56 protein-coding genes, 1 pseudogene and 1 riboswitch (1 of these 58 running past the window's edge) are annotated in these 54,446 nt (G+C 72.7%); of the genes and pseudogenes, 25 read left to right on the forward strand and 32 right to left on the reverse strand.

Features of this window, described 5'->3' with window-relative positions:
• Positions 1 to 567: 567 nt before the first annotated feature.
• From ABZS40_RS06520 to ABZS40_RS06535, 4 genes are all read right to left on the reverse strand, one after another.
• Positions 568 to 939, reverse strand: a complete 372-nt coding sequence (locus ABZS40_RS06520; RefSeq protein WP_354942351.1) for a hypothetical protein — start codon at positions 937 to 939, stop codon at positions 568 to 570.
• A gap of 56 nt (positions 940 to 995) precedes the next feature.
• Positions 996 to 2,183: an FAD-dependent oxidoreductase gene (locus ABZS40_RS06525; RefSeq protein WP_354942352.1), complete on the reverse strand. Its 1,188-nt coding sequence runs from the start codon at positions 2,181 to 2,183 to the stop codon at positions 996 to 998.
• Positions 2,184 to 2,265: 82 nt separating this feature from the next.
• The gene (locus tag ABZS40_RS06530; protein WP_354942353.1) at positions 2,266 to 3,210 is read right to left on the reverse strand and encodes an RNA polymerase sigma-70 factor; all 945 of its coding nucleotides are present in this window, start codon (positions 3,208 to 3,210) and stop codon (positions 2,266 to 2,268) included.
• A 33-nt stretch (positions 3,211 to 3,243) separates the two neighbouring features.
• Positions 3,244 to 3,996: a hypothetical protein gene (locus ABZS40_RS06535; RefSeq protein WP_354942354.1), complete on the reverse strand. Its 753-nt coding sequence runs from the start codon at positions 3,994 to 3,996 to the stop codon at positions 3,244 to 3,246.
• Between the two features lie 104 nt (positions 3,997 to 4,100).
• Between ABZS40_RS06535 and ABZS40_RS06540 the strand changes: the two genes are divergently transcribed.
• Positions 4,101 to 4,694 (forward strand): HD domain-containing protein, encoded by a 594-nt coding sequence (locus tag ABZS40_RS06540; protein ID WP_354942355.1) that lies wholly within the window; start codon positions 4,101 to 4,103, stop codon positions 4,692 to 4,694.
• Positions 4,695 to 4,700: 6 nt separating this feature from the next.
• On the opposite strand, the gene ABZS40_RS06545 is transcribed toward ABZS40_RS06540, so the two are convergent.
• The 4 genes and pseudogenes from ABZS40_RS06545 to ABZS40_RS06560 form a co-directional block, all read right to left on the reverse strand.
• A complete protein-coding gene (locus ABZS40_RS06545; protein WP_354942356.1) occupies positions 4,701 to 5,921 on the reverse strand; it encodes an MFS transporter in 1,221 nt (406 codons plus the stop codon).
• A gap of 75 nt (positions 5,922 to 5,996) precedes the next feature.
• Positions 5,997 to 6,476: a hypothetical protein gene (locus ABZS40_RS06550; protein WP_354942357.1), complete on the reverse strand. Its 480-nt coding sequence runs from the start codon at positions 6,474 to 6,476 to the stop codon at positions 5,997 to 5,999.
• Positions 6,477 to 6,485: 9 nt separating this feature from the next.
• The gene (locus ABZS40_RS06555; protein ID WP_354942358.1) at positions 6,486 to 6,959 is read right to left on the reverse strand and encodes a GNAT family N-acetyltransferase; all 474 of its coding nucleotides are present in this window, start codon (positions 6,957 to 6,959) and stop codon (positions 6,486 to 6,488) included.
• Between the two features lie 38 nt (positions 6,960 to 6,997).
• A pseudogene (locus ABZS40_RS06560) lies at positions 6,998 to 7,416 on the reverse strand (helix-turn-helix domain-containing protein); the annotation flags it as partial.
• A gap of 35 nt (positions 7,417 to 7,451) precedes the next feature.
• Between ABZS40_RS06560 and ABZS40_RS06565 the strand changes: the two are divergent.
• From ABZS40_RS06565 to ABZS40_RS06590, 6 genes are all read left to right on the forward strand, one after another.
• Positions 7,452 to 7,610: a hypothetical protein gene (locus ABZS40_RS06565; protein ID WP_354942359.1), complete on the forward strand. Its 159-nt coding sequence runs from the start codon at positions 7,452 to 7,454 to the stop codon at positions 7,608 to 7,610.
• Positions 7,611 to 7,620: 10 nt separating this feature from the next.
• The gene (locus ABZS40_RS06570; protein ID WP_354942360.1) at positions 7,621 to 8,175 is read left to right on the forward strand and encodes a Uma2 family endonuclease; all 555 of its coding nucleotides are present in this window, start codon (positions 7,621 to 7,623) and stop codon (positions 8,173 to 8,175) included.
• Positions 8,176 to 8,216: 41 nt separating this feature from the next.
• Positions 8,217 to 9,011, forward strand: a complete 795-nt coding sequence (locus tag ABZS40_RS06575; protein ID WP_354942361.1) for a class I SAM-dependent methyltransferase — start codon at positions 8,217 to 8,219, stop codon at positions 9,009 to 9,011.
• A gap of 322 nt (positions 9,012 to 9,333) precedes the next feature.
• The gene (locus ABZS40_RS06580) at positions 9,334 to 9,603 is read left to right on the forward strand and encodes a hypothetical protein (RefSeq protein WP_354942362.1); all 270 of its coding nucleotides are present in this window, start codon (positions 9,334 to 9,336) and stop codon (positions 9,601 to 9,603) included.
• A complete protein-coding gene (locus ABZS40_RS06585) occupies positions 9,603 to 10,640 on the forward strand; it encodes a hypothetical protein (RefSeq protein ID WP_354942363.1) in 1,038 nt (345 codons plus the stop codon). Before ABZS40_RS06580 ends, ABZS40_RS06585 begins: the two co-directional genes overlap by 1 nt.
• Before the next feature lie 65 nt (positions 10,641 to 10,705).
• Complete coding sequence (locus ABZS40_RS06590; RefSeq protein ID WP_354942364.1) at positions 10,706 to 11,635, forward strand: LLM class F420-dependent oxidoreductase; 930 nt, start codon at positions 10,706 to 10,708, stop codon at positions 11,633 to 11,635.
• Between the two features lie 18 nt (positions 11,636 to 11,653).
• Here the strand turns inward: ABZS40_RS06590 and ABZS40_RS06595 are convergent, their stop codons facing one another.
• On the reverse strand, positions 11,654 to 12,076 hold the full coding sequence (locus tag ABZS40_RS06595; protein WP_354942365.1) for a hypothetical protein: 423 nt from the start codon (positions 12,074 to 12,076) through the stop codon (positions 11,654 to 11,656).
• Positions 12,077 to 12,261: 185 nt separating this feature from the next.
• Between ABZS40_RS06595 and ABZS40_RS06600 the strand changes: the two genes are divergently transcribed.
• From ABZS40_RS06600 to ABZS40_RS06610, 3 genes are all read left to right on the forward strand, one after another.
• Positions 12,262 to 12,948, forward strand: coding sequence for a hypothetical protein (locus tag ABZS40_RS06600; protein WP_354942366.1), 687 nt, complete (start codon positions 12,262 to 12,264; stop codon positions 12,946 to 12,948).
• Positions 12,945 to 14,216 carry an FAD-binding protein gene (locus ABZS40_RS06605; RefSeq protein WP_354942367.1) on the forward strand — a complete coding sequence of 424 codons (1,272 nt, stop codon included), beginning with the start codon at positions 12,945 to 12,947 and terminating at the stop codon, positions 14,214 to 14,216. The genes ABZS40_RS06600 and ABZS40_RS06605 overlap by 4 nt, the downstream gene beginning before the upstream one ends.
• A gap of 142 nt (positions 14,217 to 14,358) precedes the next feature.
• Positions 14,359 to 15,276, forward strand: a complete 918-nt coding sequence (locus ABZS40_RS06610; RefSeq protein WP_354942368.1) for an alpha/beta hydrolase — start codon at positions 14,359 to 14,361, stop codon at positions 15,274 to 15,276.
• 35 nt (positions 15,277 to 15,311) lie between these two features.
• Here the strand turns inward: ABZS40_RS06610 and ABZS40_RS06615 are convergent, their stop codons facing one another.
• Positions 15,312 to 16,451: a site-2 protease family protein gene (locus ABZS40_RS06615; RefSeq protein WP_354942369.1), complete on the reverse strand. Its 1,140-nt coding sequence runs from the start codon at positions 16,449 to 16,451 to the stop codon at positions 15,312 to 15,314.
• Between the two features lie 161 nt (positions 16,452 to 16,612).
• A complete protein-coding gene (locus tag ABZS40_RS06620) occupies positions 16,613 to 17,467 on the reverse strand; it encodes an alpha/beta fold hydrolase (RefSeq protein WP_354942370.1) in 855 nt (284 codons plus the stop codon).
• Between the two features lie 141 nt (positions 17,468 to 17,608).
• Here ABZS40_RS06620 and ABZS40_RS06625 point away from each other — a divergent pair, with 141 nt between their 5' ends.
• The 4 genes from ABZS40_RS06625 to ABZS40_RS06640 are packed head-to-tail and all read left to right on the forward strand — an operon-like array spanning position 17,609 to position 21,097.
• Positions 17,609 to 18,508, forward strand: coding sequence for an ABC transporter ATP-binding protein (locus tag ABZS40_RS06625; protein WP_354942371.1), 900 nt, complete (start codon positions 17,609 to 17,611; stop codon positions 18,506 to 18,508).
• Between the two features lies 1 nt (position 18,509).
• A complete protein-coding gene (locus tag ABZS40_RS06630; RefSeq protein WP_354942372.1) occupies positions 18,510 to 19,310 on the forward strand; it encodes an ABC transporter permease in 801 nt (266 codons plus the stop codon).
• Between the two features lie 27 nt (positions 19,311 to 19,337).
• The gene (locus tag ABZS40_RS06635) at positions 19,338 to 20,468 is read left to right on the forward strand and encodes a histidine kinase (protein WP_354942373.1); all 1,131 of its coding nucleotides are present in this window, start codon (positions 19,338 to 19,340) and stop codon (positions 20,466 to 20,468) included.
• The gene (locus ABZS40_RS06640; RefSeq protein WP_354942374.1) at positions 20,465 to 21,097 is read left to right on the forward strand and encodes a response regulator transcription factor; all 633 of its coding nucleotides are present in this window, start codon (positions 20,465 to 20,467) and stop codon (positions 21,095 to 21,097) included. Before ABZS40_RS06635 ends, ABZS40_RS06640 begins: the two co-directional genes overlap by 4 nt.
• Positions 21,098 to 21,112: 15 nt before the next feature.
• On the opposite strand, the gene ABZS40_RS06645 is transcribed toward ABZS40_RS06640, so the two are convergent.
• Positions 21,113 to 22,024, reverse strand: coding sequence for a L,D-transpeptidase (locus ABZS40_RS06645; RefSeq protein WP_354942375.1), 912 nt, complete (start codon positions 22,022 to 22,024; stop codon positions 21,113 to 21,115).
• A gap of 75 nt (positions 22,025 to 22,099) precedes the next feature.
• Complete coding sequence (locus ABZS40_RS06650) at positions 22,100 to 23,545, reverse strand: alpha-amylase family glycosyl hydrolase (protein ID WP_354942376.1); 1,446 nt, start codon at positions 23,543 to 23,545, stop codon at positions 22,100 to 22,102.
• A gap of 278 nt (positions 23,546 to 23,823) precedes the next feature.
• On the opposite strand from ABZS40_RS06650, the gene ABZS40_RS06655 reads away from it, so the two are divergent.
• The 4 genes from ABZS40_RS06655 to ABZS40_RS06670 are packed head-to-tail and all read left to right on the forward strand — an operon-like array spanning position 23,824 to position 28,477.
• Positions 23,824 to 25,455 (forward strand): ferric reductase-like transmembrane domain-containing protein, encoded by a 1,632-nt coding sequence (locus tag ABZS40_RS06655; protein ID WP_354942377.1) that lies wholly within the window; start codon positions 23,824 to 23,826, stop codon positions 25,453 to 25,455.
• Positions 25,452 to 26,918, forward strand: a complete 1,467-nt coding sequence (locus ABZS40_RS06660) for an NADH-ubiquinone oxidoreductase-F iron-sulfur binding region domain-containing protein (protein WP_354942378.1) — start codon at positions 25,452 to 25,454, stop codon at positions 26,916 to 26,918. Before ABZS40_RS06655 ends, ABZS40_RS06660 begins: the two co-directional genes overlap by 4 nt.
• A 51-nt stretch (positions 26,919 to 26,969) precedes the next feature.
• Positions 26,970 to 27,587: a redoxin family protein gene (locus ABZS40_RS06665; protein ID WP_354942379.1), complete on the forward strand. Its 618-nt coding sequence runs from the start codon at positions 26,970 to 26,972 to the stop codon at positions 27,585 to 27,587.
• Positions 27,584 to 28,477 carry a cytochrome c biogenesis CcdA family protein gene (locus ABZS40_RS06670; protein WP_354942380.1) on the forward strand — a complete coding sequence of 298 codons (894 nt, stop codon included), beginning with the start codon at positions 27,584 to 27,586 and terminating at the stop codon, positions 28,475 to 28,477. Before ABZS40_RS06665 ends, ABZS40_RS06670 begins: the two co-directional genes overlap by 4 nt.
• Before the next feature lie 47 nt (positions 28,478 to 28,524).
• Here the strand turns inward: ABZS40_RS06670 and serS are convergent, their stop codons facing one another.
• The 5 genes from serS to ABZS40_RS06695 are packed head-to-tail and all read right to left on the reverse strand — an operon-like array spanning position 28,525 to position 33,844.
• On the reverse strand, positions 28,525 to 29,808 hold the full coding sequence (serS, locus tag ABZS40_RS06675) for a serine--tRNA ligase (RefSeq protein ID WP_354942381.1): 1,284 nt from the start codon (positions 29,806 to 29,808) through the stop codon (positions 28,525 to 28,527).
• A 41-nt stretch (positions 29,809 to 29,849) separates the two neighbouring features.
• Entirely contained in the window at positions 29,850 to 30,977 is a 1,128-nt protein-coding gene (locus tag ABZS40_RS06680) for a MerR family transcriptional regulator (RefSeq protein ID WP_354942382.1), read from the reverse strand.
• A 25-nt stretch (positions 30,978 to 31,002) separates the two neighbouring features.
• Positions 31,003 to 32,199, reverse strand: a complete 1,197-nt coding sequence (locus ABZS40_RS06685; protein WP_354942383.1) for a saccharopine dehydrogenase NADP-binding domain-containing protein — start codon at positions 32,197 to 32,199, stop codon at positions 31,003 to 31,005.
• Between the two features lie 50 nt (positions 32,200 to 32,249).
• A complete protein-coding gene (locus ABZS40_RS06690; RefSeq protein ID WP_354942384.1) occupies positions 32,250 to 33,398 on the reverse strand; it encodes an alcohol dehydrogenase catalytic domain-containing protein in 1,149 nt (382 codons plus the stop codon).
• Positions 33,395 to 33,844: a hypothetical protein gene (locus ABZS40_RS06695; RefSeq protein ID WP_354942385.1), complete on the reverse strand. Its 450-nt coding sequence runs from the start codon at positions 33,842 to 33,844 to the stop codon at positions 33,395 to 33,397. Before ABZS40_RS06695 ends, ABZS40_RS06690 begins: the two co-directional genes overlap by 4 nt.
• 135 nt (positions 33,845 to 33,979) lie before the next feature.
• On the opposite strand from ABZS40_RS06695, the gene ABZS40_RS06700 reads away from it, so the two are divergent.
• Positions 33,980 to 36,817 carry a LuxR C-terminal-related transcriptional regulator gene (locus ABZS40_RS06700; RefSeq protein ID WP_354942386.1) on the forward strand — a complete coding sequence of 946 codons (2,838 nt, stop codon included), beginning with the start codon at positions 33,980 to 33,982 and terminating at the stop codon, positions 36,815 to 36,817.
• 5 nt (positions 36,818 to 36,822) lie between these two features.
• Here the strand turns inward: ABZS40_RS06700 and ABZS40_RS06705 are convergent, their stop codons facing one another.
• The 5 genes from ABZS40_RS06705 to ABZS40_RS06725 all read right to left on the reverse strand — a co-directional run bounded on the left by ABZS40_RS06705 (position 36,823) and on the right by ABZS40_RS06725 (position 39,908).
• A complete protein-coding gene (locus ABZS40_RS06705) occupies positions 36,823 to 37,371 on the reverse strand; it encodes a DsbA family protein (protein ID WP_354942387.1) in 549 nt (182 codons plus the stop codon).
• Complete coding sequence (locus ABZS40_RS06710; protein ID WP_354942388.1) at positions 37,368 to 37,865, reverse strand: redoxin domain-containing protein; 498 nt, start codon at positions 37,863 to 37,865, stop codon at positions 37,368 to 37,370. The genes ABZS40_RS06705 and ABZS40_RS06710 overlap by 4 nt, the downstream gene beginning before the upstream one ends.
• Positions 37,866 to 37,961: 96 nt before the next feature.
• Positions 37,962 to 38,648 carry a BON domain-containing protein gene (locus tag ABZS40_RS06715; protein WP_354942389.1) on the reverse strand — a complete coding sequence of 229 codons (687 nt, stop codon included), beginning with the start codon at positions 38,646 to 38,648 and terminating at the stop codon, positions 37,962 to 37,964.
• Positions 38,649 to 39,198: 550 nt separating this feature from the next.
• Positions 39,199 to 39,597, reverse strand: coding sequence for a hypothetical protein (locus ABZS40_RS06720; protein ID WP_091409235.1), 399 nt, complete (start codon positions 39,595 to 39,597; stop codon positions 39,199 to 39,201).
• Positions 39,598 to 39,767: 170 nt separating this feature from the next.
• Positions 39,768 to 39,908, reverse strand: a complete 141-nt coding sequence (locus ABZS40_RS06725; protein WP_167457621.1) for a hypothetical protein — start codon at positions 39,906 to 39,908, stop codon at positions 39,768 to 39,770.
• A gap of 384 nt (positions 39,909 to 40,292) precedes the next feature.
• Between ABZS40_RS06725 and ABZS40_RS06730 the strand changes: the two genes are divergently transcribed.
• Complete coding sequence (locus tag ABZS40_RS06730; RefSeq protein WP_030330302.1) at positions 40,293 to 40,655, forward strand: STAS domain-containing protein; 363 nt, start codon at positions 40,293 to 40,295, stop codon at positions 40,653 to 40,655.
• Positions 40,656 to 40,673: 18 nt separating this feature from the next.
• Here ABZS40_RS06730 and ABZS40_RS06735 read toward each other — a convergent pair whose 3' ends face one another.
• Positions 40,674 to 41,501: a 5'/3'-nucleotidase SurE gene (locus ABZS40_RS06735; RefSeq protein ID WP_354942390.1), complete on the reverse strand. Its 828-nt coding sequence runs from the start codon at positions 41,499 to 41,501 to the stop codon at positions 40,674 to 40,676.
• Entirely contained in the window at positions 41,498 to 42,475 is a 978-nt protein-coding gene (locus tag ABZS40_RS06740) for a PfkB family carbohydrate kinase (protein WP_354942391.1), read from the reverse strand. Before ABZS40_RS06740 ends, ABZS40_RS06735 begins: the two co-directional genes overlap by 4 nt.
• Positions 42,476 to 42,665: 190 nt before the next feature.
• On the opposite strand from ABZS40_RS06740, the gene ABZS40_RS06745 reads away from it, so the two are divergent.
• Entirely contained in the window at positions 42,666 to 43,133 is a 468-nt protein-coding gene (locus ABZS40_RS06745) for an SRPBCC family protein (RefSeq protein WP_354942392.1), read from the forward strand.
• Between the two features lie 45 nt (positions 43,134 to 43,178).
• On the opposite strand, the gene ABZS40_RS06750 is transcribed toward ABZS40_RS06745, so the two are convergent.
• The 5 genes from ABZS40_RS06750 to ABZS40_RS06770 all read right to left on the reverse strand — a co-directional run bounded on the left by ABZS40_RS06750 (position 43,179) and on the right by ABZS40_RS06770 (position 49,331).
• Entirely contained in the window at positions 43,179 to 43,673 is a 495-nt protein-coding gene (locus ABZS40_RS06750; protein WP_354942393.1) for a hypothetical protein, read from the reverse strand.
• A gap of 141 nt (positions 43,674 to 43,814) precedes the next feature.
• The gene (locus ABZS40_RS06755; RefSeq protein WP_354942583.1) at positions 43,815 to 44,828 is read right to left on the reverse strand and encodes a hypothetical protein; all 1,014 of its coding nucleotides are present in this window, start codon (positions 44,826 to 44,828) and stop codon (positions 43,815 to 43,817) included.
• 56 nt (positions 44,829 to 44,884) lie between these two features.
• Positions 44,885 to 45,016, reverse strand: a riboswitch (cyclic di-AMP (ydaO/yuaA leader).
• Between the two features lie 118 nt (positions 45,017 to 45,134).
• On the reverse strand, positions 45,135 to 46,052 hold the full coding sequence (locus ABZS40_RS06760) for a cation diffusion facilitator family transporter (RefSeq protein WP_238670076.1): 918 nt from the start codon (positions 46,050 to 46,052) through the stop codon (positions 45,135 to 45,137).
• Between the two features lie 106 nt (positions 46,053 to 46,158).
• Entirely contained in the window at positions 46,159 to 48,276 is a 2,118-nt protein-coding gene (locus ABZS40_RS06765) for an AAA family ATPase (protein WP_354942394.1), read from the reverse strand.
• A 107-nt stretch (positions 48,277 to 48,383) separates the two neighbouring features.
• Complete coding sequence (locus ABZS40_RS06770; RefSeq protein ID WP_354942395.1) at positions 48,384 to 49,331, reverse strand: alpha/beta hydrolase; 948 nt, start codon at positions 49,329 to 49,331, stop codon at positions 48,384 to 48,386.
• A gap of 170 nt (positions 49,332 to 49,501) precedes the next feature.
• Here ABZS40_RS06770 and ABZS40_RS06775 point away from each other — a divergent pair, with 170 nt between their 5' ends.
• On the forward strand, positions 49,502 to 50,125 hold the full coding sequence (locus tag ABZS40_RS06775) for a carbonic anhydrase (RefSeq protein WP_354942396.1): 624 nt from the start codon (positions 49,502 to 49,504) through the stop codon (positions 50,123 to 50,125).
• 71 nt (positions 50,126 to 50,196) lie between these two features.
• Here the strand turns inward: ABZS40_RS06775 and ABZS40_RS06780 are convergent, their stop codons facing one another.
• Entirely contained in the window at positions 50,197 to 50,526 is a 330-nt protein-coding gene (locus ABZS40_RS06780; protein ID WP_354942397.1) for a hypothetical protein, read from the reverse strand.
• 308 nt (positions 50,527 to 50,834) lie between these two features.
• Here ABZS40_RS06780 and ABZS40_RS06785 point away from each other — a divergent pair, with 308 nt between their 5' ends.
• The 3 genes from ABZS40_RS06785 to ABZS40_RS06795 all read left to right on the forward strand — a co-directional run bounded on the left by ABZS40_RS06785 (position 50,835) and on the right by ABZS40_RS06795 (position 53,455).
• The gene (locus ABZS40_RS06785) at positions 50,835 to 51,326 is read left to right on the forward strand and encodes a DUF3145 domain-containing protein (RefSeq protein WP_091409261.1); all 492 of its coding nucleotides are present in this window, start codon (positions 50,835 to 50,837) and stop codon (positions 51,324 to 51,326) included.
• 87 nt (positions 51,327 to 51,413) lie between these two features.
• Positions 51,414 to 53,147 (forward strand): glycoside hydrolase family 3 N-terminal domain-containing protein, encoded by a 1,734-nt coding sequence (locus ABZS40_RS06790; RefSeq protein ID WP_354942398.1) that lies wholly within the window; start codon positions 51,414 to 51,416, stop codon positions 53,145 to 53,147.
• An 89-nt stretch (positions 53,148 to 53,236) separates the two neighbouring features.
• Positions 53,237 to 53,455 carry a hypothetical protein gene (locus ABZS40_RS06795; protein WP_238687213.1) on the forward strand — a complete coding sequence of 73 codons (219 nt, stop codon included), beginning with the start codon at positions 53,237 to 53,239 and terminating at the stop codon, positions 53,453 to 53,455.
• A gap of 48 nt (positions 53,456 to 53,503) precedes the next feature.
• On the opposite strand, the gene fabF is transcribed toward ABZS40_RS06795, so the two are convergent.
• On the reverse strand, positions 53,504 to 54,446 hold the 3' portion of the coding sequence (gene fabF / locus ABZS40_RS06800; RefSeq protein ID WP_354942399.1) for a beta-ketoacyl-ACP synthase II. Its footprint extends 284 nt past the window's final position; 943 of the gene's 1,227 nt are visible here — the last part of the coding sequence; its start codon lies off the right edge, out of view; it ends in the stop codon at positions 53,504 to 53,506.

Below are 54,446 nucleotides of genomic sequence, written 5' to 3' on the forward strand. Positions count from 1 at the left end.
TGAAACGCATGGTCAACCGCCAGGTCCTCACCGAAGACGAGCCCGGAGTATTCACCCTCGCCCAGAAACGGACCTAACACTCCGAACCACCCTCTGAGGGGCCCGAACAACTCCGGACAGAGCCGTGAGCAGCCCGGACAGGGCGCGACTGTTCGGAACAGGCACCGATCGTAGCGGACGCCCAACTATCGGAAATACGCTGACGTCCAATCACCCAGGACGCCGGCGAACGTATCGGGTGATGGATATGTGGGGGCCTTCAACGTTCCGTCAGCGCTGTCGCCTATTCAGGAGGCGGCACACACCCCTGGTGAGGGAGACATCATGCGAATCCGTCGTGTCATCTACGCAGCTGCCGTCGGGGCCATCCTGGCGGCCACCTGGATGGCCGCGCCAGCTCAAGCCGGTTGGGGCCACGCCGGATAGTCGGCTTCGGGCGAATGCGGGCGGGCCGGCACCCAGCGGGACTCCGGCCCGCCCCACAACGCCACGCGGCCGGAACTCCGCCGACCGGTTGGCGACGGGTCCTCGTACCTCGATGAGCCGCTGGTAGGTGGGTCGCCGCAGCTATGAGTCGAGCCGGGGCTCGCACATGCGCAGGGCATCCTCCTGCCAGGCGCTCCCGACGAGAGCGACCGGATAGCGCGCCTCTCTGAGCCGCTTGTCCTCGGTCTCGACGGAGAACCGCACCGACAGCGGCTCCGGCTGGAACGCGGTCGAGCACTCCAATGTCAGATCAACGAGAATCTGGCCGGTGCCACCCGGGCGTATCAGCCGGGCTTGACCCATGCCGCGTACCTGGATGCCCGGCCTTTCCGCTTGGATAGCGCGAATCGTGATCGGCGCGGGGCCGGTGTTGATCAGTGTCAGCTGCCCGTTCAGCCGGACGGTCCCCCTGGAGTTCGAGCCTCCCGAATAGCCCGACTCGGTTAGGGCCACGAGAGCGACCACCGAGGACCGCTCGCGCTGCCAGCCTAGGGCTGGCGCACGTGCGTTCAGGAGGCGGCCGTGTGGATCTCCGATCGGGTCGGGACGACGCGGTGGCGGCGAACCGGGTACAGGACCGGGTGCGCGATGCTCCAGGCGGCGCCCGTGCAGACGAACTCCTTGTAGCGGGCTGCCAACTTCCCGGTGAGGAGGGCCGGCCTGGCCCGGTCGTCGGCGGTCACGTACTGGATGATGCCGTCGCGGCGGCCGAGGCTGATGCACTGGTTGAAGTAGCGCAGCGGGGCCTTCGGGAACTTCGCCCGACCGGTAAGCCGTGCGGCGATGGCGTCGGCGGCCTGCCAGGCCATCGGGATGCCCGAGGCGCAGGACATCCGCAGCGGCTTGCCGCCCGGTCCTTCGGCGATCGCGGCGTCGCCCACCGCGTACACCTCGGGGTGTGAGACCGACCGCATGCTGGCGTCGACGATGATCTGCCCGGTCTCCGCGACCGCCAGGGTCGTGGCGGCGGCGATGGGGTGCACGGCGAAGCCGGTCGTCCACACCGTCACCTGGGCCGGGATCTCCCGACCGTCGCGGGTGACAGCACCGGCCGCCTCGACCCGCGCGATGTCGCTGTGCTCGTGCACGGCGATGCCGAGCCGGTCGCAGACGCCACGCAGGTGCTGCTGCGCCTTGCCGTTGAGCCAGTCGCCGAGACCCCCGCGTGCGGCGAGCGCGACATCGAGGTCCGGCCGGGTCTCCGCGATCTCGGTGACCGCTTCGAGGCCGGTGAGGCCGCCGCCGACGACGAGCACGGTCCCGCCGGCCGCGAGGTGGGCGAGGCGGTCGCGCAACCGCAGCGCCGAGGGCCTGCCGGCGATGTCGTACGCGTGCTCGGCGACCCCGGGGACGCCGTGATCGGCGGTAACGCTGCCGAGGGCGTAGACGAGCGTGTCGTACGCGATCTCGTCGGTGCCGTTGTCGTCGACGAGCGCGACGGTCCTGCGATCGGCGTCGACGGCGGTGACCCGCGCCCGCAGAGGGTTGACGCCGGTGCCGGCGTAGACCTTGCTCAGGGGGCGTGGTGTGAGGTCCTGTCCGGCGGCGAGTTGGTGCATGCGGACCCGCTCGACGAAATCCGCGTCGGCGTTGACGAGAGTGATCTCGGTGTCGTCCGGGTGCAGCCGCTTGGCGAGGCGCCCGGCGGCCATGGCTCCGGCGTAACCCGCTCCGAGGACGACGATGCGGTGCTTCATGGTGGCACTCCTGTCTCGGTGGTGGTCGCTTCCTGAACCGGACAGCGACGCAATTCCTGACAGGAGTCGGCTATGAGCTGGATCACCAGGCGTGGAGGGTGGGCTCCTCGTGCTCCGAGGCGGACCACTGCCGGGTGGCGCGGCCGAGCTTGTCGGGGTTGACCTGGTTGTGGATGGTCGTGACACCCTCGGGCGTCACCTCCAGCGACATCACGCCGATGACCCGGTCGTCGATCACGACCACCACCGCCGGAGCGCCGTTGGCGGTGGTGACGTACATGGCTGGGCTGCCACCGACCAGGTCCCGTTTGACGTCGGCGGGCTTGAACAGACCCCGCAGGAACTTCGCCACCGCCAGCGCGCCGACGATCGGCGCGGCCCGGGCCGGAATCTTGCCGCCGCCGTCGGCGGTGCTCGTCGCGTCGTCGGTCAGCAACTCCACCAGCCGCTGGATCTCGCCGTTGTTGGCCGCGGTGAGGAACTCCGCGACGATCCTCCGGGCGGCGGCCTGGTCGACCTCCGCACGGGCCCGTTCGGCGGTGACGTGCTGCTTGGCACGCCGGTAGGTCTGCTGGCAGTTCGACTCGGTGATGCCGAGGATCTCGGCGATCTCGCCGTGCGGGTAGCCGAAGGCCTCCCGCAGCACGTACACCGCGCGTTCGTTGGGCGACAACCGCTCCAGCAGGGTGAGCACCGCCATCGAGACCGATTCGCGCTGCTCGGCGGTGTCGAGTGGGCCGAGCATCCGGTCCCCGGCGAGGACCGGCTCGGGCAGCCAGGTGCCCACATAGGTTTCCCGCCTGGCCCGCGCCGAGGTCAGCTGGTTGAGGCACACGTTGGTGAGGACCTTCGTCAGCCACGCCTCGGGCGTCTCGACGTGCTCCCGGGCGGCGCCCTGCCAGCGCAGGAAGGTGTCCTGGACGGCGTCCTCCGCGTCGCTGGCCGAGCCCAGCAGGCGATAGGCGATCGCCTCCAGGCGGGGCCTGGAGTGCTCGAACAGCTCGATCTCGTCCGGACTGAGCGGCATGACTAGACAGTATCCAGGCGCACGGCGAACGGCTCAGGGCTTGCTCGGGCCGGAAACCCGTCTCGGCTCCCGCCGACCCACATAGAAGATCACCCCGGCCAGGAGCAGCACGAGCGCCAGCGGCACCCACACGGGAGCGAGGCCCCGCCAGACCGGCCACGTCGGCTCAGCCAAACCATGCGCCATCAGGCCCTGCCAGGTGAAGACGACGCCCGGGAGGAGAACGATCGTCACCAGCGAGCCAACCAGTCGGGGTACGGGCGGACGTTGCCGTCCCACCAGCCAGAACAGCGCCGCTCCAGCCGCGGCGCCCAGGACGGTGGCAGCGAGCGTAACGGCGACGTAGCCATCGGGCACGGCTGGCGTGAAGCTCAGTATCGCCATGCTGTCCGCCTGGGTGAGCGTGGCTGTCAGCCCGTCCCGCTCGGCCCGCCAGCCATCGCATGGCGAGCCCGTCACCCGGTGACTGCCCTGCCAACCCAAGGCGGTGGCGTTGCGCTGCACCGACTCGGAGTGCCCGCAGGCGACAGTGTCGCTGTAGTGGAATCTCGCGTACGCCGAGCCGAAGTCGTCGGGGGCCATCACCCCGTAGCGGTAGTGGTGGCCGACGTCCGACATGACTGTTTCTGCGCCGGGAAGCAGTTCCGCCGCCATGCTCTGGGCTTGGGCGGAGCTGAATGGCGCGGTGCCGCGGCCGGCGTACCAGGAGCCGAGGCTCAGACCGGCCGTGCCGAACAGCGCCGCGCCGAGCAGAACCATCGCGACCTGCCGTAGTCGATCTCTCACCGGTGGACCCCTTCGCTGGTGTCGGGGAGCGTAGCCAAGACGAACCAGCTCTGGCTGCCCCGCGAGAGGGACCGGGCGCGCGTGGTGGTCGTACCCTTGCTGGGGTGACGTCCGATTCGTTGCGCCGCGCCCTCACCGCACCCGCGGACCCGCCGCTGCGGCCCCTGCCCGACCGGGTCGTCGCCCTGCTGGAGGCCCTGGACGCGCCGCCGCGCCTCGCCGCGCACCTGCGGGCCGTGCACGACGTGGCCGCGCAACTCACCGACGCGATGGCGCACCGGTTCCCGCAACTCCCGTTCGACCGCGAGGCGGTGCTCTTCGGCGCCGCCACCCACGACATCGGCAAGGTCCGGCACCCGGAGGAGCTGTCCGGGCCCGGGTCCGCGCACGAGCCCGCCGGTTACGAGCTGCTGCTCCAGCACGGTGTCGCCGAGTCGTCGGCCCGGTTCGCGCGCGAACACGCGTCCTGGCACCGGGACGGCATCGACGTCGACGGCCTGCTGGTCAGCGTGGCCGACAAGGTGTGGAAGGGAAAGCGGGTCACCGACCTGGAGAAGTTGCTCGTGGACCGGCTGGCCGACGTCACCGGCCGCGAGCGCTGGTCGGTCTTCCTCGACCTGGACGACATCCTCGACCAGATCGCCGCCGACGCGGACCGCCGACTCGCCTTCCAGGCGACCCATCCGGTTCGCGGCTGACCCCGGTCAGCGGCCCGCCGGGCCCGCTCCAACCGTTCGGCGCGGTGTGGGCACGGTTGGCGTCTCGTCGTGCGGTGTCGACCGGCGGCGGAACGTGGCCACCACCACGGCGGTCAGGCAGATCGCCGCGGCGGCGATGAGCGGCGGGCGGGCGCCGAGGTGGACGGCCGCGGAGCCGAGCGGAATCGCGACGACGAGCGGCCCGAACATCGCGGTGTTGGCCGTCGCGGAGACGCGTCCGAGAAGCGCCGACGGTGTGTGGGTCTGCACGGCGGTCACCGCGGCGACCAGGGCCCAGGGCAGCCCGACGCCGGCCACCACCGCCCCGACGACGGTGGCCGGCCACCACGGCAGGCAGCGCGCCAGGCAGCCGATCGCGAACAGCGCCGTTCCGGCGACACCGACGGCAACCGCACCTCGTGCCGCGATCAGCCGGCCGACGATCAGGCCACCGAGAATGGAACCGGCGCCCTGCGCACTCGCCAGCACCCCCAGGAACGTCGTCGGCAGGCGCAGCTCGGTCACGACGATCGCGTAGATTCCCGCCGTCGTGAAGCCGGACATGGCGATCGACACCGCGGCGAGCACGACCGGCAGGCGTGTCGCTCGCTGTCCGAACAGGACCACCAATCCGGTACGCGGGCCGCCGCCGCGTTCCGTGGGCCGGTCGGTCGGCGTCCGTTTCAGGCGAAGGAGCGCGTACAGGGTGGCGACCAGGAGCGGCATGGCCGCGCTGAGGACGGCGACCGCGTGGCCGCCCCGCCACGCGTAGAGGCCGGCCCCGGCCAGGGGAGCCACGAGCTTCATGCCCTCCTGGGCGCTGGAGCGCCACCCGTTGACGTCGCCGAGTTCGGTCGGCGTGAGCGCCGACGGCAGCAGTGCCGTCTCGCCGGCGTCGATCAGCACGTAGCTGACGCCGTAGGCGCACGAGACGGCGAAGATGAGCCACGTCTGCCCCGGCCCGCGTACCGCGAGGAGCGCCAGCAGGGCGGCTGCAAGCATGAGGTTGACGGCGATGACCAGCGGCCGCCGGGGTGTCCGGTCGAGCAGACCGCCCAGCCACGGGCCGGCGAGCACCGGGGCGTACACGCAGAGCCCGGCGAGGGCGGCGAGGCTGGTCGAGCCGGTGAGGTCCAGGATCCAGATGCCGGCGACCAGGGACATGGCACTGCTGCCGAAGCCGGACAGCAGAGAGATCGCCACGAACAGGCCCGCGTTGCGACGCATGAGCACTCCGAGTTGAGTCGAGGTGACTCACATCCTCAAGCTTGGGCGAGGAGCAGGCAATATCGCTGCGCTCTGTCAACGAGTCGTTGACAGGGCGACGTCGATCTTCGTCGCGGCGGTCCGGGCGGGCGCGGGCAGTCGCTCACCCGCTTCGGCGAGGTCGGTGGCGAGGTGTACTGCCAACGCGTGCAGTGAGCCCGGGGCGGCGTCCAGCGCGGCGTCCACAGTGCTCCGCGCGAGTGCCGCGCGACGAAATCGGCTGTCCCACCGCTGGTCGGCGCCGATCCACCGGCCGAGGTTGGCCACCGCTGCCCGCAACTCCGCGATCTGCGCCGGCAACCCGAGGTCGAGCTGTTGCCGCCGCGACCACCGCGCCGCCACCAGCCGCTGTCGACGCTGCTCGGCGGCCTGCCGGCTGCCGAGGCCGAGTGCCGTGGCGATCTCAGCCCACGTCGCACCGTCGTGGCGCGCGCGGTCGATGATCTCCAGCTCTCGCTCGTCCAGGCGGGCGCGGGTAGCGCGAACCTCCGCCAGCCGAGCCACCTCCGACGTCATCTGTCAACGTTACATTGACGCCGTCGGTGCCTCGGCGCTGGTCGTCATGGGTGCGCGGACCATGAACACGTCCACCGGATCCTCGGTGTCGAGGCTGAAGCCGTGCCGCTCGTACAGCCGCCGGGCCGGGCTGCCCCGCAACACGTTCAGCCGCACAAGTGTGCCGGCGCTGTCGCACCGGTCCAGCAGTTCGCGCAGCACCGCCGTGCCGATGCCACTGCCCTGTAGCCGCGGGGCCAGGTAGAAGTGCTCCAGCCAGTGGGCGTCCGCGTCGGGCCGCAGCGCCACGCAGCCGGCGAAGACGCCGTCCACCTCGACGACCCAGGTGTACGCCGGTGCGAAGCCGTCCCGCAGGCGCTGCCGCACCCGCTGTTCGTCGTACCGTCCGAGCCGCTCCAGATCGGTCCGCAGCACCACTGCCCGCAACTCGGCCACCGCGTCGACGTCCGCCGCTGTGGCCGGCCGAAGCTCCCAGTCCGCCATGATCGATAAGCTAATCTCGGCCCGGAGCCCTGGTGTTGGCGCAGCCCCGCGACGAGGAGTTCGACCATGCGACGCGCGTCGTAGCGGGGTTCGCCGGCGCTGATGCCGAGATTGCCGACACCGCGCAGCAGCTCGAAGGCTGTCACGTCGGGGCGGATCTCACCGGCCGTGGCGGCGGCGTCGAGCAGTTGGGCGCATACCGGCACGAGGCGGTCCAGGAAGTAGGCGTGCAGCGTCTCGAAGGCCGGTACACGGCGACGATGAGGTCGGCGCGGGTCGGGAAGTGGCGGTAGGTGGTGTCCACGCCGACGCCGGCCCGGGCGGCGATGTCGCGTACCGGCGCGTCCACGCCCGAGGTGACGAAGGCCGAGGCGGCGGCGTCCAGCAGTGTCGCCTCGTTGCGCCGGGCGTCGGCCCGCTTCCGCGGGATCGACCTCCCCGATCCGCTGTTCCGTATCGTTCTTAGCGGAACGTGGTTCCACTTACTTCAGGATGCCAGAGCGAGTGGGCCAGTGCTGGCTGGTCACCGAGTTGGACAACAGCCTGCGCCGCCTCGGCGTCGACCTCTACTTCGGCTCCTCGACCTTCCCCGCGGAGCGCGGAGCGTCGCTGACCCTTCGGATGCGGTGGTCGGCGCCGCTGGTCACCTAGGATGTGACTCATGAGCGCTGAGGCTGTCGGCATGCACATGCCCGCCGTTGTGACGCTCGACGATGTGGCAGTGATGAACGCCGCCGACCCGAACGGTCACCGCTACGAGACCAGCCCCGAAGCGGTCCTGTCGGTCATGCCGCCGCCCGATTCGGAACATGCCATGATCGCCAGTCGTCTCTTCGCCTGGTTGATCGTGGCGGGTTGGCCCGCCGAGCAGGTGCTTCAGGCAGTCGGTGTGCGCATCTCCGGACCGGACGGTGACGGTGGCCGCATCCCCGATGTGAGTGTCTGGCGTAAGCCGCCGTCCCGCAGCGTCTGGGCCGCGGTTGCCGACGTCGTACTCGTCGTGGAGATCGTCTCGCCGGGCTCGGAGGCGATGGACTCCGTGACCAAGGTCCGCGAGTACGCGTCGGCGGGGATCCCGCAGTACTGGGTGGTCGATCGGGACGGCGCGCAGACGGTCACCCTGCACCAGTTGAGCGGGGACGGCAGCTACGAGGCGCGGGCACGGATGCCGCTGGCCTGGCTGCTCCAGACCGCTCCCGCCGACCATCTCGACTGAACACCAGCATCGACAGCCCTGGTCTGTCGTATCGTTCCGGGATGGTGCAGCCGGTGTGGGCGAACGGTGACGCGTACGAGGCGTACGTGGGTCGGTGGAGTCGCCTGGTCGCTGTGGAGTTCCTGCGCGGGTTGGCAGTGCCGCCGAGGCGGCACTGGCTCGACGTGGGCTGCGGCACCGGGGCGCTGACCTCGACGATCCTCACCCACGACGATCCCGTCGGGATAACCGGCGTCGACCCGTCGGAGGGTTTCGTCGCGGTCGCGCGTACCCGGGTCACCGACCCGCGGGCGGCCTTCCAGGTCGGTGACGCCCGCGCGTTGCCGCTGCCCGACCGTGTCGCGGACGTGGTGGTCAGCGGATTGACGCTCAACTTCGTGCCGGAGCCCGCTCGGGCGGTGGCGGAGTTCGCCCGGGTGGTCCGGCCGGCCGGGGTGGTGGCCGCCTACGTCTGGGACTACGCCCAGGGGATGGCGATGATGCGGCACTTCTGGGCCGCCGCCGCACAGCTCGACAGGGCCTCGACGAAGCTGGACGAGGGGAACCGCACCACTGTGTGTCAGCCCGACGCGCTCCGCACGCTGTGGGAGCGGGCCGGGTTGCGCGACGTGTCGGTCTGGCCGGTCGACGTACCGACGGTCTTCAGCGACTTCGCCGACTACTGGACGCCGTTCCTCGGCGGTCAGGGGTCCGCGCCGGGATACGTCGCGACGTTGGCCGAACCCGACCGGGCCGCGCTGCGGGAGTTGCTGGCGACCCGGCTGCCGATCGAGCCGGACGGGTCGATCCGGCTCACCGCGCGGGCCTGGGCCGTGCGGGGCACGCCGCCCGAGTAGCTGTCGCGCCGAGCCCTTCCGGGCCCTTGTCGCAATTCGGACAAGACGGTAAAGCCCCTGGTAGAGCACCCTTGGGGCAGGTGGAGGTAGACGGGTGGCGGGCCACATCCCGATCCTCCGGACCGGCGGGGACAACATCGTCAGCGCCGGTGCCGCCCTCACCCAGCCCGGCCTCGAAGCCGCGGCGTCACGGCACAGCCGCCGTGCCGAGCGCACACCACAGCCCGTGCCCCGCCGGCCTTTCGCACCGTGGACCCCGCCGGGTCCGACGTCGCTGAACCGCGCGCCGGAGCCCTGGCGACCGAGCCAGAAAGGGCCCGACATGGCCGCTCCCACTGCAACCGCAGCCTTGAACGCATCCGTCTTCGCGCCGGGTGACCAGATGCTGCTGACCGTCACCTACTCAGACGCCGACACCAAACCGCTGACCGTCACCATCGTGGTCACCGACGCGCAGGGCAACAGCAGCGCGCCGGTCAAGGTCACGGCGGTCATCGACCCGCTCACAGTGATCGTCACCGACAACTCCGGGCGTACCTGGACCCGGGTCTCCGACAACGGCTCCGTGGCCGTGTATCGGTCGGTGGCGTGATGCCCCGGGTCACCGTCCAGGTCCGCGACGCCGCCGGCAACACCGCGACGGCCACTGCCGACTACAGCCTGGGCCAACCCGTGCTCGGCGGCTACTACCTGTCCGGCGGCGCTGACCCGACCGCCGACATGGCCGGCGGCAACTTCCGGTCCCTCACCCAGTACCGCAGCTTCGCCGACGGCTACATCTTCCCCGGCTACAACCGGCCCTGGTTGACCAGCCTGGGCAAGACCGGGGTGCAGATGAACATGGTCCTGGAGTTGAAGCACTACGGCGCCCCCAACCAGGGGCCGCAGAGCTTCGCGGTGGACGGCGCCAGCTACACAGTGCCGGCGCCGACGATGACCATCCAGCAGCGGCCCGGCGCGACCTGGCCGAAGGCGTACGGGTACGGCCAGGTGCTCAAGGGGCAGTGCGACGGGTTGTTCGCCCGCGCCCTGTCGCAGTACCGGACGCTCGGCTTCGGGGTGAACATCCAGCTCGCCTCGGAGTTGGACACTGATCACGAGTTCGGCACCACCGAGGACGGCAAGGCGTACACCTGGGCCGAGTCGGACGCTCGGGCGGTGCAGGCGATGAACTACATCCTGACGTGGTTCAAGGCGCGGACGCTGCCGGCCGGGACGACCTTCTCGGTGGGGCTGGGCGGCTTCGACCGGGCCTGCTTCCAGCGCACCCACCCGGAGTCGCTGATGTCCCGCCTCGACCATCTCCAGTGGAACGCGTACGCCACCAATGCCAGCCACACCGCGCTGGCCCGGTTTCGGCGCACGAAGGACTGGGCGGTGGCGGATCTCGGCCCGGTGGCGCTGTCCCGGCCTGTGATCATCGCCGAGTGGGGGGTCAGGTCGGCCGAGATCCCGAACCAGGCGGCCTGGATCGCCACGGTGCCGGCGGCGATCGCCCAGCTCAACGCCGAGGGTGGGCCACGCATCGTGCGCACCAACTACTTCAACTCCGGGTGGGGCACCCTGACGCCGAAGGCGACCGGGTTGGCAGCGCTCCGCGAGGCGTACGCCAAACGGCCGTACGTCTGAGTGACGCTGGCGGCCCGGTCGGCATGCCGCCGCCCGGGCCGACCGGGGAACCCTATGCTCGGATCATGGAACTTCGGATCTTCACCGAGCCTCAGCAGGGTGCCAGCTACGACCAGTTGCTCGCCGTCGCCCGCTGCGCCGAGAACGCCGGCTACGGCGCGTTCTTCCGGTCCGACCACTACCTGATGATGGGCGACGTGAGCGGCGAGCCCGGCCCCACCGACGCGTGGACCACGCTCGCCGGCCTGGCCCGGGACACCAGCCGCATCCGCCTCGGCACGTTGATGACCGCCGCCACCTTCCGGCTGCCCGGACCGCTGGCGATCACCGTGGCGCAGGTCGACCAGATGAGCGGCGGCCGGGTGGAGTTGGGCATCGGCACCGGCTGGTACGCCGAGGAGCACAGCGCGTACGGCATCCCGTTCCCGCCGCTGGGCGAGCGGTTCGACCGGCTGGAGGAGCAGCTCGCCGTCATCACCGGGCTCTGGTCCACACCGCCGGGGGAGCGGTTCGACCACGACGGCCGGTACTACCCGGTCCGGAACTCGCCCGCCCTGCCCAAGCCCGTGCAGCAGCCGCGTCCACCGATCCTGCTCGGCGGGACGGGCCCGAAGCGCACCCCTCGGCTGGCCGCCCGCTACGCGGACGAGTTCAACCTGCCGTTCGCCTCGGTGCCGGACACGGCGGCGCAGTTCGACCGGGTCCGCGAAGCCTGCGTCGAGATCGGCCGGGACCCGGCCGGGATGGTCTGGTCCAACGCCCTGGTGCTCTGCTGCGGGCGCGACGACGCCGAGGTGGCCCGCCGGGCCGCCGCCATCGGCCGCGAACCGGACGAGCTGCGGGCCAATGGTCTGGCCGGGACGCCCGGTGAGGTGCTGGACACCATCGGCCGGTACGCGGAGATCGGCAGCGAGCGGCTCTACCTCCAGGTGCTGGACCTCAGCGACCTGGAGCACCTGGAGCTGGTCGCCAGCGAGGTGATGGCGAAGCTCTGAGTCGACCGCGCCTCCGGGTCAGGCCCGGTGGGCGCCCGTCCGGAACGCGTTGGGGTCGCCCAGCACGGTGTCCAGCCGCCCGTCGCGGTCACTGTCCACATAGGTGATGTCCGGGATCCCGTCACCGTCCACGTCGATCTGGACGACGTCGGCGACGCCGTCACCGTTGAGGTCGGTGACCACCTCCACCGAACCGTCCAGGTGACGGGTCACGATCGACTGTGCGCCGGGAGCGCGCGGTGGCGGGCCCGGTGCCGGCACCGGCGTCGGGGCGGGCGCGGGCGCTGGCGTGGGCCGAGGACCAGGTGTGGGCGACGGGTGGCTCGGCAGTCCGCCGGCCGGCGGCGCGCTGGCCTGCTCGACCTCGGTGCCGGTGGGGTCCAGCTCCTCCTCGGAGGGGAAGACGTCGCCCCGCAGGGCCGGATCACGGTAGCTGCTCATGGGCGTAGGGTTCCCCGACGATGACGAGAACAACCGTGCCCGATCGACCGGTGTCCTCGGTGCCCGGTTTGGTGGAAGATGCGGGGACCGACGCCACGGTCATGAACGGGGGTCCGAGCGTGGAACTGCGCCGGAATCGGGGGTCCCGTGCGCTCGCCTCGGTGTGCGTACTCGGTGGAGTGCTCTTGTTGGTTTATCCCAACGACGGCGCCCTGCTACGGACGATCGTCGCGGTGGGGGCGATCGCGCTCGGCGCGGTGGCGTTGGTCAGCGCGTTGCGGCCGTTCCGGTTCAGGATCCACTCGGAAGGGCTCAGCATCCGGCGGCCTGGCCTGCGTCGGGAGATCGGGTGGGCCGACGTGGACGTGCTGGTCCTCGACGAGCCACCGCGACGCGACGGCTACCCGACGCCGCCGCGACTGCTGCTGGTGCCGGCGCAGGGTGTGCCGCGCGAGCTGGTGACCGCCCGCCACCCGCTCGACGGCCGAGCGGCCGTCGAGTTGCTCGTCCTCGACCAGGTCCGTGAGCAGCCCGAGCAGGTGTCGGCAGCGCTCACCCGCTATGCCGGAGACCGGTTCGTCGACCTGCTCGCGCTGCGTCGCGCCGCCTTCGAGGCCCCGGAGCTCCCAGTCGGCCTGCGTGGCTACCAGATGGACCGGGTCGACAGGTTGATCCGGCGCGGCCAGGACGCGCTGATGTCCGGGGACGCGTCGGCCCGGCAGGCGGCCCGGGGGGAGATCGAACGCGCCACGACGGCCGGTCTGCCGATCGCCCAGCGTGGCTACAACACGTTCCAGACGGATACCGTTCTGGGCGCCCTCGTCGCCGCGTTGGCCGACCACCAGAGCACCGATCGGGAGACCGCCACATGACCGCGCAGGGATCGCAGGCCGCGTCGATGACCGACGTTCCGCGCCGCAACTGGGCCGGCAACGTGCGGTACGCCGCGAAGGCGTTCCACAGCCCCACCTCCGTCGACGAACTGCGCCGGCTCGTCGCCGGCAGCAGCCGGATCCGGGCGGTGGGCAGCGGGCACTCCTTCAACCGTTTCGGCGACACCGACGGTGATCTGGTCAGCCTCGCCGGGCTGCCCCCGGTCGTCGAGGTGGACCACGAGCGTGGGCAGGTCACAGTGAGCGGCGCGCTGCGCTACGGCGACGTCGCCCGACAGCTGCACACCCAGGGGTACGCGCTGGCGAACCTCGCCTCGCTGCCGCACATCTCGGTGGCCGGCGCGGTGGCCACCGCCACCCACGGCTCCGGCCAGACCCACGGCAACCTGGCCAGCGCGGTCGCCGGCCTGGAACTGGTCACCGCCGACGGCGATCTGCTCCGGGTCGACAGTGACACCGACACGTTCGCCGGCATGGTGGTCGGGCTCGGCGCGCTCGGCCTGGTCACCCGCGTCACCCTGGATGTCGTGCCGACCTTCGCGCTGCGCCAGTACGTACGCCTCGACCTGGACCGGACGTCGTTGGACGAGGCGCTCGGCTCGGCGTACAGCGTGAGTGTCTTCACCGACTTCCGGACTTCCCGGCTGCGCGAGGTGTGGCGCAAGCAGGTGGCCGACGAGCAGCCACCCCCTGCGGACTGGCTGGGCACCACCGCCGCCGACCAACCCCGGCACCCGGTGCTCGGGATGCCGGCGGAGAACTGCACCCCGCAGCTCGGCGAACCGGGCCCGTGGCACGAGCGGCTGCCGCACTTCAAGCTCGGCTTCACCCCGAGCAGCGGCGACGAACTGCAGTCCGAGTACCACATCGCGCGGACGGCGGCTGCTGACGCGCTCGCCGCGCTGGACGACGTGGCGGACCTGATCGCCCCGGTGCTGCTGGTGTCCGAACTGCGGACGGTGGCGGCCGACGAGCTGTGGCTCAGCCCGAACTACCGGCGGGACAGCTTCGTGCTGCACTTCACCTGGGTCGACGACACCGCGGCGGTGCTGCCCGTGGTGGCTGCCGTGGAGGAGCGGCTGGCGCCCTTCGCGCCGCGCCCACACTGGGGCAAGGTCTTCGTCACCGACCCGGCCGAGCTGTCCGCCCGCTACCCGCGCTACGCCGACTTCGCCGCGCTCCTGGCCGACCTGGACCCGCAGGGCACGTTCCGCACCGACGTCCTGGACCGCTACTTCCCCCGGTGACCCAGCCGGTGCCATAGCGCTGTGGCATGGGTCGGGTGGGATTGGTGGGGCTCGGGCATCGAGCAGACACTGGCTGATGTCGATGTATCTCATCGACCGGCCCCCGTTCCGGGACCGTCGGCTCCACCCCTCGGAGCGAGACATGCAGCCCGTACCCGCCATCACCCCCGACCCAGTCACCCGCCGCCCCCGCCGCCCCCGCCGCGGTCTGCGGTGGGCGCTCGCCCTGGCCGTGCTCGGCACCGGACTGGGCGCAGCGCCGGCCGCCCACGCCGCCGCCAGCCCGTACGAGCGCGGCCCGGCCCCCACAGTGGCCAGCATCGAAGCCAGCCGGGGCGCGTTCGCCATCGCCCAGAGCACCGTCGCCGCCTCCAGCGTCAGCGGTTTCCGGGGCGGAACGATCTACTACCCGACCAGCACCGCCGAGGGCACCTTCGGCGCGGTGGCGATCTCACCCGGCTACACCGCCACCCAGTCCAGCGTGGCCTGGCTGGGGCCGCGCCTCGCCTCGCAGGGCTTCGTGGTGATCACGATCGACACGTTGTCCCGCTACGACCAGCCGGCCAGCCGGGGCACGCAACTGCTGGCGGCCCTCGACTACCTCACCAACACCAGCGGCGTGCGTACCCGGATCGACCGCAACCGGCTCGCCGTGATGGGGCACTCGATGGGCGGCGGCGGCAGCCTCTCGGCGGCGAACTCACGACCGCAGTTGCAGGCCGCTATCCCGCTGACCGGCTGGCACACCGTCAAGAACTGGTCCGGCGTACGGGTGCCGACGCTGGTGGTCGGCGCCGAGAACGACTCGGTGGCGCCGGTCTCGTCGCACTCGGAGCCCTTCTACACCAGCCTGCCGTCCACGCTGGACAAGGCATACCTGGAACTCAACAACGCCAGCCACTCCGCGCCCACCTCGACGAACGTGACGGTCGCCAAGTACAGCATCTCCTGGCTGAAGCGCTTCGTTGACGACGACACCCGCTACGACCAGTTCCTCTGCCCCGCACCCCAAGCCTCATCAACCATCCAGGAGTACCGCAACACCTGCCCCCACTCCTGACCCCCTGCCCCCTGCCCCCTGCCCCCGCCTTCGCGTCACCGGGAGGGGGTGGGGGTGCGGAGGGTGCTGCGTTGGACGGCGCGGCTGATGTCGCTGGGGGAGACGATCCCTGTCAGCTGGCCGTCCTCGTTCACCACCAGGGCTCGGCCGTCGGCGCACTCGGTCAAGCGGGGGAGCAGGTCGTTGAGCTGCTCACCGGGCTGGGCCAGCACCAGCTCGTCGGCTCGGCAGGCCACCTCGGCCAGCGTGGTGGATGCCCGCCGCTCCGGCGGCACGCCCCGCACCCGGTCGACGGTGACCAGGCCGGTCGGCCGGCCGTCCTCGGTCAGCGGCAGCGCCGAATGCCGGTACGCGAACAGGTAGTGGTCGACGAAGTCAGCGACAGTCATCTGCGCCGAGGCGGTCTGCGGCTGCGGGGTCATCACATCGCCGACCCGGATCCCGCGCAGCGCGGTGCCGGTGCGTGCCTGCCGTTCCTCCATCCCGGCCGCGCCGATCAGGAACCAGCCGATCAGGGCCAGCCAGAGCCCACCGAAACCGACCCCGGACAGGAACTGCCACAACCCCAGGCCGATCAGCAGCACACCCAGCACCCAGCCGGCCCGGGCGGCGACCACCGACGCCCGGGTCCGGTCGCCGGTGGCCTTCCAGACCGCGGCGCGCAGCAGCCGGCCACCGTCCAGGGGTGCGGCCGGCAGCACGTTGAAGATGGCCAGCAGCACGTTGATCCCCGCCAGCCAGGCCACCGCACCGAACAGCAGCCCGCCCTGCCCGGCCAGCGCGAGCAGCGCCGCGATGGCACCGAAGAACGCCCCGATCAGCAGGCTGACCAGCGGGCCGACGCCGGCGATGCGCAACTCCGCGCCCGGGTCGCGAGGCTCGCCCCGCAACTCGGCGACGCCGCCGAACAGCCACAGCGTGATGCCGTCGACAGTCAGCCCGTTGCGCTTGGCCACCACCGCGTGCGACACCTCGTGGGCGAGCAGACCGACGAAGAACACCACAGCCGCGGCCAGCCCGGCGAGGGTGTACGCCACGGGCGAGTGGTCGGGGTACGAGCGGGGGAACTGGTTCGCGGCCAACCCCCACGCGATCAACGCGAAGATGACCAGCACGCTCCAGTTGACGCCGACCGGCACTCCCGCGACCCGGCCAAGCCGGAAACTGGCCCTCATCCCACCGAGATACCCTGCCAGGACGCCGACATGCCGCACCGCCAGCGCGGTCTTGCGTGATCAGGTGATGAGAAACAGCTGTCAGAGGCATTCCAGAGCTATTTCTCATCACCTGATCATGGCAACCGGGCAGGGCGACCGACCGCTCAGCGACCGACCGCTCAGCGGCGGGGGGTTTCGCTGGCGATGGTCGCCTCCCGGGGCAGGGCCGCCGCTCGCAGCGCCCAGTCCAGCGCGTAGTCGGCGATCTGCTCCCAGCCGTCCTGGCCGACAGTGAAGTGTGACCGGCCGGCGAACTGCTCGTACGCGGTGAGGGCCCGGGACTTCTGGTAGAGCCCGGCGTTGGCGCGGACCACCGACGCCGGCACCACGTGGTCGACCTCGCCGGCCATCAGCAGCAGCGGCGCCCGGTCGTTACGCCCGACGTCGACGCGGGCCGGCGAGCGTGGGTCGACGTTGGCGAAGGCGCCCTCGAAGAAGACCCGCCCGGCGCCGGGGACGGCGTAGCGCCGCCAGGCCCGGTCGGAGTCCTCGCGGCTCATCGTGTTGCCGAAGGCGTAGGCGAAGTCGTCAGGTGTGAACGGAACGGCCTTGCCGCGGTTGGCGGGGCTGCGCAGGATCGGAAAGCCCGAGCGCAGCTGACTCAGCGGCACCTTGAGCACCCCCTTCACCGCCGCGGGATGTACCCCCACCACCGCCGCGCCGAGACCCCGATCGGCGAGGACCTGGGCGAACAGGCCGCCGAACGAGTGCCCCATGATGATCGGCGGGCGGGGCAGCGCCCGGATGATCTTGTCGTAGTGCGCCACGATCGTGGCCATGCTCTGCTCGGCGATCGGGCCGGGGTCGTCGCGCAACTCCTCCACGGACCGGTCCATGCCGGGCCAGGCGGGGGCGATGACGTGCATGCCGCGCTCGGTGTACCGCTGGGCCCACCCCTCCCAGCTGCGTGGCGTCATCCAGAGCCCGTGGATCAGCACGATCGTGTCGACCTGACCCTGCGGCGTGGCACCCATCGCGTCCTCCCGGTGTCGCGGTATCGGCCCGGCGGTTACCCGCTGTGCGCGTCCGGAATCCGGCCGCCCTGACAAATGTCACGGTCGGGCCGTGACGACCGCTCCGGGCATCGGGGTACGCCCCGCCGGAGCATCAGTGGCATGACCAGTACGCATCCGGCTGTCGAGTTGGACGGCCTCACCAAGAGCTTCGGCGCGGTCACCGCTGTCGACGGGTTGAGCCTACGGGTGCAGCCCGGCGAGGTGGTGGCGTTCCTCGGCCCGAACGGCGCGGGCAAGACCACCACCATCGACATGCTGCTCGGGCTGTCCCGACCGGACACGGGCACCGTCCGCGTCCTCGGCGGCACCCCGGACGAAGCGGTGGCCCGAGGTCGGATCGCCGCCGTACTTCAGACCGGCGGGCTGCTCAAGGACCTCACAGTGGGCGAGACGGTACGGATGACCTCCCACTTCTACCGGCACACCCGTCCGGCGGCGGAGGTGCTGGAGCGGGCCAGTATCACCGACATCGCCGACCGGGTGGTCGGGCGCTGCTCTGGCGGTCAGCAGCAACGACTGCGCTTCGCGCTGGCCCTGCTGCCCGACCCGGACCTGATGGTGCTCGACGAGCCGACCACCGGCATGGACGTCGAGGGTCGGCGGGACTTCTGGCAGGCCCTGCGCCGGGACGCCCGGCGCGGACGGACCGTCATCTTCGCCACCCACTACCTCGACGAGGCGGACGCGTACGCCGACCGGATCGTGCTGGTCCGGCAGGGGCGCATCGTCGCCGACGGCACCACCGCGGAGATCAAGAACCTCGCCGCCGGCCGTACGGTGCGGGCCACTCTGCCCGGCGCCGACCAGGCTGCGCTCGCCGCGCTGCCCGGCGTGGACGTCGTGGAGGTGCGCGGCGACAGCGTGCTGGTGCGGACCGGCGACTCGGACGCCGTCGCCCGGCACCTGCTGACCCGGACCGCCGCCCGGGACGTCGAGATCACCTCTCGCAACCTCGAGGACGCCTTCCTCGCCCTGACCACAGCGCAGACCGGAGCCTGAGATGACCACCTCCACCTTCACCCGCGCCGGTGTCACCGAGCCGGACCGTCGGCTGCCCGCGCTGGGCGGGTTCGCCCCCGGCGCCCTGCGCATCGAGCTGCGCCGGGTGCTGCGCAACCGCCGCACCCTCGCCTTCACGCTGATCATGCCGGGCGTCTTCTTCCTCATCTTCGGCCTGCCGCAGGGCGGGCAGTCACTGGACAACGGCCGGCCGGTGACGGCGTACGTCATGATCAGCCTGGCCGTGTACGCGGCAATGGTGGCGACCACCAGCGTCGGTGGCGCGGTGGCCACCGAGCGGGCGCTGGGCTGGAGCCGACAGCTGCGGCTCACCCCGCTCCGTCCGGCGGCGTACGTGGCGACCAAGCTGATCACCGCGATGAGTCTCGGTCTGCTCGCGGTCGTCATCGAGTTCCTGGTGGGTGCCGTGGCCGGCGTCCGCGTCCCGGCGTACGTCTGGCTGCTGTCCGGGCTCGCCGCCTGGGTCGGCTCGCTGGTCTTCGCCGCGTTCGGTCTCTTCATCGGCTACCTGGCGCCGGCCGAGAACGTCATGCAGATCATCGGCCCCGTCCTGGCGGTGCTGGCCATGTTCGGCGGACTGTTCGTCCCGGTCGAGGTCCTGCCGGACGTGCTCCAGCAGGTAGCGAAGTTCACTCCGGTGTACGGCATGGGCGTGCTGGCCCGCGCCCCACTGACCGGCGACGGGGTGAGCATGGCGGCGGTGGCGAACCTCGTTCTCTGGGCGCTGCTCTTCGGCGTCGGCGCGGCCCGGCTGTTCCGCCGGGACACCGCGCGGGTCTGACCGGCCGCGACCGCTAGCGTGATCCCGATGGACCTCTCGACCGGGCAGCCCTGGCCGGTGAGCCGCCACTGGCGGGTCACCGGCTGGCTGCTGGCCGCCGTCTGGCTGTTCTTCCTCAACGTGCCGCTCGCCACCGCGCTGCGCCAGCCGGAGCCGTGGCGGCGGGTCCTCGGCGTGGTGGCCCTGGTCGTCTTCGGCGTTGGTTACGTGCTGCTGTTCCAGTGGGCCCGCAAGCTGCGCCAGTCCCTGCAGCCGATCCCGGCGGGCCGGGCGCGGGCCGGGCTGGCGCTGCTGCTCGCGGTGGGCCTGGCCAGCCTCCCGGGCACCGGCGGGGACTGGCTGGCCACCCTGGTCTACGTGGCCGCGGCGGCGGTGTTCCTGCTGCCGCCGTGGGAGGCGCTGGCCGCCGTGGTGCTCTGCGCGGTGACCCCCGTGCTGGCCTCCTGGCTGGTGCCGGGGTGGGAGGCGGAGAACGGCATCGTCTTCGCGGTGCTGCTCGCCTCGTTCGCCATGTTCGGGGTGTCCCAACTGGCCCAGCGCAACAGCGAACTCCGCGCTGCCCAACAGGAGATCGGCCGTCTCGCGGTCGCCGAGGAGCGGTCCCGCGCGGCCCGCGACCTGCACGACATCCTCGGGCACTCGCTCACCGTGGTGGCGATCAAGGCCGAGTTGGCCGGGCGTCTGATCGCTGTCGACCGGGAGCGGGCCGCCACCGAGATCGCCGAGGTGGAGGCGCTGGCCCGGGCCGCGCTGGCCGACGTACGGCAGACGGTCGGGGCGTACCGCGAGGTCAGTCTCGCCGCGGAGCTGGCCGGCGCCCGATCCGCGCTGGCCGCGGCGGGCATCGCGGCGGACGTGTCGACCGAGGTGCCGGAGCTGCCGGAGGAGTGGGACCGGTTGTTCGGCTGGGCGGTACGGGAAGGGGTGACCAACGTGGTCCGGCACAGCGAGGCGCGGTGCTGCGTGATCCGGGTGCACCCGGATCGGGTCGAGATCAGCGACGACGGTCGTGGCCCGTCCACTCCCGACCCGAGCGGGCACGGGTTGGTGGGCCTGCGGGAGCGGGCGCGGCGGCTGGACGCGGTGGTGACCGTCGGCCGTCGACCGGCGGGCGACGGTTTTCTGCTGCGGGTGCACGCGCCGGGGGAGGCCCGGTGAGCGGCGGGTCCACGCCGATCCGGCTGCTGCTCGCCGACGACCAGGCGCTGGTCCGAGGTGCGCTGGCCGCCCTGCTCTCGCTGGAGGACGACCTGACAGTGGTCGCCGAGGTCGGCCGGGGCGACGAGGTGGTGCCCGAGGCCCGACGTAGCGCACCCGACGTCGCCCTGCTGGACGTGGAGATGCCAGGTCTGGACGGGATCGCCGCGACCGCGGCGTTGCGGGCCGCGCTGCCGACCTGCCGGGTGCTGGTGGTGACCACCTTCGGTAGACCCGGCTACCTGCGCCGGGCGATGGAGGCCGGTGCGAGCGGTTTCGTGGTCAAGGACACCCCGGCCCGCCAGCTCGCCGACGCGGTCCGCCGGGTGCACGCCGGCCTGCGGGTGGTCGACCCGACGCTGGCCGCGGAGACGCTGGCCGCCGGGGTCAGCCCGCTGACCGAGCGGGAGACCGAGGTGCTGCGCACAGCGCGGGGCGGTGGCAGCGTCGCCGACCTGGCCAGGGCGTTGCACCTCTCCGAGGGGACGGTACGCAACCACCTGTCGTCGGCGATCGGCAAGACCGGTGCCCGCAACCGGGCCGACGCGATCCGGGTCGCCGAGCAGAACGGTTGGCTGCTCGGCGAGTGACCCCGCCGCCGGTGCTCAGGCGGTCGGCGGCGGGGCGGCCAGTTGGTCGACCACGACGACGCTGCTGCCGGGACGGACCTCGGCGAGCAGTTCCCGCTGGCCGCTGCGGGTCAGCCGGATACAGCCGTTCGTGGTGTTCTCGCCCAGCTCGCCGTCGTGGCTCCAGGTGTGCACCCCGATGTGCGCGCCGCGCAGCCCGGACGGCACCGACTCCGGGTCGTCGGGCACCGAACCGAGGGCGTAGATGTCCACCCCGCCGTAGACAGCCTCCGGCGGTGGGGTGCGGCCCAGGATGAAGGTCCGCCCCAGTGGTGTCTCCTGGCCGGACTGGCCGAGGCTGACCTCCCAGGAGCGCACCGCCTTGCCGGCCCGGTACCAGGTGAGCCGGTGGACCTTGCGTTCCACCACGATCTGGTCGCGCAGCGGCACCGTCTCGAACCCGCCGGGCGGCAGCCAGGCGAGTCGCCGGTTGGCCGAGGGGAGCAGGACGGCCGTCCAGCCGGCGCGCCGCTGGGTGATCGGCATGGTCAGCTCGACACCGCGGATGGTCGGTTCGAGGAAGGCGCGCGGCCGTCCGCCGGGCGCGTCGTACGCGGCGATCCGTCTGGTCGGGTGCACGCCGTCGGTCAGCGGTGTGACGTCCATGCTGTGGGGATCGGCGGGGAACCCTCCGGGCGCGGGGTCGTAGTCGACCACCGGCAACCCGTCCGGGGCGGGCGCGGCCGGGGGGATCGACTCCTCCGGGCTCTGGTCCACACTGCTCGGAGTCGGGTCGGCTGCCACCACGTTGCGGTCGTCGGGGGCCGTCGAGCTCGGGGTGAGGGCCTGGCCGACCAGCAGCGCGGTCACCAGCAGCGCGGGTACGCCGATGGCGGCGGCGATCCAGACGCCGCGACGACGGTACGGAGTCTTTCGGTCAAACGGCACGAAACCACTCTATGGTGGCGGATGCTCCGGGGCCCCCGGTTCGGCGAGACCCGCCGTCCGGGGGCCCCGGTCGAATCAGATTCGCGCGCCGATGTGGATGGCCACGGCGTCGTGCGCCGGCACGTTCACCGCGAACCAGCCACTACCGTCCACCGTGATCACCGGTCCGCTGCACGTGCCGCCCGCGTACGTGCCGTGGATGACGTCGCAGTATCGACCGGCGGGCAGCCCCGTGAAGTAGGAGCGGCCGTTCACCGCCGTGTCCTCGTCGTTGACGGTGATGAAGCCCTTGCCGCTGCGGCTGAACGCGATGTGGTTGTTGCCGTTGTCGTACCAGTTGGCCACGCCGGCGCCCTCGGTGGCGTTGCGGAAGCCGACCATGTTGGCGATCACCGGCCAGCGGTGTTCGCACTCCCAGCCGGAGTAGCAGGTGGCGTTGAGCGTCTTGTTGGCGCCGTCCGACGGTGGGCCGGCGTCCCGGTTGCTGAAGGTGTAGCTGGACATGACTGTCGGGGAGCCGTACGGCCAGGCCAGCATGAAGGCGCTCGCCAGCGCGTAGATGCCCCGGTCGCGGTAGGTCAGCACCCCACCGGAGTCGCGCTGGGTGTCGTGGTTGTCGACGAACACCGAGGCCGGGCCGGTGGGCAGGTGCCCCCAACCCTCGCCGAAGTTGCGCAGGTACGCCAGCCGCTCCGAGCGGAACACCCGGGCCAGGTCCTTGCCGTAGCGGAACTCGTGCACGTCACCGTTGCCGGTGTACTCGGTCGGCTGCACCGGCTCGCCGGCGCCGTGGATGACCTCCTGCACGATGTAGGCGGAGCGGGACAGCTTGCCCCTGATGGCGGCGATGTCGGCGGCCGGCATGTGCTTGCTGGCGTCCATCCGGAAGCCGTCGACGCCGAGCGAGAGCAGGTCGTTGAGGTAGGAGGCGATCTTCGTGCGGACGTAGTCCGACTCGGTCCTCAGGTCCGAGAGGTTGACCAGCTCGCAGTTCTGCACCTCGTACCTGTCGTTGTAGTTGGCGATGTCGTCGCCGCCGTTGCGGCCGCAGTGGTGGAAGTCCTGGGTCTGGTAGATGCCCGGGTAGTCGTAGTGCGAGTAGGACGAGCCGGCCCAGCCGGTCCCGCCGTTGTCCTGGCCGGACATGTGATTGATCACCGCGTCGACGATCACCTTGACCCCGGCGGCGTGGCAGGTGTTCACCATCGACTGGAACTGGGCCCGGGTGCCCTTGCGGGACTCGATCCGATAGCTGACCGGCTGGTACGCCAGCCACCACTGGTTGCCCCGCACGTGCTCCTGCGGGGGCGAGACCTGCACGTAGCCGTAGCCCTTGGGACCGAGGGTGCTCTGGCACTCGCTGGCCACCGAGGGCCAGTTCCACTCGAAGAGTTGGACGATGACCTTCTTGCCGCCGGACGGGGCGGCGACGGCCGGGGGTGCCGTCACGGCGGTGGGAACGAGCAGGCTGGCGATCAGGCCGAGGGCGAGGAGAGCCGGGCCGCGTCGACGTCGGTGCATGGGGACTCCTGACGGGGGCGGGAGCGGGGGTGGTGGTGCGGTGGGGGAGTACCGGCTTGCCGAAATCTTGCAAGCCGGGCTGAAATTTGCTGAAAGGTTACAAGCGTGTTGCGGCGAGTGTCAACGCATGGACATCCGTCGCTGTCCAGATCGGTGGGTGGGTGCGGGTGCAACGCACAACCGCGCCCCTCGGTTCGATGTCGGCCCAGAAATTTCCCTCGGCGGGTGATCCGCGCGCCCCGCCGGTCCGTACTGGATGGGGGAGCAGGGGTCGGCCGGTGGTGCGCCGCCGCGAGACGATCGAGGAGCAGATGGCCCGGGCACAGCAGGACAAGAAGGCGGCGACGGTCCGGACCAGCGCCAGCAGTCGGGGGGTGCGTACCCCGTCGCGGTCGGCGAGCGCCCTGCTGATCGCGTCGGCGCTCGCCGCGCTCTGGGCGGCGATCATGCTGACCGGCGTCGGCCAGACGGCGTACGCGTACGGCTTCTTCTTCACCGAGTTCTTCGCCGGGGTGATCTCCCTGGTGGCGTTGAGCCTCACAGTGATGCTCGGCCTGCTCGCCACCGACCGGCTGGTGCTGCGCATCCCGCACCGGGTGCTGATGCAGTCGGCGCACCGGGCCACCGGTGTGCTGGGCGTTGCCGGGCTCGGCTTCCACGTCCTCACCAAGATCGCCACCGGGCGGGCGGCGGCGACCGACGCGCTGGTGCCGTTCGTCGGCGGCCGGGGGCTCTACATCGGGCTCGGCACTGTGGCCGCGCTGCTGATGGTCAGCGTGATCTGGACCGGCATCATCCGCGCCCGCTTCGCCGACGTCGGTCCGAAGTGGCTGTGGCGCACGCTGCACTCCACCGCCTACCTGGCCTGGCCGTTCGCTGTCTTTCACGGCCTCAACGCCGGTCGGGCCTCAGCGCCCTGGGTGATGTTCAGCTACCTCGGCTGCATCCTGCTGGTGGTGCTGGCCCTGCTGGTCCGGTTCTCGGTCACCATCGGTCGGCGCAGCCGCGAGCAGCACCAGGCAGCGGTGCGCAACGCGGTGATGGTGGGCCGGGCCGAGGAGGCGAAGACCGCCCGATCGCTGCTGGCCGGGTTGGGTCGGCGCAGCAAGGCCGCCGACAAGCGTCCCGCCTGGGCGGAGACCACCACCGCCACCTGGGCCGCGCCGGCCGCGCGACGTGACCCCGAACGGTTCACCGTCCCGGTGGTGCCCGAGCCTGGTTCCCTCGTCGAGCCGACCCGGCCGAGCCGACGTCGACGGGAGGAGGAGCCGGCCGCCCGCCGCGACACCGAACGGTCCTCGCGCAGCCGGCGGGTGGAGGAGACCACTTCCAGCCGATCGGCCCGCCGCAGCGTGGAGGAGACCGGCACCCGCCTACGCGACGAGGAGGAGCTGGAGCCGGTGACCCGGCGGCGTGGCTCCCGTACCCGCGACGAGGCGGTGCCGACCGGTCGGCGTCGCGCCGACGAGCAGACCTCTGAGCGGTCCCGTCGCCGGTCCCGCAGCGAGGACGACGGCAGCCGTTACTCGGCGCCGCCGCAGCCGACCTTCGACGACGCCGAGGAGCCGTGGGACAGCCCACGCCGGTGGCAGGCCGACGACCCGATCTCCGTCGGGCCGATCTCGGCCGGCCCGGTCTCCAGCAGCCCGATCTCGTCGGCGCCGCGCAGCGGCAGCGGTCGACACAGCGTCGATGACGATCTGCCCGAGGAGCCGGACTACTGGCGCCCGCCGGCCCGGTACGTGCCGGACGAGGTGGCGCCGCCCGTCGACGACACCCCGACCCTTGTCGACCTGGCATCCCGGCGCGCCAAGCGGGCCGCCGGCGAGGGCAAGTCCAAGCGCCGCAAGGCCAGCGCCGACGCGGTGGACGGGGCTTACTGGGCCGGGCTGCGGGGTGAGGCGAAATGATGCGGACCGCCGTGCCACCCGTCGCCTGTGTGGGCGAACCCCGGCTCACCGCCGGTTTCGCCGAGTACGGCCGGCTCGACCTGCTCGCGCACGAGGAGGTGCACGGACCGATCGGCCCGATGGAGCCGGCGCAACTGCTCCAGCTCGCCGAGGGCATGCAGCTCAGGGGGAAGGGCGGGGCAGGGTTCCCGTTCGCCCGCAAACTGCGCGCGGTGCTGGAGTCCTGCGAGCGGCAGGACCTCGCCGCCGTGGTGGTGGTCAATGCCAGCGAGGGGGAACCGGCCAGCTGGAAGGACAAGGTGCTGCTGACCCGCGCCCCGCACCTGATCCTGGACGGCGCGGCGCTGGTCGCGTACGCGCTGGACGCCGACGAGATCGTGATCGGCGTGGCGGACGACGGGGTCGGCCGGGACTCGCTGATGGAGGCGCTCGACGAGCGTCGGATGCCGGTGCAGACGACGATCGTCACAGTGCCGCACCGGTTCATCTCCGGCGAGGGCGGCGCACTGGTCAACGGGATCAACGGGCTGCCGCACATCCCGCCGGGCACCAAGAAGCGCTCCAGCGACTCCGGGGTCAGCGGTCTACCCACCCTGCTGTCCAACGCCGAGACGTTCGCCCAGCTCGCCGTCGGCGCCCGACTGGGCCCGTACGAGTACGCGGCGCTCGGCACCGACGACGAGCCCGGCACCGTGCTGCTCACAGTGACCGGCGCGGCGGGCCGACCGGCGGTGGTGGAGTGCACCGCCGGTATGCCGCTGCGCGACGTCCTCGACCTGTGCGAGGTGCCGGCCACCCAGGGCATCCTGATGGGCGGCTACCACGGCAAGTGGATCACCCCGGAGGCGGCGGAGACCGCCGAGGTCTCCCGCAGGGGCCTGGCCGCTGTCGGCGGCACCCTCGGCGCGGGCATCATCATTCCGCTCGGTGTCGACACCTGCCCGCTCGGCGAGGCCGCCCAGGTGGTGCGCTACCTGGCCGGCGAGTCCGCCGGCCAGTGCGGGCCGTGCAAGATGGGCCTGCCGGACCTGGCCCGCGCGGTGGACCTGGCAGTGGCCGGCAGTCAACCGGCGGACGTGGTGCGCGCCGCCGCCGGCGAGGTGAGGGGCCGGGGCGCGTGCAGTCACCCCGACGGCACCGCCCGGTTCGCGCTCTCCGCGATCGAGGTCTTCACCGAGGACCTGCGGCTGCACAGCACCGGCGACGGCTGCGGCCGGCGGGTCAAGGGCGTGATGGGGCTGCCGGGCGCACCCGACGCGAACCCGCAGAAGCTCACCCTGGACTGGTCCCGCTGCGACGGGCACGGCCTCTGCGCGCACGTCGTACCGGACTTCATCCGGCTCGACGCGAACGGATTCCCCGCCTTCCCGGCCACCCCCGTGCCGACCTGGCTGCGCGAGGGCGCGCTGAAGGCGGTCAAGCTCTGCCCGGAGTTGGCTCTCCGACTCGCCAAGGCCGAGTAGCCAACCGTCAGGCCCAGCAGGGGTCCCTTCCGGACCGGAACGGAGAAGCGGATGCGGATCAGCAGGGCGTGGACAGCGGTCGGGCAGCTACGCCGTGCCGCCATCGCCGGGGCGCTCGTGGTGGCCCTGTTCGGCGTCGCCGCCTGTACCGGCACCGCGCCGGGTGGGCCCGCCGCCGCCGGATCGGCCCCGGCCTCGACCGGCGTCCCGCCCACGCCGACCGGCACGGCGACCGGCGGACCCCCCGCCGCCCCGGTGCAGGTCCCGGCCGTGCTGCGCTTCACCGGGACCACCCTCGGCGGGGCCGCGTTCGACGCGGCACAGCTCGCCGGCAAACCTGTGGTGCTGTGGTTCTGGGCGCCGTGGTGCGCCACCTGCGCCAGCCAGGCCTGGACGGTGGCCGAGATCGAACCCCGGTACCGGGACACCGTGCCGATCATCGGCGTCGCCGGGCTGGGCGAGCGCAAGGCCATCAAGGACTTCGTCACCGAGTTCGACCTCGGCGCGACGCGACAGATCGAGGACACCAAGGGCGCGCTCTGGAAGCGGTTCAAGGTGACCGAGCAGAGCATCTTCGTGATCATCGACCGGAACGGCGCTGTCGTCCACCAGGGCTTCCTGGACGGTGAGGCGCTCACCGCCAGGGTCGCCGCACTGGCCGGGGCGTGACCGCCACACTGCTGCTCGCGCTGACCGCCGGCATGCTCGGCGCGGTCAACCCGTGCGGCTTCGCGTTGCTGCCCGCGTACCTCTCGCTGTTGGTCGCCGGGACGTCGGACACCCGCGGCGCGGTCGGCCGCGCGCTCACCGCGGCGGCCGGGCTGACAGTGGGGTACGTGCTGGTGTTCGGCGCGTTCGGCCTGGCGCTCGCGCCGCTGGCCGGCTGGCTGCGGCCCCGGCTGCCGTGGCTGACCGTGGCGCTCGGCGTGCTGCTGGTCCTGGCCGGCTGCTGGTTGCTCGCCGGTCGGCGGCTGCCCGCCCCCGGCTGGTCCGCCCGGGCGCCCCGGCTGACCCGGTCCTGGCCGTCGATGGCGCTGTTCGGCGCGGCGTACGCGCTGGCGTCACTCGGCTGCGCCATCGCGCCGTTCCTGGCCATCGTCGTGACCAGCCTCCAGGCCGGCTCGACCGGTCAGGGATTGGCGCTGTTCGGCGCGTACGCCCTCGGGATGGGTCTGGTGGTGGCTGTCGCCGCGCTCGGGGTGGCGCTGCTGCGCGACGGCCTGGTGGCCCGGCTGCGCGTCGCCGGCGCGCTGGTGCCCCGCCTCAGTGGCCTGGTGCTGCTGCTCGCCGGCGGCTACGTCGCCTGGTACGGCTGGTACGAGCTGAGGCTGGCCGCCGGCCGCCGCGACGCGCTGCACGACCCGGTAATCCAAGCGGCGTCCCAGCTACAACACACAGTGGCCAACACCCTGGATGAAACCGGCCCAACCCTGCTCCTGGCCGCCCTGGCGGCCCTCCTGCTGCTAACTGCAGCCCGAGCCCGCCCCCGCCCCCACGCCCCACCCAACCCTGTTGATCATGAAGTTATTGCCGTGACACGCCGAGGCGAGAGGCAGTAACTTCATGATCAACATCGGGGAGGGCGGGGCCGGGGTCGTGGGTCGGGCTAGCGGGGGGTTAGGCGGTCCGTTCCTAGGCGGTCCTGGAGGACCTTGGGGACCAGGACGCTGCCGTCGGCCTGCTGGTACTGCTCCAGGATGGCCGGGAAGAGCCGGCTCGTCGCCAGCGCCGAGCCGTTGAGGGTGTGCACGAAGCGGGTCTGCTTGCCGCCCGGCTCGCGGTAACGGATGGCCGCCCGACGAGCCTGGTAGTCACCGGCCCAGGAGACCGACGACACCTCCTTGTACTTGCCCGTGCTCGGCATCCACACCTCGATGTCGAGGGTCTTCTTCATCGAGGCGCTGGCGTCACCGGCCGAGAGCAGGGTGCGCTGGTAGTGCAGACCCAGGCCCTCGACCAGGCTCTCGGCGTGGGCGAGCATTTCCTCCAGCGCCGCGTCGGCCTGTTCCGGCAGGGTGAACTGGAAGATCTCCACCTTGTTGAACTGGTGCCCCCGCACGGTGCCGCGCTCGTCCGAGTGCGAGCCGGCCGACTCCCGCCGGTAGCACGGGGTGTACGCGAACGCCTTCAGCGGCAGCTTCGGGGTCTCCAGGATCTCGTCCTGGTACGCGCCGAGGATCGCCGTCTCCGACGTGGGCAGCAGGAACTGGCCGCGCGGGGCGGACGCCGAGTCCAGGTGGTAGACGTCGTCGTAGAACTTGGGGAACTGCCCGGCGGCGAAGCCGGCCGAATCCAGCAGCAGGTGCGGCGGGAGCAGGAACTCGTAGCCGGCCTTGATGTGCTGGTCGACGAAGTAGTTGAGCAACGCCCACTCCAGTCGGGCCCCGACCCCTGTGTACATCCAGAAACCGGACCCGCCGAGCTTGACCCCGCGCTCGTAGTCGACCAGGCCCAACGCGCGGCTCAGCTCCACGTGGTCGCGGACCTTCTCGATCACCGGCGGCTCACCGAAGGTCTTCACCACCCGGTTGGCTTCCTTGCCGCCGGCCACGACGTCGTCGCTGGGCAGGTTGGGCAGCTCACTCATCGCGTCGCGCAGCCGGGCCTGCACCTCGTCCAGCTGGGACTCCAGGTCGGCGAGCTGCCTACGCTCCGCCTCCGGCGCGACGGCCTGTGGCTCCTCGCCGGCCCGCTTCGCCTGCGCGTACGCCCGGGCCTCGGCCTTGCGGCGCTGCCGCTCGGCGTCGATCTCCGTGATCAGGGCGCGACGTTCCTGGTCGAGCCGCTGGATCTCGTCCAGGGCACTGGTGACCTCGGCGGGATCCAGACGCTTCGCCAGCGCGGTCGCCACCGCCTCGCGATCCTTCCGGATCAACTCCATGTCGAGCATGCTGCTCCGTACGCCTCCGTCCGGGGTTCACTGGTGAACCATCAGATGCTACCGTCGCGGCCCTCTCGGCCCGGGACGGGGAGGTTCTCCAGCCGGATCGGCATGAGCACCGAGTAGGTGTCCGCGTCGTCCGGTCGGCGTACGGCCAGCGGGGCGATCGGCCCATCCAACTCCAGCACCAGCTGCGGCGCGCCGGCCGCGTTCAGCGCGTCCAGCAGGTAACCACCGTCCACCCCGACCCGCAGCGCGTCGGTGCCCAGGTCGGCGGCGGGAAGCAGCCGCAGCCCGCCCCGGTCGTCGACGCCGAGCACTGTGACCTCCCGGGTCGTGCCGTCGTGGTCGAGGGCGACGGTGGGGGCCGCCGGGTCGGCCAGCGCGGCGCGCAGCGCTGCCACGTCCACCGGGATCCGGCGCGCGGTCGGCCGCTCACCGACGGACTTGCGCAGCAGCCGGTGATAGTCCGGAAAGTCGTACGGCAGGGCGGTGCCGGTCAGCGTGCGGTCGGCCACCCGCACCCGCAGGTCCGCGCCCGCCACGGTCAGCCGTACCGGCCAGGTGTCGGCGGTGTCGAGCAGTGGCCGAAGCTGGTCGACGAGGGTCACCGGCAGGAACACCCGCACCGGCGGCCCGTCGACGTCGGCCGCGGCCCGAGCCAGCGCGAGCCGGTACCTGTCGGTGGCGACGAGCCGGACGCCGTCGGACTCCACGTCGAACAGCACTCCGGCGAGCATCGGCAGCTCCCTGTCGACGCCGACGGCGAAGCGCACCGCGTCGAGCGCGGCGGCCAGGGCGGCGGGGCCGGCCAGGAGCGTGGTGGCCGTCGGCGGGGCCGGGTCGACCAGGGCCCGGAGCCGGTCGACCTCGCGGCGGGCGTCGCTGAGCCCGTCGGCCAGCCGGCGCAGGTGCGCGTCGAGCAGTTGGTGCACCACTGCCGGTTCGGCGCGTACCGCCGCGGCGATCTCCGGCACCGGCATGCCGATCCGACGCAGCCCGGCCACCAGCCGGGCCGGGGCGATCTGCTCCGCGGCATACCAGCGGTAGCCGGTCACGGGGTCGACCACTGTCGGCTCCAGCACCCCCGCCGAGTCGTAGAAGCGCAGGGCGCTGACGGTCAGGCCGCTGGCCCGGGCCAGCTCGCCGATGCTGTGCAGGTCGCTCACGCCGGGCATCCTGCCCCCTCGACCCGGTCGAGGGTCAAGCCGAGGGCTCCCGCGTCTCCTGCTTGAGCACCCGGAAGGTGAGCCCGGCCCGGACGAGCCGGTCGAACAGCGCGTCACCCATCGCGGCGACCGGGGTGAGCTGCCCGGCGGTTGGCGGCAGCTCGTCGAGTGCCAGGCACAGCGCCGACTCGGCGAGCATCTTCGCCGTCTCGTCATAGCCGGGGTCACCACCGGCGACCTCGGTGACCACCCGCTGCCCACCGCCGGTGCCGACGAACCGGACCCGGAACCAGGACGACGCCCGCTGCTCCGCCGTGGGCCCCTGCCCGGATGCGAGCCGGCCGAGCAGCCAGCGTCGGCTGGGCGGCAGCTTCACCAGCCCGATCAGCGCGCCGAGCCCGGCCGCGCCGGCCAGCACTGTGGGCAGCCGCTTCACCGCGGCGAAGTGCCGGTAGCGGAAGTCCGGGCCGTACTCCGGGCGGGCCGCGGCCGAGCGGCGGACCACCTGCGGGTCGATGGTCGGCAGCGGCACGGTCCAGATGCCCAGCTCCGCCGAGCGGGCGAGCCGGCCGGGCACCGCCCGGACCCGCCGGTCGGTGGGGCGTGGCTCGACCGCCCGGCGATCCCGGGCGGCCCGGCTGGCCTGCCCGGTACGGGAGAACGCGGTGAGCGCCGAGTGGTAGGTGCCGGCGGAGAACCGGCCGCCGGCGCGCACGTACCCGTCCACGGTGATCGGGACGTCCGCGGGCAGCTGCTTGACGGTGAACCAGACGCCCAGGTCGTGCGGGATGGAGTCGAAGCCGCAGGCGTGCACCAGCCGTGCGCCGGTGCGTGTCGCCTCGGCGTGGTGACGCACGTACATGAGGTCGACGAACTCGGGCTCGCCGGTGATGTCCAGGTAGTCGGTGCCGGCCCGGGCGCAGGCCGCGACCAGCGGTTCCCCGTGGTGGACGTACGGGCCGACCGTGCTGGCCACCACCCGGGCGCTTCGCGCCACCGCCCGTAGGGAGTCGCCGTCGGTCACGTCGGCGGTGAGCAGCGGCAGGTCGGCCAGGCTCGGGTCGATGGCGGCGAGCCGGTCCCGTACGGCGGCGAGGCGCTGCGGGTTGCGCCCGGCCAACGCCCAGCGCAGCTCGGCCGGCGCGTGTCGGGCCAGGTATTCGGCGGTCAGGCCGCCGGTGAACCCGGTCGCTCCGAACAACACCACGTCGTACGTTCGCTCGCCAGTCATCCTCGGAGTCTGCCATTCGTGGTCGCCGATCAGCGATCACGAGGAGGCGGTCACGGCGTGAACACGGCGCGTACGCAGCCGTCGGCCCGGTCCCGGAACAGCGCGTACCCCTCGGGGCCCTGCGCCAACGGCAGCCGGTGGGTGGCCAGGTGTTCGGTCCGCAGCTCGTCGCGGGCCATCCGCTCCAGCAGCATCGGCACGTCCCGCAGATCCGGTCGACCGACGCCGCGCAGCGTGAGCCGCCGCTCGGTCAGCGCGCCCAGCGGGAACGCGTCGACGAACCCGCCCGCCGTGCCGAGCACCACCACCACGCCGCCCTTGCGACACACGTGCACGGCCTCCCGCAGCGCGTCCGGTCGGTCGGCGTGCTGGCCACCGAACCGGTCGGCCCTCGACCGGGCCGGTGGCGTGCCGACCGCCACCACGCACACGTCCGGCCCACGCCCCCCGCTGCGCTCGCGCAGCTCGGCCGCGACGTCGCTGCGGCGGTAGTCGAGCGGCTCGGCGCCGGAGTGCCGCTCGGCCATCCGCAACCGCTCCTCGTGCCGGTCCACGACCAGCACCCGGGCGGCGCCGCGCAGCACCGCCGCCCGGGCGGTCACCTGGCCCACCGCCCCGGCGCCCCAGATCGCCACCACGTCGCCGGAGCGCACCGCACCCAACTCGGCAGCGAGCCACCCGGTCGGCGCCACGTCGGCGGCGAACACCGCCCGGTCGTCGTCGACGGCGTCCGGCACCCGGAAGGCGCTCACGTCGCCGTACGGCACCCGCACGTACTCGGCGTGGCCGCCCGCGAAGCCGCCCGCCGCCCGGGGCCGGCCGAAGCAGCCGGCGTCGGAGCGGGCCCAGTCGGGGTCGGCGCTGGGCAGGTCGGCACGGGCGTTGTCGCAGCAGGAGTGCAGGCCCTGGCGGCAGTACCAGCAGCCGCCGCAGGCCACGCTCGCGCCGACGACCACCCGATCGCCGGCGCGGTGTCGGCGGACCCCGGGGCCGACCTCGACCACGTCACCCAGGAACTCCGCGCCGAGCACGTCGCCGGGCCGCAGCAGCGGGTGGCGGCCGGCCAGCAGCGGCAGGTCACCTCCGCAGGTGGCGCTGCGCCGGACCCGGACGATGACGTCACGCTCGTTGCGCAGCTCCGGGTCGGGCACCTCGCGTACCGCCAGCTCGTCGGCGGCCACCCAGCACAGCGCCCTCACCCGTGGACCTCGGGGCGGTCCAGCGCGGAGCGGTCCGCGCGGAGCACCTCACCGGCCTCCACCCATTGCTTGATCTGGCGCAGGGTCCGGCGCACGAGCAGACCCGGGTCGTCGCCGACCAGGTGGGCGGCCAGCCCGGTCGGCGGGGTGACGCCGGCCAGTGGCCGGGCGGCCAGCTCGGTGCCCCGGTCGCCGGGCGCCGGGCGTACCCGCACCTCGACCGCCCCCTCCAGGCGGCGCAGTGGCTCCGGCCAGCGGCCGTCCGGAAGCACCTGCTCCGGCGGTCGGTCGACGGTCACCACCTCCCACCGGGCCGACGCGTCGGCGTCGCCGTCCGCGCCGGGCCGGCCACCCCGATGGGGTACGCGCAGCAGCCGCGCCGCCCCGGCCAGCGCCGCGCCGCCGAGGGCGGGTCCCGCCCGCGCCAGCCGTCCCATCGGTACCACCCGTCCTCGGAGTTCACGTCCCCCGATCGTCGGTCGCGCCCGGGTGAAGCGCGCTCGCCCGGAAGGGGTGAACCGGCCCGTGCCGGGTAACCGCTCGCCGACCGGGGGCGGAGCGCGTGGTGGGGGTGGGGCTGGGTGCCGGAACAGGAACACGTACGTGTCGAACCGGCACCGGGGCCACCGCTGTTGGCGTCCCGGCTGACGCCGGCCGTGCCGCCGGAGCCGGTGGTGGCGCGGCCCCGCCTGCTGCGCCGGTTGGACGAGGGCAGCGCGGGACCTGTCACAGTGGTGGCCGCCCCCGCCGGCTGGGGCAAGACCACCCTGCTCGCCTCCTGGGTGCGGCTGGGCGGCGCGCCGCCCGACGTGGAGCCGGGCGCTGTCGTGCCGGACTCCGGCGACCTGTCGGTTTCGTCGGCTGACGACCCGGTCTCGGCGTGGATGTCGGTGGAGGCCGGTGACGACTCCGACCGGCTCTGGGCGTACCTCGCCGCGGCGTTGCGCTCGGCGACCGGGGCGACGGAGGACGGCCCGGTGCCCGACCGGCCGCCGCGCTCCGACCAACTGGAGGCGCTGGCCGCCACGCTCGCCGCCGCCGACCGGCCGGTGCTGCTGATTGTGGACGACCTGCACCGGGTCGCCGACCCGGCGGCGTTGACCGGCCTGGAGTTCCTGCTGCGGCACGCCGGACGCCGGCTCCGTCTGGTGATCGGCGCGCGGGCCGGACTGCACCTGCCACTGCACCGGCTCCGCCTCGCCGGCGAGCTGACCGAGATCGGCCCGGACGAACTCGCGTTCACCGACGACGAGGTGGCCGACCTGCTCACCGCCCACGCCGCGGCGCTGCCGGCGACCGCCGTGCGCCGGCTGCGGGAGCGCACCGGCGGCTGGCCGGCCGCGCTGCGCATCGCCGCCCTGGCGGTACGCGGACAGCCCGACCCGGAGCGGTGGGTGGGGCAGTTCGGCGGGGACCAGCCGGAGATCGCCGGCTACCTGCACGAGGAGGTGCTGGCGACGCTCGACCCGGGCGAGGCGGACCTGCTGCGCCGTACCGCCGTCGTCGACACCGTCTGCGCGGACCTGGCCGAGGCGTTGACCGGCCGCGCCGACGCCGGGCAGGCGCTGGCCGACCTGGCCGGGACCGGTGGTCTGCTGCACCGGGAGGACACCCGGCCGCCCTGGTACCGGTGCGAGTCCCTGCTCGCCGATCTGCTCCGCGCCGACCTGGCCCGGTTGCCCGCCGACGAGCTGCGCGAGCTGCACGCCCGGGCCGCCGACTGGTACGCGGGCGACGGCCGGCCCGCCGACGGTCTGCGGCACGCCCTGGCCGCCGGCCGCTGGGACCTGGCCGGTGACCTGTTCGTCGCGCACTGGCCGGAGCTGACCCGCTACGACCGGGACCCGGTGCACGCCCCGGCACCCGCGCAGCCGCCGGCGGAGGTGATCCGCGCCGACCCGGAGGTGGCGTTGGCCTGCGCCGCCGAGCGCGCGTACGCCGGTGACCTGCCGGCCGCCAGCGGTCACCTGCGGACCGCCGCCGGGCACGCCGCGGGACTGCCGGTGCCGCGCCGGGACCGGTTCCTGCGGTTGGTCACCGCGCTGGAATTGACGGTGGCCCGGCTCGCCGACGACCGCGCTGAGGTTCGGGCCGCCGCCGCTCGCCTGCTGCGCACCCGCCCGGCGGAGGCCACGCCGACCCGGCTGCCGACCGGTTCCGCCCCGACGGCCGGTGGTGGTGGCGCCGCCGACGACCTGGACCTGCGGGCGTTCACCGGCACAGCGCTGGGGCTGGTCGAGTTGGCCGACGGCGCGCTTCCCACCGCCCGGTTCGTCCGGGCCCGGGCAGCGGCTCGCGAGGCCGGCCGCCAGCGCACCGAGCTGGTCGCCGCGAGCCGAGCCGCGCTGCTGCTCGCGCTGCGCGGCGAGCTGCGGGCAGCCGAGCAGGCGGCCCGGGACGCGCTCGGCATGCCGCCCTGTCGGGGCTGGGCCTGTCGGCTCGACTGCGGCCACGCGTACCTGGCTCTCGCCGTGGTGGCGCTGCTGCGCGACCAGCCCGAGGAAGCCACGGCGAACCTCGCCCTCGCCCTCCCGGCGCTCGACACCGCGGGCGGCTGGGCCGGCAACCCCGAGGTCGGCGACGACTGGCTGGCCGCCGCCTCGGACGAACCAGTGGCGGCGGCGGTGGCCGCGCTGTGCCGGGCACAGCTGCGCCGCGACTCCGGTGACCCGGCGGCCGGCCAGCGGCTGCTCGTCCGGGCCCGGGAGGCGCTGGCCGGCCGGCCGTCGGCCGCCGAGGTGACCGGTCTGCTGCGGGCCACCGAAGCCGAACTGAGGGCCGCGCGAGGCGACCTGGACTCCGCCCGCGACCTGCTGGCCGACGCCGCCGACGAGGGGGCCGACCCGGTGCTCGCTGTGACGTTGGCGAAGGTGCACCTGCTCGCCGGCGACGCCGGCGCCGCCGAGCGGACCCTGCCGGACTGGCAGGCGCCGGCCGCCACGGCCTGGCCGCTACCGGTACGCCTGGACGCCGGTCTGCTGGACGCGGTGCTGGCCGAGCGCGCCGGGGACGGACGTCGGGCGGGTCGGATCCTGGAGCAGACGCTGGACCTGGCCGGCCCGCAGGGCTGCCGGAGGGTCTTCACCCGCGCCGAACCTCAGGTGCGGGACCTGCTGGCCGTGCACCTGGACGCGGGTACCGCGCATTTCGCGCTGGTCAGTGACCTGGTGCGGGGGGCCGGGCAGAGCACCGCCGGGCCGTCCGTCGGGCCGAGGGGCGCGCTCGACGAGCCGCTCACCGAGCGGGAGCTGACCATCCTGCGTTACCTGCAGAGCATCCTGTCCAACGTGGAGATCGCCAGCGAGTTGTCCCTCTCGGTCAACACTGTGAAGACCCACGTCCGCAACATCTACCGCAAACTCGACGCGACCCGCCGGCGCGAGGCGGTCCGACGGGCGCGCGAGTTGCGGCTGATCTGAGCGGGTCAGGCGTTGGCGGCGGCGTCCGCGGCCGTCAACAGGTCGGGCAGGTCGTACCCGCCGTCGTGCCTGATGCCGTTGACGAACAGGGTGGGGGTGCCGTTCACCCCGCTGCGGATGCCCCCCACGAAGTCGCGGCGCACCCGGTCCGCGTGCGCACGGTTCTCCACCTCGGCGTTCAACTCGTCCGGCGGCAACCCGACCTGCTCGACGCCGAGCGAGAGGTGCACCGGGTCGAGCTGGTCCTGATGCTCGTAGAGCCAGTCGTGCATCTCCCAGAACCGGCCCCGAACCCCGGCGGCCTCGGCCGTCTCGGCAGCCCGTTCGGCGTACGGGTGCACGTTCGCGATCGGGAAGTACCGGTAGACCAGCTGTACGGTTTCGGCCCGCTGCCGCAGCAACTCGTGCAGGTTCGGGTACGCGGCACCGCAGAACTGGCACTGGAAGTCGCCGTACTCGACGATGGTCACCGCCGCGTCGGCCGGCCCCCGGATGTGGTCGTCGCTGGTCACCGGGTCTCGAAGTCGGGCGGTGACCTGCAGTGGCGTGCTCATCCGGCCATCACCTTCCGATCGGCGGCGAGTCGGTCCAGCGCGTCGAAGATGCCGTCGGCGCCGGGATTGACCTCGGGCGGCGACAGGTAGCTCCAAGCCACCTTCCCCGCCGGGTCCAGCACCACCAGCGCGCGAGCCGCCTCACCGTTCGACATGTACGCGCCGTAGCTGCGGGCCACCTCGCCCTTCGGCTCGAAGTCGGCCAGCAGGGGGAATTCGATGCCCCGGCTCTCCGCGAACGCCCGGTGTGACCATTTGCTGTCCACCGACAGGCCGAGCACCACCGCCTGGTACTGGGCGAAGACGGGTGCCGCCGACTGGTAGAGCGACATCTGGTCGCCGCAGACCGGGCTCCAGTCGGCGGGGTAGAAGGCGAGCACGACCGGCCGGCCACGGAACTGCTCGGGCCCCAGCAGAGCCCCGTCCGGGGTGGCCGGCAGGGTGAAGCCGGGCGCGGTGCGTCCCGGCTGGATCAGCCCGTTCGGATCACTCATGCCACCAGCCTGCTTCCGGGGTGGGTGATACGGGCTCACCCACCCCGGGTGGTTCCGCGTCTGCTCGGTGCCCGCCGAGCGGGCGCCCGCGTCCGCTCAGCCCAGCACCGGGGCGACCGCGATGTGGTTCTGCACCTCCCGGATGCCCGGCGCGGACCAGGCCACCTGCTCGACCTCGGCCCGTTCGGGCATCGAGTGCACCAGCCCGGCGAGTATCGCGGTGTCGCCGTGCACCCGGACGCTGATCCGTTCGGCCTCGGTCGCTCCGGCCCGGGCGAGGGCGTCGACGATCCGGTCGGCCAGGTTGCGGGCTTCCGGCGCGGTGGCCGGTCGGACGGTGATGCCGTTGCTCACCCCGCGTACGCCGGTCAGTCGGGCGACCGCCCGTTCGGCGGCTCGGCGCTGGTACTCCCACTCGACGTCGCCGTGCAGCGTCACCCAGCCGGCCGAGACGGTGACCTGGAGCTTCTCGACGGGCACGAACGCGTCCCACTCCAGCCCGTGGCTGGCCGCGGCGGCCAGGTCGCTGTCGGCGCGCTCGGTGCCGTTGGTGAGCTGCACGGCCACGTCGTTGGCGACGGCCCGGACCGAGGTGACCCGGTGGGCGGCCCGTTCGGCGGCCCACTTCTTGGCGTAGCTGTCCACGCGGCCGGTCAGGGTGACGACGCCCTCGGCGACGGTCACGCCGATCTCGTGCGGCTGCACCCGCGGTTCCCAGGTCAGCTCGTCGAGCACGGCGGACTGGATGTCCTGGTCGGTGCGGTTGATCTCCGCGATGGCCATCTGTCCCTCCTCCGCTGTTCGATGGCGGACCGGTGCTGGCGTGCGGCCGAAGGTCCGCCGTGCTGCGATCCTGCCGCTGCCCCGGGTGAGTCGCCCTCGCCCGGACCGGGTGACGGCGCGGCCCGACCTGGGCGGCAGGGGTGGGAAGCGAGGACGAACATCGATGATGGGAGCGCTTCCAAAGCGAGCGTCCTTCGGTTACGGTAATGGCGTTCCTCGATTGCGGGAACCGTCGCGTCGGGTGGTGGAGCCAGGGCAGCTCCGCCCGTCCCCGTCGTCGTGCTCGTCCCCCGGGCACGACGTCACCCGGATCATCACCCGTGCACCGGTCCGCCGGGCCGCCTGAGGGGTCCGGCAACCCGGCGGACCGGCCCCACCCACCCACCCACCCACCCACCCCGCTGATCATGGAGTTGTGGTGGGCGAAATGCTGGTCCCTGCCACAATCGTCCACCACCACAACTGCATGATCGACGCGGGCGGGCCTGGACGAACGACGTGCGGGCCCCGCTCGACCTGAGTCGATCGGGGCCCGCAGTGGTGCTGTCGGTCAGATGGCGGGGGAGTTGGGACGGTCGACGTCGACGAACTCCACGTCGTCGACGGCGCGGTCGTCCCGGCTGCCGGCGGCCCGAGCGGCGGAGCCGACAGCCCAGCCGACCGCCGCGCCGACGAGCGCGGCGCCGATCAGGAGCGTCCAGGGCAGTGCCGGCTGGCGGCCGGCGAGCGCGTCGAAGGCCAGCGAGGCGCGGCGGCGCGCCTCCTCGGCGGCCGATCCCACCAGGTCACCCGCCCCGTCGGCGAGGTCGCTGCTGTTCTGGCGGGCCGAGCGGGCGGTGTCCCGCACACTGTCTCCGGCGTAGCTGACGGCCGAGAGCAGGTGCTCCCAGGCCTGGTCCGCAATCCGCTCCGGCTTGCTGCGGCGGTCCAACAGGTTGGTTCCGAACATCGTGGTTACCTCCTCAGGTGCCGAAGCCGCCGGCCACTTCGGACTTCGGCGTCTTTCCAGCGCGTCACGGTGTCGCCTACCCCGCAGTGCCCCACGTCAGCCGGACGCAAACCCCGACGTCAGCGGAGCACCGGTAGCTCGGCGCGCCGGAACCCGGCGCGCCTGCCGACTCAGCGCACCGCTGAGACGGCGACACCTCGGGCGAAGTCGTCGTCATCGTCGTCATCATCGCCTCCGCCACCGAAACCGCAGGCCAGGACGAGGGCGAGCAGAACACCGACGCCGGCCAGGCCGGCAAGTCGCTTGATCATCGAAGATCCTCTCCGTCGCGGGGTGTCCCGGCCGATGCTAGGGCGTGTCGGCAAACGGCGGCGCGGATCGCGCCGGCCAGCGGTGGGCGACACGCCGACGGCACACGGGGCAGGCGTACGTCCTGAGCCGCTTGTCGGGTGCGCCGGGTCCGGACCGCTACCCTGGTTCGGCGGCGCGTCGGTCACGACCGATCGGCGATGGTCAGATAACGAAAGTCCTGAGTAATCAGATACTGAAAAGTGCGGATATGGGTGGCTTTGTGGGCCCGGATCCGCGAATTGCTCATCCCGAGGGGTGGCGACCGAGGCCGTCGGAGGAATACTCTCGGTCGCGGCCCGCGTACTGATGAGGCGCCCGGGGGACGGGCGGGTGGAGGTGCTCGCGTGAGCCTGTCGATCGTGAAATCGGTTCTGTCCGGTGGTGTCGTGGAGATAGCCCCGCGGGGCGAGATCGACGTCGACACAGCGTACGAGGTGCGCGAAGCGATCGCAGAGGTGCTGGCCAAGGGCCGCCCGCTGCGCATCGAACTCAACATGAGGTTGGTCACCTTCATCGACTCGGTCGGCATCAGCGCCATGGTCGCCGGCTTCCAGACAGCCGAGGTCAGCGACGTCAAGCTGGTGGTCACCGAGCCGAGCCGGTTCGTGCACCGGCAGCTCTGGGTGACCGGCCTGCTCGGCCTCTTCGGCGCCCCGGAGCCCTACTTCGCCGGCGCTGCCACCCCCGAGGTGCTGCCCGGCGCCTGAGCGCGTCGGGCGTCTCCGTCAGGGCTGCTCGTCCAGGCCGGTCAGGTCGATGTCGGTCGCCTCGGTGACCGCTCGGATGGCCGTCACCGACGCGTACCCGGCGGCGAGCAACGCCACGTCCGTGCCCGGCTGCGCGGCCTGCCCCGGCTCCTCCAGCGAGGTACGGACGAACCCGTGGCCGGATTCGGCCACCGTCATCTGCACCTGACCGAAGCTGGCCAGCGTCCCGCGCCGCACCCCGCGCAGCTGCCCGTGCGGCAGGTCCGGGGTGTTCACGTTGAGCACGCTCTCCATCGGCGCGGAGGTCAACCGGGGGAGCAGGTCCAGGGCGACCCGCGCGGCGGTGCTCCAGTGCCGCTCGGCGTCGCGTACCCGGGCGGCGGCGTCCACGGCGGCGCCACCGCTCGCGGCAGTCGCCTCGCCGGCGGAGAGCACGTCCAGGGAGACCGCCATTGCCCGGCAGCCGTTGGTGGCGGCGGTGAACGCGGCGCCCACGGTCCCGGAGTGCAGCACCGCCCGGCCGGCGTTCGCGCCCCGGTTGACGCCGGAGAGCACCACCGACGGCGGTGGGCCAAACGCCCCGTGCAGGGCGATCAGCGTGATGAAGCCCGGTGACCCGGCGACCCCGAACGCCGGCACACCCGCCAGGTCTGGCAGCGGGTGCTCGTCGACGACGACTCGCCCGTCGCGTTCGATGGCGCTCATCGCGGCGCTGGTGCCGCTCGCCTCCTCCATCGGCGCGGCCACCACCACGTCCAGGCCCCGTTTCCGGGCAGCCCAGGCCAGCGCCTGGATGCCCGGCGCCGCGATCCCGTCGTCGTTGGTGATCAACACCCGCACTGTCACCGCTCGGCCACCCGCTCGGCCAACTCGTCCGGGGTGGTCCGCTCCTGTTGCCGGCTGTCCGCCGGCACCAGCCGGACGCGGTCCACCAGGCCGGTGATCGAGTCCAGCCGCCCGGTGCCCAGGCCGTGCCGGGTCACGTTCAGCGCGCCAGCGGCGGCGCCGGTGCGGATGGCGGTCCGAATGTCACCGCCTTGGGCCACGACGGCCGCCACTCCGGCGGTCATCGAGTCGCCCGCGCCGCGCGGGTCGGCGGCCTCCAGCCGCGGCATCTCGACCTGGAACAGTTCCCCGTCGATGAGCGCCAACGCCGGCTGGTCGGCGCGGCTCACCACCACCGTCTCGGCGCCGCCCGCGTGCAGCTCGTACATGGCCCGGGTCAGCTCCTCGGTGTCGTCGCTGCGGGCGCGACCGTCGCGGATCAACTCCTCGTGACTCACCTTGAGGAAGAACACCCCGCTCTCCAGCACCGAACCGAGGTGGTCGCCGGAGAGGTCGACCACCACCCGGCCGCCGTTCGCGCCGAGGTCGGCGGCGAAGCGTCGGTACAGGTCGGCTGGGACGAGCCACGGTTCGTTCGGCCCACTGAGGATGCTCACCGAGGCCCGCAGGCCCTCGCCGAGGGCGAGGTTGTACAGCTCGTCGATCTCATGCCGGCTCAGCGGCTGCCCGGGCACGTCGGCGACCTCCTGCCGGGAGCCCTCGCGGCGATCGTGCACGTACCCGCCGCTGCCGGAGTCACGGACCACGACCTTGAGATCCACGCCCTCGCTGACCAGCAGCGGCTCCAGCACCTGGCCGATCTCACCGCCGAGGGCGGCGCAGAGCACCACGTCGACACCGAGGGAGATCACCATCCGGGCCTGCCAGACGCCCTGCCCGCCGGGGTGCAGGTGCAACTCGGGGTGGTCGTTGGGCTGGTCCACCGTCACCGTCAGCTGTGGGGTGGGCGCGAAGACCATCACGTGCCCACTCATTGGTCGTCGCCGTTCATCCTGGCCGCCCTCCGGCACCTTCGGAAGATTTTGTACTAACCGACCCTAATGGCGCAGGGGGTGACAGGTCGCCGCATCGGCCCGCTCCGGCGCGGCGCTGAGGGGACGTGGGGCGTTGCCAGCCAGACATCGGTACGGGACGATCGGGCGACCAACGACGGCGGGAGACGGTGTGGTCAGCAGGGATACCTTCAGCTACACCGTCCAGGCCCGGTGCTCGCCCGCCGAGGCGGTGGCGTTGCTCGGCGACCTGACCCGGCAGGGCGAGCTGCATCCGCTGATCGTCCGGGTCCGGCGGGTGCCGCCCCGGCCCGGCGCCCAGGCCAGCTACACGATCAACGACCGGTTGGCGGCCGGTCCGCTGCGCTTCCGGACCACCTACCACGCGGACGTGTTGATCAGCGAGGCCGACGAGATCGTCATGGTGGCCCGCCAGTGGCCGGCGACCACAGTGCGCAACCACACCCGACTACGCGCCGAGCCGGACGGCCTGGTCCGCATCGACGTCGAGATCACCCTGACCGCGCCGACGCCACTGTTCCGGTACGCGTTCCGCCAGGCCCAAGCCGCCCACCTGGCCCTCGCCACCCGGCTGGGCGCGGCCCTGGACCGCACCGGCAACCCCCCACAACCGGCCTGACCAGCCCCGTCGGCTCACGTGCCCAGCCTCGCCCCTGCTCGCCGATCATGGAGTTGTGGTGGGTGACGTGGTTCGTCTGGCGGGACGCCGGCCCCACGGCTTGTAGGTGGACAGCACCGTCGCGATGATCATCAGGCTGGTCGACACCGCCGGCGCGATGACCAGGTCGGCGCGGTCCCGTGTGGGCAGGGCAGCGCCGACCACTCCGGCGTGGCGCAGGTTCGGGGTGAGCAGGAACAGCACCAGCCCGACCATCACGGTGGTGAGCACGAGCTTGACCAGCACCCAGCGGTGGCGCAGCAGGCCCCACGGGGTGAGCAGCGAGCTGGCGACTCCGATCAGCCAGACCAGGACGCTCAGCGGCGCGAACAGCACCGTGCCGACCAGGGCCGTGACCGGATAGACCACAGCCGGGTCGGCGCCCCGCTGCACGGCGATGCCGAGGGTGAGCAGCACCAGGTCGGCGCCGAGCCAGCCGAGCGAGGTGACGAGGTGCAGGGTGAGCAGCGCCTTGCGGGTGGTGGGTCGGATCCGAGGCATACCGCGATGCTGCCCGCCGACCGCGGCCGGGTCGTCCGACGACCGACGACATCAGGGGTACGCCCGGCGACGTAGCCCGGCCCGGACACACGTGATGCCTGTGAGTCATGACGATGACTCACAGGCATCACGACGCGTGGCTCAGTAGACCGACAGGTGTACGTGGTTGGTGTGGTCCGTGGACGGGGTGCCGTGCGCCCCGCTGTACGACTTCCACCCGCTGCTGGGCAGCCAGATCTGCCTGTACCAGATCACGTAGAGCACGGCGAGCCGGTCCGCGTTGCGGATGAAGTACGCGGCCAGGTTGTTGCCGTACGTCTTGTCACCGCCGGTGGCGTTCCCGCCGAAGCCGCCCTTCTGCGCCGCGAAGTCGCAGGCCCGGCCCTTCGGGTGTTCACCGGAGCCGCTGGGGCGGTGGCACGAGACGTACCGGGTGAAGCCCGCGGCCTTGGCCTGGTTGAGCGCGTGCAGGGTGCGTGGCGTGATGCAGCCGCTGGCCGGGGTGGGGTCGTTGACGCTGCACGACTCGGAGGGCCAGGAGCCGTCGGAGTTGCGCGGCGCGGCCGTCGCGTTGGCGCTGGATGTGCCCCGGTTGGAGCCGGTGTCGGCGGTGGTCTGCGGCTTGGGTGTGGTGGCCACGGTCAGGGCCCGTTCGGCCTGCTCCTTGCGCTTGGCCATCACCGCGACCTGCTTGCGCTGTTCGTTGATCTCGCCGTCCAGGGCGACCCGGGTGCGGTTGGCCTTGTCCTTGCTGTTCAGCAGGTCGCGCAGCACCCGGTCCTCGTTGGCCGCCACAGCGTCCAGCGCGGCCGCGCGGTCCATGAAGCCTTCCGGAGTGTTGCTGTTGAGCAGCGCCGACATCGCACCGAGCCGGCCGGTGCGGTAGGCCACCTCGGCGATCTCGCCGACCTTGCCGTTGCGCTGGTCGATCTCGACCTCGATGGTCTTCAGCTGGGTGGCGAGCTGCTTCTGCCGTTGCACCGAGGTGTCCAGGGCGCGCTTCGCGTCCAGGTAGCCCTTGCTGGCCGCCTCGAGTTGGGCGCGCAACGCCGGGGTGCCGCCCTCCTCGTCGGAGTCGGGTGCGGCGGCCCGCAGGCCGGTCGGGGGAGCGGCCGAGGCGGTGCCGGCCGGGAGCGCGACGCCGAGGGCGAACATCGCGACGATCAGGGCCGCCAGTCGGGCGGCGGGTGGTCGTGCTGGTGCCACTGCGCATGTCCTTCCGTCAGCCGCCGACCGGGTTAGCTGACGGGTTCGGGACGGAAGATCCCTACCGCTGACGCGGATGCACCCCAGGAACGTGGTTCCCCGGTTCGCCCAGCTGGGCGATTAGGCGACGACCACCACCGGCGCCGGGAGGGCGCCGCCTGGTGGAGGCCGGGACCGAGCCTACCGGTGCCGATGGGACCCGTGCAGCCAATGTGACGGACGGTGCGTGCGTCACCACGGAAAATCACGGCTCCGTCACCATTCGATCGAGCCACACGCTCCGGAGGCGGCGCCGGGCTCGATCTGCAACGTCGCGTGCTCGATGCGGAAGTCGTCGTGCAGGGCCGTACGCGCCGCGGTGAGCACCGCGCCGACCTCCGCGCCGGGTGCCATGGTCAGGTGAGCGGAGGCCACCTCCATGCCCGAGGTGAGCGTCCAGACGTGCAGGTCGTGCACCTCGACGACACCGGGGACGGCGGCCAGCCGGTCGTGCACGGCGGTCACCTGGAGGTGCTCCGGGGCGGCCTGCACCAGGATGCGGATGGCGGCGCGGGCCAGCCGCCAGGTGCGCGGCAGGATGAACACGCCGATGGCGACCGCCACCAGGGGGTCGGCCCACCACCAGTCGGTGACGGTGATGAGCAGCGCCGCGCCGATGACGCCGAGCGAGCCGAGCAGGTCACCGAGCACCTCCAGGTAGGCGCCCTGGAGGTTGATGCTCTCGCGCGCCCCGGCGCGCAGCAGCGCGAAGGCGGCGATGTTCGCGAGCAGGCCGAGCACGGCCACCGCGAGCATCGGGCCGGCGATGACCTGGTGCGGGTCGCCGAAACGGCGGATCGCCTCGATCACCACGTAGATGGCGACGCCGGAGAGCAGGACGGCGTTGGCAAGCGCGGCGAGCACCTCGAGTCGATAGAGCCCGAAGGTGCGCTGCGGGTCGCCGGTGGCCCGCCGGGTCGCCGTGATGGCGGCGAGGGCCATCCCGATGCCGAGCACGTCGGTGAACATGTGCCCGGCGTCGGAGAGCAGGGCGAGCGAGCCGGTGTGCAGGGCGACCACCGCCTCGACCACCATCAGGGTGGCGAGCAGCCCGAATGCCGCCCAGAGTCGACCTCGGTGCTGGTGTGCGGCATTGGCGACGGACCCATGGTGGTGGTCATGACCTGCGCCCACGAGAACCACCTTCCGCCGCTGGTCGGGAACCGGTCAAATATATGTTCACATCGCAATGTGTGCAAGTGTACGGGCAGCGCCTCCCGCTGGCGGCAGTACGCACACGTCAGCCGGTCGGGTCGATGGTGGTGAGCCGCTGGGTGGCCCGGGAGAGCGCCACGTACAGGGTGCGCACCCCGGCGCCCGGATCGGCCCGGATCTCGCTCGGGGCGACCAGCACCACACCGTCGTACTCCATGCCCTTGGCCTCGAGGCTGGTCACCACCTGCAACCTCGGCGCGCCGAGCGCGCCGAGCCAACCGGCGACCTCGTCCCGGCGGGGGACTGGCGTGATCACCCCGACCGTGCCCTCCACCTCGGCCAGCAGGCCGGCGGCGGCCTCCACTGTCGCGGTCTCCAACCCCGTCGCGGGCACCACCAGCTCGACCGGCTCGACGCCGGTGGAGCGCACGGCGGTCGGCAGCGGCAGGTCCGGGTAGAGCCGGCGGATCTCCGCCGCCGCCACCGCGAAGATCTCCGCCGAGTTGCGGTAGTTGGTGGTGAGCGTGAAGTCGTGTCGCTTGCGCCGGCCCAGCGCCTGGTCGCGGGCTCGGGTCAGCTCCTCCGGATCGCCGGTCCACGCGGTCTGCGCGGGGTCGCCCACCACCGTCCAGGAGGCCAGTCGGCCGCGCCGACCGACCATCCGCCACTGCATCGGCGAGACGTCCTGCGCCTCGTCCACCACCACGTGCGCGTACTCCCGGTAGTCCTCCGGACGCTCCCGGGCCGCCGCGCGGGCGGCCCGCTGCCGTTCACCGAGGGTGCTCAGCTCGCGGACGCCGCCGGCGAGCTGGAACGGATCGCGTCGCGCGCGGGCCGGCTGCGCGGGCTTACCAAGTAGGGCGTCCAACTCGTCCAGCAGAGCCACGTCGGCGATGGTCAACCCGGCCGGGTCCAGGTTCCGGTACGCGGCGTTGAGCAGCCGGATCTCCGCCGAGGAGAGGATCCCCCCGGCGTACCGGCGCAGCCGGTCCGGCTGCGCCAGCCAGCCGAGCACGTGCCGGGGATGCAGCCGAGGCCACCACGCCTTGAGGAACTCCCGGAACTCTGCCCGCTCGGCGATCTCCGCCTCGAAGGCCGGTTGCTCCGGCAGGCGGCCGCTGCTCAGCTCGCGGGCCTGCGCCCAGAGCGCGGCGAACACCCCGTCGAAACCGGCCCGGCGCACCTCGTTGCGTCGTGCGCCGCGTTGCAGCGCGCGGTCCCGGATCCGGTCCAGCGCGGCCCGGTCCAGCCGCAGCAGCGTGCCGCGGTAGAGCAGCCGCAGCTCACCCGGGCCGCCCGGCACCGCGTCGCGGGCCGCCCGCTCCAGCACCCGGCGCATCCGCAGCGAGCCCTTCACCGCCGCCACCTCGGGCGGGTCGGGGCGGGTGGCGGTCATCCCCGGGAAGAGGGTGCCCAGCGAGTGCAGGGTCGCTGTGTCCTCGCCGAGCGACGGCAGCACGGAGCCGATGTACTCGACGAAGACCGACGACGGGCCGACCACCAGGATGCCGCCGCCGGCGTAGCGGCTGCGGTCGGAATACAGCAGGAACGCGGCCCGGTGCAGGGCGACAGCGGTCTTGCCGGTGCCGGGGCCGCCCGCGACGATCGTCACCCCGGAACCGGGCGAGCGGATCGCCTCGTCCTGCTCCCGCTGGATGGTCGCCACGATGTCGCGCATGCCGCGGCCGGTGGCCTTGGAGAGGGTGGCCAGCAACGCGCCGTCACCGACGACGGTCATGCCCTCCGGGGCTGCCGTCGGGTCGAGCAGGTCGTCCTCGATCCTGGTGACCCGCTCGGCGCGGGACTGGATGGTGCGGCGCCGCACCACGTCCAGCGGCTGCGCCGGGGTGGCCTGGTAGAAGGCGGCGGCGGCCGGCGCGCGCCAGTCGACGACAAGCGTGACGGCGTTCTCGTCGCGGATCCCCAGTCGCCCGACGTGCAGCATCTGACGGTCGCGCAGGTCCAGCCGGCCGAAGACCAGCCCCTCGTGCTCGGCGTCCAGGGTGTGCCGCCGCTGCGCCGCGTGGAAGACCATCGCGTCGCGCTCGACCAGGGCGCCGTGCGTGCCCACCCGGGCCATCCGGTAACCGTCACGCTCGGCGCGGACGGCCGACTGCCGCAGCTCGGCCAGTCGGGCGTACACCCGGTCGAGGTGTCGTTGCTCGACGGCGATCTCCTGCTCCAGGCCGGTCTGGTCGGTCAACGCACGCTCCTTCAGAGGTCGCCGGCAGGCGGCGGGAACCGCGCGGGCCAACCGAGAAGAGTACGGCCCTGGGCCCGACCCGCCGCGCCCGAGGTGCGCGAACGTGCTCAGGCACCCGCCTCGGCGGGGGTCGCACCAGTGTGGGCCGGCGGCGATTCGGCGAGCACCCGCCGCAGCACGCCGGTGAGCGCGGCGTTCACCTCCTCCGGCCGTTCCAACATCAGCATGTGCCCGGCGCCTGGACAGACGGTCAGCTCCGTGGCCGGCAGGGCGGCGGCGATCGACTCGGCGCACGGCGGCGGGGTCAGCCGGTCCCGGTCGCCGACCAGGGCGGCGGCCGGCAGGTGGGCCAACGCGGCGAGGGTGTCCAGTCGGTGCTGGGTGCCGATGGAGGCGCGGAACCCGCCGATCGAGCGCAGCGAGGCCCGAGCCACCGCGGACGTCACCAGGCGGATGTCGGTCGGTTCGCAGCGGTCACCGAAGAGCATCCACCGGATGCTCGGTTGCAGCGCGTTCAGCAGTGCCCGGGGCGCGCGCCACGAGCCACACCGGGCCAGCACGCCGGCGCCGGTCGTCTCGGCCAGCCGGATCAACCGGGCGATCCGCGGCGAAAGCCCGTAGACGGTGTGCGTGTGCCCCTCGGCGGTGGTCGAGACGAAGACCAGGCCGGCGGTGCGGGCGGCGAAGTGCGCGGGGTGGCGGTGGGCGTACTCCATGATCGTCATGCCGCCCATCGAGTGCCCGACCAGCACCACCGGGCCGGTCGGCGCGACCGCGTCGATCACCGCGGCCAGGTCGTCACCCAGCTGGGCCAGGGTGGCAGTGGGGAGCGCCATGCAGCTGGACCGGCCGTGCCCCCGCGCGTCGTAGGCGACCACCCGTACCGCGCCGCCGAACGGCGGTGCGGCGAGCGCGTCGACCTGCCGGTGCCAGGCGCGCCCGTCCAGCGTCCAGCCGTGCAGCAGGATGGCGGTGACCTGGGCGTCCGTCGGGCCCGTCGCCTCGACGTTGAGCCGTACGCCGTCCGGCAGACCGACCTCGAACCGCTCCGGCATCGCCACCTCCCCAGGGCCGCCCCGTACCACCAGCACCTCCGATACCCGGCGGTAACACCGGCTACCCGCCATGACACCACGCCAATCGCGCCGTGGCGAACATTCCCGACCTCGCCCGTGCCGGACGGCGGAGGGCCAAGCTGAACGGCATGGGGTCGTCGGGAGCGCCCATGGGCGCGACGTCGGGGCAGGGGCGGCAGGCCGGCGGTACGCCTCGCGCCGCGCTGGCCGATCTGCTCGCCGGCAATCGGCGGTTCGTCAGCGGCCAGCCGGTGCACGGACACGACGTCACGGCCGCCGCCGCGGCCTCCGGCGACCAGCAGCCGTACGCGGTGGTGCTGGGCTGCATCGACTCCCGGGTGCCGCTGGAGGCGATCTTCGACCAGACCTTCGGCGCGATCTGCGTGATCCGTACCGGGGGGCACGTGCTCGATCGCGCGGTCTGCGGCTCGATCGAGTACGTGGTCGGCCAGCTCGGCGTACCGCTGGTCATGGTCCTCGGCCACGAGCGGTGCGGCGCGGTGCAGGCCACGGTGGAGGCGCTTCGCACCGGGCAGCGTCCCGGCGGGTCGCTGGCGTACCTGGTGGACGAGATCGCCCCGGCGGTGACCGAGGCGGGGCTCGACGACCCGGCGGTGCAGCCGCTGGCGATCCGCCGGCACGTCCGGCGCACGGTGCGCACCCTGCGCGAGGACGATCTGCTGGCCGGGCCGGTGGCCGCCGGCCGGGTGGCAGTGGTCGGCGGCCTCTACGACCTGGCCACCGGCGAGGTCGCCCTGCTCGATCCGGCCTGACCCGCCCCGACACGCCAAACCGCCCGCCGGGAAGTCCCGGCGGGCGGTCAGTTGGTGCGGTGGGGGAGGGCTCAGCCCTCGAAGACGCCGGCCGCGACCAGGCGCTTCTCGGTGGCCTCCCAGCCGTCACCCGGGTGGGTGGTAGCCAGGTTGTTGATCTCCGCCCGGATCTTGGCGGCGTGGCCGGCGGCGGCCAGCACGCGGATCTCCTCGACGAAGGCGTCGGAGTCCGTGCGCAGGTGCGCGGTCTTGCCGTTGGTCAGGTTCCGCACGTAGGCGTGCTTGCCGCCGTTGAGCGGGATGAGGTACTTGAACTCGCCCAGCACGCTGAGGGCGCCACCCTGGCCAGCCTGGCCGGCCCGGACGGACGCGCGCGCGGTCTTAGAGGTGTTGCTCGCCACGGAGGTACTCCTTGCAAGACGTACGGGAGGACTGGACGTCCGGGGGCTGTGTGCGGGTCGTACGTGACTCGACCCGCGAAGGTGTAACGCGGCATAAGCCGCCGGTGGAACTGTACAGGACCACGACATCATGCTGGTCGTCGCGGTGTCCTGAGAGGCAACGGCGACCACCCGTCCGGCTATTCCACCCGGCGTTTTTTCCGATTCCCTGGCGCACCACGCGTCACAGGAGTCATCATGTGTTGCAGCAGCCACCTGGGTGGACGAGGTCGTAGGGGAAGACGCACCTCGCTCTCCGGGAGGTCACCGTGCCAACGCGTGGCGTCGTATACGTCCACTCGACCCCGCTCGCCGTGTGCTCACACGTCGAGTGGGCGATCGCGCGCGTCCTAGCCGCGCCGGTCAACCTGCAGTGGACGGCTCAGCCCGTCGACCCCGGCGCACGCCGGGCCGAGTGCGGGTGGACCGGTCGTCCGGGGACGGGCGCCGAGCTGGCTGCTGCCCTACGGCAGTGGCCCATGATCCGTTTCGAGGTCACCGAGGAGCCGAGTCCCGGTGCCGACGGTGAGCGCTTCATGTACGTGCCAGCCCGTGGCCTATTCCGGGCAACGGTCGGCGTGGCCGGCGACATCCAGCTCGGCGAGGACCGACTCCGGGCGCTGATGGCGGCCTCCCGGGCTCCCGAGGCGCTGGCGCACGCTCTGGACAAGGCGCTCGGCACGGCGTGGGACGCTGACCTGGAGCCCTACCGGTACGCCGGCGACGGCGCCCCGGTGACCTTGCTCACTCGGGTCGGCTGACCCGGCCGGCGGGCCCGCTGGCCGTAGCCGTCGCGCCGCTGACGACCGGTAAGGTCAAGTTGCCCCGATAAGGGAGAAGCTGGTGGGATGGGCGGCGTGTCGAATCGCCCGTGGCGCGCCAGTGTCGCTGTCGCTGCCCTGACCGCCCTGCTCGTCTCCGGCTGCTCAGGTGACCCGGAGCGCCCCACGCCGACGCCCAGCCCGGTCGGCACGTCCGCGGGCCCGAGCGTCCCGGCCGCGCCGCCGGCCAGCGACCCCGCCAGCCGCGCTGCCGCGCTGGTGGCGACGCTGTCCGACGAAGACCTGGTCGGCCAGGTGTTGATGCCGTACGCCTACGGCGACTCGGCGACGAAGGTCTCCGCCGGCTCGGCGGCCGGTAACCAGGCCCTCGCCGGGGTCGACACCCCCGCCGACATGATCGCCAAGTACCGGCTGGGCGGTCTGATCCTGGTCGGCTTCAGCGCCGACGACCCGACCAAGGGCAACCAGGAGACCACGAACGTCGACAACCCCAAGCAGGTGCACGAGCTCACCACCGGGCTGCGTACCGCCGCCGGTCGGCTCGCCGCCGGTTCCGCGCCGCTGCTGATCGGCACCGACCAGGAGTACGGCGTCGTCACCCGCGTGACCGACGGCGTCACAGTGCTGCCCAGCGCCCTCGCGGCCGGCGCGGCCGGTGACCCGAAGCTCACCGAGGCCGCCTGGCGGGCCGCCGGCGCCGAGTTGGCCGCGATGGGCATCAACATCGACTTCGCCCCGGTGGCAGACGTGCTGGCCACCCGCAGCACCGTGATCGGCTCCCGGTCGTACGGCGCCGACCCGAAGCAGGCCGCCGCGCAGGTGGGCGGCGCGGTCCGTGGCCTCCAGGCGGTCGGGGTCGCGGCCACCCTGAAGCACTTCCCCGGGCACGGCCACAGCGCCGACGACTCCCACCAGGACCTTCCGGTGCTCACCCAGTCCGCCGCGGCGTTGCAGAGCGGCGCGTGGCCGCCGTTCACCGCCGGGATCGACGCGGGCGCGATGGCAGTGATGTCCGGTCACCTTGACGCGCGCGCGATCGACCCGGGAACCCCGGCGACGTTCTCGCACAAGCTGCTCACCGACGTGCTGCGCGGCCAACTCGGCTTCAAGGGCGTGGTGATCACCGACGGCATGAACATGCCGCCCGCGAAGCGCTGGGCCCCGGGCGAGGCGGCGGTCCGGGCGCTCAACGCCGGCAACGACCTCATCCTGATGACCCCGAACGTCGGTCAGGCGTACGACGGGCTGCTCGCCGCGCTGCGCGGCGGATCGCTGCCCCGGACCCGGCTGGTCGAGGCGGTGACCCGGGTGCTGACCATGAAGTTCCAGCTCGCTGAGCTGCCGGCGGCGCAGATGTCCACGCTCAACACCCCGGCGCACCGGGCGGCGGCCGAGGCGCTGGCCGCCGCCGCCGTCACAGTGCTGCGGGGCGCCTGCGGCCCAGCGGTACGCGGGCCGGTCACCGTCACCTCGTCCGGCGGTCGGGACGGCACCCGGGCCACGCTCACGGCCGCGCTGACCGCCGCCGGGGTCCAGGTGAAGCCCAGCGGCGGCACGGTAGTGCACCTGGTGGGCTACGGCGACGGTGCCAAGGACCTGCGCGCCGACGCGGCGGTCACTGTCGCCATGGACACCCCGTACGTGCTGGCCGACGCGAAGTCACCGACGCTGCTGGCGACGTACTCCTCCAGCCGGGCGTCGATGACCGCCCTGGCCGCGGTGATCGCCGGCAAGGCCCGACCGGGCGGCCGGTCCCCGGTGGCCGTTCCCGGACTGCCCGCGACGACCTGTCGGACCTGACCGGCCGGGCACGGACTCAGCCGCCGGCCGGTGCCCGCGCGACGGAAATCGGGTCGCCACCGCCCCGGTCGGTCTGACAGCCTCACCGCATGGGAGCGGCAGCAGGATTCCGGCACGAGCAACGGGCGGACGGCACTGTGGTGATCACCCACCACGGCCGGGTCGCCGGCACGCTGCGCGGCGCTCGGGCCGCGGAGTTCCTGGCCGAGGTCGACGACGATCCGCAGTTGGTGATGGCCCGCTGGACGGGCAACTACCGCCACGGCAACGAGCGCACAGCGAAACAGCACCCGCGCAACCGGGGCTGAACGACGCAAGGCCCCTCCTCGACGAGAGGAGGGGCCTTGCGGAGGATCTCAGGGACGAGCGAAGACGAGCGCCACGTTGTGGCCGCCGAAGCCGAACGCGTTGTTCAACGCGGCCGGGATCTCCATGTGGCGGGCCTTGTGCGCGGCGACATCCAGGGTGAGGCCTGGGTCCGGGTCGTCGAGGTTGATCGTCGGAGGGACGACACTGTCGCGGATCGCCAGGATGGTGGCGATCGACTCCAGCGCACCGGCCGCACCGAGCAGGTGACCGGTCATCGACTTCGTCGCGGACAGCACCGGGTGGTCGCCGAGCGCCTTGTGCAGCCCGCCGATCTCCAGCATGTCCCCGACCGGGGTCGAGGTGGCGTGCGCGTTGACGTGCACGATGTCCCGCTTCGCCACGTCCGCGTCGGCGATCGCCTTGGCGATGGCCCGGATGGCGCCCTCGCCCTCGGCGTGCGGCTGCACGATGTCGTACGCGTCGGAGGTGATGCCGGCTCCGGCGAGGCGCGCGTACACCCGGGCGCCCCGGGCCGCGGCGTGCTCGGCCCGCTCCAGCACCACGATGCCGGCGCCCTCGCCGAGGACGAAGCCGTCCCGGCCCCGGTCCCACGGGCGGGAGGCCCGCTCCGGGTCGTCGTTGCGGGTCGACATGGCCCGCATCGAGCTGAAGCCGGCGATCGGCAGCGGGTGGATGACCGCCTCGGTGCCGCCGGCCACCACCACGTCGGCCCGGCCGGAGCGGATGATGTCCAGGCCGAGGGCGATCGCCTCGGCGCCGGTGGCGCAGGCGCTGGCCACCGAGTGCACGCCGGCCTTGGCGCCCAGCTCCAGCCCGACCCAGGCGGCCGGACCGTTCGGCATCAGCATCGGGATGGTGTGCGGGGAGACCCGCCGTGGCCCGGATGCCTCCAGGATGTCGTCCTGGGCGAGCAGTGTGGTGGCACCGCCGATGCCGGAGCCGACGCTGACGGCCAACCGCTCACCGTCG

It is taken from the genome of Micromonospora sp. NPDC005324 (assembly GCF_040607155.1).
GTDB lineage: Bacteria > Actinomycetota > Actinomycetes > Mycobacteriales > Micromonosporaceae > Micromonospora > Micromonospora trifolii.

Excerpts from the sequence above, each read along its gene's own strand:
- ABZS40_RS06525 (WP_354942352.1), bottom strand. The coding sequence starts at position 2,183 with ATGAAGCACCGCATCGTCGTCCTCGGAGCGGGTTACGCCGGAGCCATG.
- ABZS40_RS06530 (WP_354942353.1), bottom strand. The coding sequence starts at position 3,210 with ATGCCGCTCAGTCCGGACGAGATCGAGCTGTTCGAGCACTCCAGGCCC.
- ABZS40_RS06545 (WP_354942356.1), bottom strand. The coding sequence starts at position 5,921 with ATGCGTCGCAACGCGGGCCTGTTCGTGGCGATCTCTCTGCTGTCCGGC.
- ABZS40_RS06550 (WP_354942357.1), bottom strand. The coding sequence starts at position 6,476 with ATGACGTCGGAGGTGGCTCGGCTGGCGGAGGTTCGCGCTACCCGCGCC.
- ABZS40_RS06555 (WP_354942358.1), bottom strand. The coding sequence starts at position 6,959 with ATGGCGGACTGGGAGCTTCGGCCGGCCACAGCGGCGGACGTCGACGCG.
- ABZS40_RS06565 (WP_354942359.1), top strand. The coding sequence starts at position 7,452 with ATGCCAGAGCGAGTGGGCCAGTGCTGGCTGGTCACCGAGTTGGACAAC.
- ABZS40_RS06570 (WP_354942360.1), top strand. The coding sequence starts at position 7,621 with ATGAGCGCTGAGGCTGTCGGCATGCACATGCCCGCCGTTGTGACGCTC.
- ABZS40_RS06575 (WP_354942361.1), top strand. The coding sequence starts at position 8,217 with ATGGTGCAGCCGGTGTGGGCGAACGGTGACGCGTACGAGGCGTACGTG.
- ABZS40_RS06580 (WP_354942362.1), top strand. The coding sequence starts at position 9,334 with ATGGCCGCTCCCACTGCAACCGCAGCCTTGAACGCATCCGTCTTCGCG.
- ABZS40_RS06585 (WP_354942363.1), top strand. The coding sequence starts at position 9,603 with ATGCCCCGGGTCACCGTCCAGGTCCGCGACGCCGCCGGCAACACCGCG.
- ABZS40_RS06590 (WP_354942364.1), top strand. The coding sequence starts at position 10,706 with ATGGAACTTCGGATCTTCACCGAGCCTCAGCAGGGTGCCAGCTACGAC.
- ABZS40_RS06595 (WP_354942365.1), bottom strand. The coding sequence starts at position 12,076 with ATGAGCAGCTACCGTGATCCGGCCCTGCGGGGCGACGTCTTCCCCTCC.
- ABZS40_RS06605 (WP_354942367.1), top strand. The coding sequence starts at position 12,945 with ATGACCGCGCAGGGATCGCAGGCCGCGTCGATGACCGACGTTCCGCGC.
- ABZS40_RS06610 (WP_354942368.1), top strand. The coding sequence starts at position 14,359 with ATGCAGCCCGTACCCGCCATCACCCCCGACCCAGTCACCCGCCGCCCC.
- ABZS40_RS06615 (WP_354942369.1), bottom strand. The coding sequence starts at position 16,451 with ATGAGGGCCAGTTTCCGGCTTGGCCGGGTCGCGGGAGTGCCGGTCGGC.
- ABZS40_RS06620 (WP_354942370.1), bottom strand. The coding sequence starts at position 17,467 with ATGGGTGCCACGCCGCAGGGTCAGGTCGACACGATCGTGCTGATCCAC.
- ABZS40_RS06625 (WP_354942371.1), top strand. The coding sequence starts at position 17,609 with ATGACCAGTACGCATCCGGCTGTCGAGTTGGACGGCCTCACCAAGAGC.
- ABZS40_RS06630 (WP_354942372.1), top strand. The coding sequence starts at position 18,510 with ATGACCACCTCCACCTTCACCCGCGCCGGTGTCACCGAGCCGGACCGT.
- ABZS40_RS06635 (WP_354942373.1), top strand. The coding sequence starts at position 19,338 with ATGGACCTCTCGACCGGGCAGCCCTGGCCGGTGAGCCGCCACTGGCGG.
- ABZS40_RS06650 (WP_354942376.1), bottom strand. The coding sequence starts at position 23,545 with ATGCACCGACGTCGACGCGGCCCGGCTCTCCTCGCCCTCGGCCTGATC.
- ABZS40_RS06660 (WP_354942378.1), top strand. The coding sequence starts at position 25,452 with ATGATGCGGACCGCCGTGCCACCCGTCGCCTGTGTGGGCGAACCCCGG.
- ABZS40_RS06665 (WP_354942379.1), top strand. The coding sequence starts at position 26,970 with ATGCGGATCAGCAGGGCGTGGACAGCGGTCGGGCAGCTACGCCGTGCC.
- serS (WP_354942381.1), bottom strand. The coding sequence starts at position 29,808 with ATGCTCGACATGGAGTTGATCCGGAAGGATCGCGAGGCGGTGGCGACC.
- ABZS40_RS06680 (WP_354942382.1), bottom strand. The coding sequence starts at position 30,977 with ATGCCCGGCGTGAGCGACCTGCACAGCATCGGCGAGCTGGCCCGGGCC.
- ABZS40_RS06685 (WP_354942383.1), bottom strand. The coding sequence starts at position 32,199 with ATGACTGGCGAGCGAACGTACGACGTGGTGTTGTTCGGAGCGACCGGG.
- ABZS40_RS06705 (WP_354942387.1), bottom strand. The coding sequence starts at position 37,371 with ATGAGCACGCCACTGCAGGTCACCGCCCGACTTCGAGACCCGGTGACC.
- ABZS40_RS06710 (WP_354942388.1), bottom strand. The coding sequence starts at position 37,865 with ATGAGTGATCCGAACGGGCTGATCCAGCCGGGACGCACCGCGCCCGGC.
- ABZS40_RS06715 (WP_354942389.1), bottom strand. The coding sequence starts at position 38,648 with ATGGCCATCGCGGAGATCAACCGCACCGACCAGGACATCCAGTCCGCC.
- ABZS40_RS06720 (WP_091409235.1), bottom strand. The coding sequence starts at position 39,597 with ATGTTCGGAACCAACCTGTTGGACCGCCGCAGCAAGCCGGAGCGGATT.
- ABZS40_RS06725 (WP_167457621.1), bottom strand. The coding sequence starts at position 39,908 with ATGATCAAGCGACTTGCCGGCCTGGCCGGCGTCGGTGTTCTGCTCGCC.
- ABZS40_RS06740 (WP_354942391.1), bottom strand. The coding sequence starts at position 42,475 with ATGAGTGGGCACGTGATGGTCTTCGCGCCCACCCCACAGCTGACGGTG.
- ABZS40_RS06750 (WP_354942393.1), bottom strand. The coding sequence starts at position 43,673 with ATGCCTCGGATCCGACCCACCACCCGCAAGGCGCTGCTCACCCTGCAC.
- ABZS40_RS06755 (WP_354942583.1), bottom strand. The coding sequence starts at position 44,828 with ATGTTCGCCCTCGGCGTCGCGCTCCCGGCCGGCACCGCCTCGGCCGCT.
- ABZS40_RS06770 (WP_354942395.1), bottom strand. The coding sequence starts at position 49,331 with ATGCCGGAGCGGTTCGAGGTCGGTCTGCCGGACGGCGTACGGCTCAAC.
- ABZS40_RS06775 (WP_354942396.1), top strand. The coding sequence starts at position 49,502 with ATGGGCGCGACGTCGGGGCAGGGGCGGCAGGCCGGCGGTACGCCTCGC.
- ABZS40_RS06790 (WP_354942398.1), top strand. The coding sequence starts at position 51,414 with ATGGGCGGCGTGTCGAATCGCCCGTGGCGCGCCAGTGTCGCTGTCGCT.
- ABZS40_RS06795 (WP_238687213.1), top strand. The coding sequence starts at position 53,237 with ATGGGAGCGGCAGCAGGATTCCGGCACGAGCAACGGGCGGACGGCACT.